Genomic DNA, 56,128 nt, shown 5'->3' on the forward strand with positions numbered 1-56,128 from the left:
CCTCGATGGCCAGCAGTCGGGGGTCGGGCGTCAGGGATAGGAACATGGCAGCCAAATAAGATTGATTAGCAATCGTGCCAGTATTCACGATCTTTCCGCTTCGTCGCAAGCCGAATCCGCCGGGCTGCGCACATCGGTGCAGATTCCCCTTCCGCGACCCGCTAAACTGCGCGGGGTAAACGTATGGCCGGGGAGCGTCGGCCATCCCGATCTGGCTCGACGGAGAGACGTGTGTTCAAGGATCTCGGCATCAAGGGGCGCGTACTGCTGCTCACCCTGCTCCCCACCAGCCTGCTGGCGATGGTGCTTGGCGGTTACTTCACCTGGGTCCAGCTGTCCGACATGCGCGCCCAGTTGATCGAGCGCGGGCAACTGATCGCCGAACAACTGGCGCCGCTGGCCGCCACCGCGCTGGCGCGAAAGGATACCGCCGTGCTCAACCGCATCGCCAACGAGGCGCTGGACCAACCGGACGTGCGCGCGGTGACCTTCCTCGACGCCCGCCAGGAACGCCTCGCCCATGCCGGGCCAAGCATGCTCACCGTCGCCCCGGCCGGCGACGCCAGCCATCTGAGCATGTCCACCGAACTGGACACCACGCACTTCCTGCTACCGGTTCTTGGCCGCCACCACAGCCTGTCCGGCGCCACCGAGCCTGACGACGAGCGCGTACTCGGCTGGGTCGAACTGGAACTGTCGCACCACGGGACTCTGCTGCGCGGATATCGCAGCCTGTTCACCAGCCTCTTGCTGATCGCCGCCGGCCTCGGCGTCACCGCCCTCCTCGCCCTGCGCATGAGCCGCGCGATCAACGCGCCGCTGGAACTGATCAGCCAGGGCGTCGCCCAGCTCAAGGAAGGCCGCATGGAAACCCGCCTGCCACCGATGGGCAGCAACGAGCTGGACGAACTGGCCTCTGGCATCAACCGCATGGCGGAAACGCTGCAGAGCGCCCAGGAGGAAATGCAGCACAACATCGACCAGGCCACCGAGGACGTACGCCAGAACCTGGAAACCATCGAGATCCAGAACATCGAGCTGGACCTGGCGCGCAAGGAGGCCCTGGAGGCGAGCAGGATCAAGTCCGAGTTCCTCGCCAACATGAGCCACGAGATCCGCACCCCGCTCAACGGCATCCTCGGTTTCACCAACCTGCTGCAGAAGAGCGAGCTCAGCCCGCGCCAGCAGGACTACCTCACGACCATCCAGAAATCGGCGGAAAGCCTGCTGGGGATCATCAACGAGATCCTCGATTTCTCGAAGATCGAGGCCGGCAAGCTGGTTCTGGAAAACCTCCCTTTCAATCTCCGCGACCTGATCCAGGACGCCCTGACCATGCTGGCTCCGGCCGCCCACGAGAAGCAACTGGAACTGGTCAGCCTGGTCTACCGGGATACCCCGATCCAATTGCAGGGCGACCCGCAGCGGCTGAAGCAGATCCTCACCAACCTGGTCGGCAACGCCATCAAGTTCACCCAGGGCGGCACCGTCGCCGTGCGCGCCATGCTCGAGGACGAAAGCGACGACCGCGCGCAGCTGCGGATCAGCGTCCAGGACACCGGTATCGGCCTCTCCGAGGAAGACCAGCAAGCCTTGTTCAAGGCCTTCAGCCAGGCCGACAACTCACTGTCGCGGCAAGCCGGTGGCACCGGCCTGGGCCTGGTGATCTCCAAGCGCCTGATCGAGCAGATGGGCGGCGAGATCGGCGTCGACAGTACGCCTGGGGAAGGCGCCGAGTTCTGGATCAGCCTGAGTCTGCCGAAAAGTCGCGACGACAACGAGGAGCCGGGCGCCTCCTGGGCCGCGGGCCAACGCGTGGCGCTGCTCGAACCGCAGGATCTGACGCGCCGCTCGCTGCACCACCAGCTCACCGACTTCGGCCTGGAAGTGAGCGAATTCGCCGACCTCGACAGCCTCCAGGAAAGCCTGCGCAACCCGCCGCCCGGCCAGTTGCCGATCAGCCTGGCGGTGCTCGGCGTCTCGGCCGCGATCCATCCGCCGGAAGAGCTGAGCCAGTCGTTCTGGGAATTCGAACGGCTCGGCTGCAAGACCCTGGTGCTCTGCCCGACCACCGAGCAGGCGCAATACCACGCGACCCTGCCCGACGAACAGGTCGAGGCCAAGCCCGCCTGCACCCGCAAGCTGCAACGCAAGCTGCAGGAGTTGCTTCAAGTCCGCCCGACGCGCAGCGACAAGCCCCACGCCATGGTTTCCGGACGGCCGCCACGGCTGCTATGCGTCGACGACAACCCGGCCAACCTGCTGCTGGTGCAGACCCTGCTCAGCGACCTCGGCGCCCAGGTCACCGCGGTGGACAGCGGCTACGCGGCCCTCGAGGTAGTGCAGCGCGAGCGCTTCGACCTGGTCTTCATGGACGTGCAGATGCCCGGCATGGACGGCCGCCAGGCCACCGAGGCGATCCGCCGCTGGGAGGCCGAGCGGGAAGTCAGCCCGGTGCCGGTGATCGCGCTCACCGCACATGCGCTTTCCAACGAGAAGCGCGCATTGCTGCAGGCCGGCATGGACGACTACCTGACCAAGCCGATCGACGAGCAGCAATTGGCCCAGGTAGTGCTGAAGTGGACCGGACTGAGCCTGGGCCAGTCGCTGGCCAGCATGAGCCGTGCGCCGCAGCTCGGCCAGTTGAGCGTGCTCGACCCCGAGGAAGGGCTGCGCCTGGCCGCCGGCAAGGCCGACCTCGCCGCCGACATGCTGGCGATGCTGCTGGCCTCGCTGGCGGCGGACCGCCAGGCGATTCGCCAGGCCCGCGACAACGACGACCGCACCGCTTTGCTCGAGAGGGTCCACCGGCTGCATGGCGCCACTCGCTACTGTGGCGTGCCGCAGTTGCGCGCGGCCTGCCAGACCAGCGAAACCCTGCTCAAGCAGAACGATCCGGCGGCGGCCGCGGCCCTGGACGAGCTGGACAAGGCCATCGAGGCCCTGGCCGACACTGCCTCGGCCACCACCCACCTGTCCTCCACCAGCCTCGACTCCAGCGAACTCTGACCATGCGCATCCTGTTCTTCAGCAGCCAGGCCTACGACAGCGAGAGCTTCCAAGCCAGCAACCACCGGCACGGCTTCGAACTGCACTTCCAGCAGGCCCACCTGCAGGCGGACACGGCGGTCCTCGCCCAGGGCTTCGAAGTAGTCTGCGCCTTCGTCAACGACGACCTCTCGCGGCCGGTACTGGAACGCCTGGCCGCCGGCGGCACGCGCCTGGTCGCCCTGCGCTCGGCCGGCTACAACCACGTCGACCTGGCCGCCGCCGAAGCGCTCGGCCTGCCGGTGGTGCACGTCCCGGCCTATTCGCCGCACGCTGTCGCCGAGCACGCGGTCGGCCTGATCCTGACGCTCAACCGGCGCCTGCACCGCGCCTACAACCGGACCCGCGAGGGCGATTTCTCGCTGCATGGGCTGACCGGCTTCGACCTCCACGGCAAACGCGTCGGAGTGATCGGCACCGGACAGATCGGCGAGACCTTCGCCCGCATCATGGCCGGCTTCGGCTGCGAGCTGCTGGCCTACGATCCCTATCCCAATCCGCGCATCCAAGCACTCGGCGGCCGCTACCTGGCGCTCGACGCCCTGCTCGCCGAGTCCGACATCGTCAGCCTGCATTGCCCGCTGACCGCCGACACCCGCCACCTCATCGACGCGCAGCGCCTGGCGACGATGAAACCCGGCGCGATGCTGATCAATACCGGCCGTGGCGCCCTGGTGAACGCCGCGGCGCTGATCGAGGCGCTGAAGAGCGGACAACTGGGCTACCTCGGCCTCGATGTCTATGAAGAGGAAGCGGATATCTTTTTCGAGGATCGCTCCGACCAGCCCCTGCAGGATGACGTGCTGGCACGCCTGCTGAGCTTCCCCAACGTGGTGGTGACGGCCCACCAGGCCTTCCTTACCCGCGAGGCGCTGGCGGCGATCGCCGACACCACCCTGGACAACATCGCCGCCTGGCAGGACGGGACGCCACGCAATCGGGTCCGGGCCTGATGGCGTGGTAGCATGCGCGGCTGATTGGAGGCTCCATGGCTGAACACGATTTCCGTTACACCCTGCTCAACCCGCAATACACCCTCAACGAATGCCGCGCGCTCTCCCCGGGGCGCTACCAGGTCACCGGCACCGGCGGCTCGATCAAGGCCGACGACGTGCTGCTGGTCAGCCTCAAGGGCAGCAAGACCCTGAGCATGCGCCTGACCGTGGAAAAGGTCCGCCACCTGATCAACCCGCCCGGCCAGTGGCTGGCGGTCGCCCGCGGCCCGGCATTCCGCGAACTGGCGATCCATACCTGGCAGGTCGACTGCGACCAGTGCCAGGCTCGTCTCGACTTCGAGTTCGCCGTGGACGCCAGTCTCGGTCGCAAGGCCCTGGCGCCGGCCGCCGAAGAACGCATTCACGAACTGGGCTGGCGCAGCCGCGAAGACAAGCACCTGTGCCCGAAATGCCAGTAAGGCGAACGCTCCGTCCGACCGACGGTCTGTGAACTATCGCCCGTACGAAATGCGCAAAGGAAACGCCATGAAACCCTCTCTCGCCCTCTTCGCCTCCGCCGCCCTGATCCTGGGCGGTTGCGCCAGCCAGGAGACCACCCTGGAAACCGAGCAGGCCTACCAGGTCGATTGGGTCGGGGCACAACCGACGATGGACTACAGCCACATCAGCCTGACCTTCGACGGCCAGGGCCGCGCCTTCGGCAATGGCGGCTGCAACCACTGGTTCGCCAGCTACACCCTGCAGGACGACCTCCTTCAGTTCGGCGCCATCGGCAGCACCCGCCGCCTGTGCGCGGCGGAGATCATGGAGCAGGAACGGCGCTTCCTGGCCCTGCTGCAGAGCGTCCAGCACTGGGACATTTCGCCGTCCGACGAGCTGCGCCTGTGGCCGGCCGAAGGCAAGCCGCTGCGCCTGGTCCCCGAGCACGACTGAAGCCTGAAGCGGCGCTACCCGGCGCCGCCCGTTTACATTTTTTTGACATCCATTTCATTCCCGCTTGACCACCACGTCCCTAGGCTTCCGCATCCTCGCCCGGAGACGCTTGATGTTCGCCCCCCCCAGCACCGAGACACTCAACCGCTTCTTTCTGTTGTCGTGGCTGGTGGTGCTCTGGCAGGTGCTGCGCCTGCAGGACGGGATCGTCTTCGACGACGCCTGGCTGCCGCTCTGGAGCGTCGCTGCCAGCCTGAGCTACGCCTTCCTTTATATAGTCCCGGTGTACCTCGCCTGCCGACTGCTCCTGCATTTCCATGATCGCCTTCCCGTGCGCCTCAGTCCGTGGCTGGCAGGCGTGCTGGCCATCGTCGGCAGCGCAGCGGTACAGATACTGCTCTACGCCGACCGCACCCTCTACGACCTGTACGGATTCCACCTCAACGGTTTCAGCATCGGCCTGCTGGTCTCGCCCGGCGGCCTCTCCAGCCTCGGCAGCGGCGACGGCACCCTGCTCAGCGCAAGCCTGGCGGCCCTGGCCCTGCTCTGTCTGCAGGTGCTGCTGTACAGCGCCTGCCAGGTCAGCCGCGAACGCCTTCCCGCGCTCCCTCGGCGCGCCTGGCGCTACCTGTTGGCGGCCTTCCTCTGCCTGGCCCTGGGAGAACGCCTGGCCTATGCGTTCAGCTCCCTGCGCGACTACCGGCCGATCCTGCTGGCCAGCGAACGCTATCCGCTGTACCTGCCATTGACCGTCCGCAGCCTGGCGCGAAGCCTGGGCATCCAGCCGACGCCCACCCAGCGCGAGCTGCTCCAGCAGCAGAGCGACCTGCACTATCCGCTCCGGCCGCTGGAGATCAGCGCCCCGGCGAACCCATTGAACATCGTCTGGATCGTCGCCGAGTCGCTCCGCGGGGACATGCTCGATCCGCGCTACATGCCCAGGCTGTGGGACTTCTCCAACCGGGCGATCCGCCTGGACAACCACTACAGCAGCGGCAACCTGACCCAGATGGGCGTCTTCGGCATGTTCTACGGGCTGCACGGCGGCTACTGGGACGCCGTGCTGAAGGCCGGCCAGCCGCCGGTGCTCATGGAGGTACTCAGGCAGCAGAACTACCAGTTCCGGATCAATGCCGCGCAACGTTTCAGCTATCCGCCCTTCGACCGCAGCGTGTTCGTCAACCTGCGCCCGCAGGACCTGCACGTGCTGGATAGCCCGGAGCCTGCCTGGCAGCGCGACGCCCGGAACACCGACGACCTGCTGCGCTTCGTCGATCGCCGACTACCCGACCGGCCGTTCTTCGCCTGCCTGTTCCTCGAGTCGAGCCACGCCAACTACAGCTTCCGCGACGAGACCGCGAAAATCCGCCCCTATCTGGTCAACTTCAACTACCTGACCACCGATTTCCAGGCGCAGATGCCGCTGATCAAGAACCGCTACCTGAATGCCGTGCGCGAAGTCGATACACAGATCGGCCGCCTGCTGCAGCACCTGGAAAACCAGCACCTGCTGGAAAACACCGCGGTAGTGGTGCTCGGCGACCATGGGGAAGAGTTCATGGAACGCTCGCGCTGGGGCCACAATACCGAGTTCAATCGCTACCAGACCGGCACCGTCGCCGTGCTGAGCATTCCCGGACAGGCGCCCCGTGCCGTCCGCGGCATCACCAGCCACATCGACCTGCCCGCAACGCTCCTGCCGCTGCTGGGCGTACGCAATCCGCCCCGCGACTACTCGCTGGGACAGGACCTGCTCGCAGCGGACTACCATCGCGACTATGCGGTGAGCGCCGATACCACGCGCATCGCCTACCTGGGCGAAGGCTTCAAGGTGAGCTTCCCACTGCGTGGCGCGGACCGTCACCACGGTCCGGTGAGCGATGGCGACGACCGCCCGCTCGACGTGGAACAACAGGAAGCCATACGCGGCCCACTCCGTGCAGCACGCCTGGAACTGCTGCAGGATCTCGGCCGCTTCAGCGCCTTGCCGGTAGGGGAAGAGCCGTCGCCGCGGAACCTCGCGACTTCGTTGACGCCATGAGGAGCATCAGAACAACCTGAGTTGTTCGTGGGCGCCCTGCAGGTCGAGCAGGCGCACGCCGACGCCGATCAGGCGCACCGGACGATTGCCACGGGCAAAGGCCTGGCCGAGCAATTGCCGGTAGCTCTCCAGGTCGCGCCCGGCGCCGGACTGTTCCACCGTGGTCTGGGTGAAATCGTGAAACTTCAGTTTCACGAACGGCTTGTCCGGCCGATAACTGCCATCCAGGCGTTGCAGGCGTCCGTCCAGCTCCCCGAGCAGGGTCGGCAGCTCCTCCAGGCAAGCCGCCAGGTCCGGCAGGTCGCGATCGAAGGTACATTCGACGCTCACCGACTGGCGCCGGCTGTCGACTTCCACCGGTCGCTCGTCGATACCATGGGCCAGTCCCCACAGGCGTTCGCCGAAGCTGCCGAACTCGCGCACCAGGCTCAGCTTGCTGCCCTGGCGCAGGTCGGCGCAGGTGCGGATGCCCATCCGCGCCAGGCGCTCCGCCGTGACCTTGCCGACGCCATGCAACTTGGCCACCGGCAACTCGGCGACGAACCCGTCGACCTGCTCCGGGGTAATCACGAACAGCCCGTCCGGCTTGCGCCAGTCGCTGGCGATCTTGGCCAGGAACTTGTTCGGCGCGACGCCCGCCGAAACGGTGATGTGCAGCTCCTCGGCCACCCGGCGGCGGATGTCCTGGGCAATCCGCGTGGCGCTACCGGCGAAATGCGGCGAAGCGCTGACGTCCAGGTAGGCCTCGTCCAGCGAAAGCGGCTCGATCAGATCGGTATAATCGCGGAAGATCGCATGGATCTGCTTCGACACCGCCCGGTAGACATCGAAACGCGGGCGCACCACCAGCAGATCGGGACACAGCTTGAGCGCCGTGCGCATGGCCATCGCCGAGCGCACGCCATAGGCTCGCGCCTCGTAGCTGCAAGTGGCGACCACTCCGCGCTTGTCCGGCGAACCGCCAACCGCCAGCGCCTTGCCGCGCAAGCTGGGGTCGTCGCGCATCTCGAGGGCGGCGTAGAAACAGTCGCAGTCTATATGGATGATTTTCCGCACCGGAATCTCGCTACAAGCCCCGCCGGGCCTGCCCCGGAGCGCTGAATTCTAACATTGGGCAAGCGCTAAGCATTTGAAGAAAAAACACTTTTTTCGAAAAATCGATTGACAGCCCGACGAGAGTCCGTAGAATGCGCCCACACAGACGCGGGATGGAGCAGTCTGGTAGCTCGTCGGGCTCATAACCCGAAGGTCGTTGGTTCAAATCCAGCTCCCGCAACCACATTCGAAAAGCCCCGGCACTAGCGATAGCGCCGGGGCTTTTTGCATTCCGCCCCTCCTGTTCCACTGCATCGCCTCGCCCTCCGTTCGCTCGCATCATCGCACATTTAACTGTATATTCGTACAGCAAGCTCAGCCTTCGATGAGTGCTCGGTAACGGATACGGAAAGGACAGACAGATGCTGAACGTCGAACAATTGAAGCGCAGCGTGAACCGGATGGAACTCGACGACATCCGCCAGGCAGTGGACGAACTGCAGATGGACGGCCTGGTCACCGACGGCAAGACGCCGTTCACCCGCGTGCACTTCAACACCTGCTTCGCCGAGATCGAGGCGCTGTTCCAGCGCGCCGGCTTCCACCGGCCGCTCGATGTGGTCGGCTACCAGGGCGAGATCTATGCGTTGTACGACCCCTCTCGCTGGGAGGCCGTGGAAGTGCTGCGCTGGTTGAAGGAATACCGCGAGGAATCGCGTCACCTGACTCCGGCGTGAGCGCAACGCCAGCGTCAGCGCAACTCGTGTGCCAGGCGCGCGCAGGCCATCCCCACGACCAGCATCACCAGCGGACCGAAGGCCCGCATGGAGATCCGCGCAAGGCTCCAGGACTCTTTCGCAGCGAACAGGCTTGCCGGATTCACCGAATAGACCAGCAGGGAACCGCAGAACAGCCCCAGGCCCAGCAGGCCCAGGCGGCGCAACCATCCGTCGTGGCGGAGCAACACCACCAGCAGGGCGCCGTACAACAGGCAATCGACCCGCGCCACCGAGTCCTTGACCTGCAACGACTGTTCCCAATCCCCCAGCCACCATCCAGCGGCCACGCCCAGCACGACTCCGGCGCCGACATGAATGCCCGCCTGGATCATCGTCACCCTTCCCCCCCTCGGAAATGGTCGGACAGTGCAAGCCGCCACTATGCCCACGGCAAGCTGAACCATCGCTGAACGAATACCAGCAAATGGCCTTCGGCCACTTCGCCGACGCAACTCCTGCAAAACCCGGCGGTCTTCTCCCTGTGACAGGACGCCGCCCCGCACAGAAAAAATCTGCTGCGACCACTTGGGAACTCGCCCGAGAGGCCATACTCTGTCGCGCAAATTCCCATGAGGTGGCTGATGCGCACCGACGCTCCCGTTCCAGAACATCCCGCTCCACCCAGCTCTCCCGCGTCCCCACAACGCATCCGGCTGATCGATCGGATTACCGCCTACCGCCAGCCCATCGGCCTGGTCTTCACCTTGCTGCTGTTCGGCCTGGCGCTGGTGGCCTGCTACCACCTGCTACGGGAGATCGATCCCGGCGCCCTCCACGATGCCATCGCCGACGTGCCCAGGCCGGCGCTGCTCGGCGCCCTGAGCGCGACCGCCCTCGGCTTCGTCATCCTGCTCGGCTACGAGTGGTCGGCCAGCCGCTTCGCTGGCGTCACGCTGCCCATGCGCAGCCTGGCCACCGGCGGCTTCAGCGCCTTCGCCATCGGCAATGCGGTAGGCCTGTCGCTGCTTTCCGGCGGCTCCGTACGCTACCGACTGTATTCCCGGCATGGCATCGGCGCTGCCGAAATAGCCCGGATGACGCTATTTGCCAGCCTTTCCCTGGGCTGCGCACTGCCGGTGCTGGCGGCACTCGCCGCACTCTGCGACCTCGACGATGCGGCGTCGGCGCTGCACCTGCCCCGCGCCCTGGTCGCCGTCATCGCGATCGCCGTCCTGTCGCTGGCTGTCGGCCTGGTGGCGTTCCTGGCCCGGCACCGCCTGCCGGGAGAACGGCCGTCCCCCGACAGCCTGCTGGTCCGCCTCGGCCGCCGCAGCCTGCGCCTGCCAGGCCTGCGCCTATCGCTGCTGCAACTGCTGATCACCGCCCTCGACGTCGCCGCCGCCGCTACCGTCCTTTATCTGTTGCTGCCGGAAACCCCACCCTTCGCGGCGTTCCTGCTGGTCTACCTGCTCGCCCTGGCCGCCGGCGTGCTCAGCCACGTACCGGGCGGAGTCGGGGTGTTCGAGGCGGTGCTGCTGGCCGCGTTCGCCGGCCAACTGGGCGCCGCGCCGCTGGCCGCGGCCCTGCTCTTGTACCGCTTGATTTATGTGGTACTGCCACTGCTGCTGGCCTGCCTTTTGTTGCTGTTCCTCGAAGCGCGCCGGTTGTGGGTGACGCGCCAGGCGATCCGCGTCGCCTCGGGTTTCGCCGCACCGATCCTGGCGATCCTGGTCTTCCTCTCCGGTGTCGTGCTGCTGTTTTCCGGCGCCACACCGGCGATCGACACCCGCCTGGAACACCTCGGTTTCCTCATTCCACATCGCCTGATCGATGCCTCGCACCTGGTCGCCAGCCTGATCGGCGTGCTCTGCCTCCTGCTCGCGCAGGGTTTGCGCCGACGGCTGTCGGCCGCCTGGGCCCTGACCCTGGTGCTGTTGCTGGTGGGCGCCCTGCTTTCGCTGCTGAAAGGCTTCGACTGGGAGGAAGCCAGCCTGCTGAGCCTGACCGCCGCGCTGCTCGCCATGTTCCGCCGCTCCTTCTACCGTCCCAGCCGGCTGATGGAAGTACCCTTCTCGCCGCTTTACGTAGGCGCCAGCATCTGCGTGGTCGGCGCCTCGGTCTGGCTGCTGCTGTTCGCCAACCAGGACGTGCATTACAGCAACCAGCTCTGGTGGCAGTTCGCCCTGGACGCCGACGCCCCGCGCGCCCTGCGCGCCGCCCTCGGCAGTTGCCTGCTGCTCCTGGCCCTGGCCCTTGGCTGGCTGCTGCGCGCGGCACCGCCGGCGATCCGCGAGCCGAACGCGGAAGAGCTGCAGCGCGCGGCGCGGATCATCCGCCACTCGGACCAGCCGGATGGCGGCCTGGCCCTGACCGGCGACAAGGCCCTGCTCTTCCATGAGGGCGACGACGCTTTCCTCATGTACGCCCGCCGCGGTCGCAGCATGATCGCCCTGTACGACCCGATCGGCCCGGCCATGCAGCGCGCCGAACTGATCTGGCAGTTCCGCGACCTCTGCGACCTGCACCATGCCCGCCCGGTGTTCTACCAGGTGCGTGCCGAGAACCTGCCGTTCTACATGGACATTGGCCTGACCGCCCTCAAGCTCGGCGAAGAAGCGCGAGTCGACCTGCTGCGCTTCGACCTGGAGAACAAGGGCAAGGAAATGAAAGACCTGCGCTACACCTGGAACCGCGGCCAGCGCGACGGCCTGGCCCTGGAGTTCCATGAACCGGGCCAGGCTCCGCTGGACGAGCTGAAGGCGATATCGGACGCCTGGCTGGGCGGCAAGCAGGTGCGCGAGAAAGGCTTCTCCCTGGGCCGCTTCACCCCGGCGTACCTGAACTTCTTCCGCATCGCCATCGTCCGCCACCAGGGCAAGCCGGTGGCCTTCGCCAACCTGCTGGAAACCGACAGCCGCGAACTGGCGAGCCTCGACCTGATGCGCGTGCACCCGGACGCGCCGAAGCTGACCATGGAGTTCCTCATGCTCGGCCTCATCCTCCACTACAAGGCCAAGGGCCACGCGCGCTTCAGCCTCGGCATGGTGCCGCTGGCCGGGCTCCAGCCAAGGCGCGGCGCGCCGTTGACCCAGCGCCTGGGCGCGCTGGTCTTCCGGCGGGGCGAACAGTTCTACAATTTCCAGGGGCTGCGACGCTTCAAGGACAAGTTCCAGCCCGACTGGGAACCCCGCTACCTGGCCGTGCCAGCCGGGCTCGACCCGCTGGTGGCCCTGGCCGATACCGCCGCGCTGATCGCCGGCGGCCTGACTGGATTGGTGAAACGCTGATATGTCTGTCGTGAAACGTCACTGGCGCCGTTTTCTGGTCGCCGCCCTGGTGCTGATCGTCGGTGCCGCCCTGCTGCTCTGGAGCCGACCGGCGGCCCAGGCGAAACTGGAAGCCCTGGACCTCGACGACGGCGGCCACGCCACCCTTGCCGAACCCGGCGAGAAGCCGCGCTCGCGGGTGGTGGTGATCGCCGCCCCCGAACAGCAACTGAACGACGCCCAGATGCTGAACCTGGCTCACGACAGCGCCGCCCGGGTGATCCAGTACTTCCCCCCGGAAAACGGCGATTGCAGGGCGCAGCAGTCCCGGCTCGAAGCGGTCATTGCCCACCTCGGCGGCAAGCCGAACCTGGTCGCCGGCATCGGCCCGGGCTCGACCACCGCCTGGCGCTGGCTCGCCAGCCAGGACGACGACACGGCCAAGGCGCTCTCGGTCGGCTTCGACATTGCCCTGGCCGAGCGCGACTGCGACGCCCCGCTGCCGCACCAGGCGTCGCACGGCCAGTGGCTGCTGGCCTGGAACGACAACCCGGACGACGACACCGCAGTCTTCGTCCGCAAGCAGTCGAGCGCGGAAACCAGCATCAGCGACTACGACACCCCGCTGTCCGACGTGCTCGCCCATCAGTTGCGCCTGCAACTGCAAGGCAACGCCGAGGCCCTGCCGGTACTCGAGGTCCCCGCGGCGAAACCCTCGGACATCGTCACCCTGTTCTATTCCGGCGACGGCGGCTGGCGCGACCTGGACAAGGACTCTGCCGAGCATATGGCCAGCATGGGCTACCCGGTGGTCGGCATCGACACCCTGCGCTACTACTGGCAACACAAGAGCCCGGAACAGAGCGCCGCCGACCTCTCCAAGCTGATGCAACACTACCGCGAGAAGTGGGGCGCGAAACGTTTCGTCCTGGCCGGCTACTCGTTCGGCGCTGACATCCTGCCGGCGATCTACAACCGCCTGCCCGGAAAGGACCAGCAGCAAGTGAAAGCCATGCTGCTGCTGGCGCTGGCGCGGACCGGCAGCTTCGAGATCGAAGTGGAAGGCTGGCTGGGCAAGGCCGGCGAGGAAGCCGCCACCGGCCCGGAAATGGCCAGGTTGCCGGCAGCCAAGGTGTTCTGCATCTATGGCGCCGAAGAAAAGGACGAAAGCGGCTGTACCCAATCCCAGGCCGTCGGCGAGAAGCTCGAACTGCCGGGCGGCCACCACTTCGACGAGGACTACCTGTCCCTGGCGAAGAAGATGCTCCAGGCCATCCGCGACCGCGAGAACGCTCCCGACGCCTGATCGCGATCAAGCTCTCCCCGCTCCGCCCTTCTTGTCCCCGGCCGGCGCCAGCTAGACTGAGCCTGCCGGGGGCATTCAGGCTGGCTTCAGCGGAGCCGCCGAGAATACCGGCCGACCCGCCGCAGAGCGGGCTCCCGAGAGCCGAAGAGAAGGAACCGTGATGAGCTGGAAAAACACCGAATCCCGTTATGGGAGCCTGACCATTGCCCTGCACTGGCTGACCCTGCTGCTGATCGCCGGGGTCTACGCCTGTATCGAACTGAAGGGCAATTTCCCCAAGGGCAGCGAAACCCGCGAACTGCTCAAGCAATGGCACTTCATGCTTGGCCTGAGCGTTTTCCTGCTGGTCTGGTTGCGCCTGCTGGTGCGCCTGGCCACCCCTACCCCGCGCATAGAGCCCGCCATCCCCGCCTGGCAGGCGACGCTGGCCAGGCTGATGCACTACGCCCTCTACCTGATGATGATCGGCCTGCCCTTCGCCGGCTGGCTGATCCTCAGCGCCGCCGGCAAGCCGATACCGTTCTTCGGCCTGGAGCTACCGCCGCTGGTCGACAAGAACCCCGACCTCGCCGGGCAAATCAAGGAATGGCACGAAACCATCGGCAACGCCGGTTATTTCCTGATCGGCCTGCACGCCGCCGCGGCGCTCTTCCATCACTTCGTCAGCCGCGACAACACCCTGGTACGGATGCTGCCGCAACGGCGCTGAGAAACGCGCAAAAAAACGCGCCCAATCGGGCGCGCTTTTTTGCAGCGGAGCGGATCAGATCTCGACCTGGGTTCCCAACTCGATCACCCGGTTGAGCGGCAGGTTGAAATAGCGCAGGTTGCCGTTGGCGTTCTTCAGCAGGAAGGCGAACAACCCCTCGCGCCAGCGCGCCATGCCGATGCGCTTGGATGGAATCACCGTCTCCCGGCTGAGGAAGTAGGTGGTGCGCATCGGGCTGAAGTCCAGTTCGTTGAGATGGCACAGGCGCAAGGCAGCCGGGATGTCTGGCTCTTCCATGAAGCCGAAGTGCAGGATCACCCGGAAGAACCCGTCGCCATAGGCCTCGACCTCGAAACGGCGATCCGGCGAAACCCGTGGGCTGTCTTCGTTGACCACGGTGAGCAGCACCACCTGCTCGTGCAGCACCTGGTTGTGCAACAGGTTGTGCAGCAGCGCGTGAGGCACCGCGTCGGTACGCGCGGTAAGGAACACCGCGGTCCCCTGGACCCGGTGCGGCGGCTGCACGCGCATGCTGGAAATGAACACCGAGAGCGGCAGCGAGCCCTCGTCGAGACGCTCCACCAGCAGTTGGCGGCCACGCTTCCAGGTGGACATCAGGATGAAGATGACGATACCCGCGATGACCGGGAAGGCGCCGCCCTGGATCACCTTGGGCAGGTTGGCGGCGAAGAACAGGCTGTCCACCGCGAGCATCACGCAGAAGAACGGGACGCCCAGCCACAGCGGCCATTTCCACAGGCGCCAGATCACCACGCCCATCAGCAGGGTGGTGATCAGCATGGTTCCGGTCACCGCCACGCCGTAGGCAGCCGCCAGCGACGCCGAGGACTCGAAGCCGAGCACCAGCAGGACCACGCCGACCATCAGCGCCCAATTCACCCCGCCGATGTAGATCTGCCCCTGCTCGTGGCTGGAAGTGTGCTGGATGGTCATCCGCGGCACGTAGCCGAGCTGGATCGCCTGGCGGGTCAGGGAGAAGGCGCCGGAGATCACCGCCTGGGAGGCGATCACCGTGGCCAGGGTGGACAGCGCCACCATCGGCAGCAGCGCCCAGCCCGGCGCCAGCAGGTAGAAGGGGTTGCGCGCCGCCTCGGCGTTGGAAAGGATGGTCGCGCCCTGGCCGAAGTAGTTCAGCACCAGCGCCGGCAGCACCAGCAGGAACCAGGCACGGGCGATCGGCTTGCGACCGAAGTGGCCCATGTCGGCGTACAGCGCCTCGGCGCCGGTCAGCGCCAGTACGGTGGCGCCGAGGATGGCGACACCGATGCCGGGATGCGAGCTGAAGAAACGCACGGCCCATACAGGGTTCATCGCCTGCAGCACTTCCGGCTGCTGGATCACCCCGTAGACGCCCAGCGCCGCCAGGGCGCCGAACCAGAGCACCATGACCGGGCCGAACAGGATGCCGATCCGCGCGGTGCCGTGCTTCTGGATCAGGAACAGGCCGATCAGCACGATAAGCGCCAGCGGTACCGTCCAGTGCTCCAGGCCGTCGAAGGCGATCTCCAGCCCTTCTACCGCCGACAGTACCGAGATCGCCGGGGTGATCATGCTGTCGCCGTAGAACAGCGCCGCGCCGATCAGGCCGGCAACCACCACGAAGGTCTGCAGCCTGCCGAACGGCGCCGCCGCCCGGCGCGCCAGGGCCGACAGCGCCATCACCCCGCCCTCGCCCTGGTTGTCGGCACGCAGGACGAAGATCACGTACTTGATGGAAACGACCCAGACCAGCGACCAGAAGATCAGCGACAGCACGCCAAGGACGCCATCGTGGTTGGCCTGCACCCCGTAGCCGCCGATGAAGACCTCTTTCAGGGTATACAAGGGACTGGTGCCAATATCCCCATAGCAGACTCCAACCGCCCCGACCATCAGGCCGATGGCAGAGCTGGAATGCCCCTCCGAAGTCTCCTCGGCACGCGTCGCTGCATCACTCATGAAACGCTTTCCCCCGGAAAAATTCGGCAAATGCTGCGCCCATGCCGTCCGCGATGCAAGCGCCGAGGCCACGGACTGCTATGACTATAGAAGGCCGGGGAGCCGATTGCCGAGCGCCCGCGGTGAGTTTTTCCAGGGCCGGAAAAGAGCTGCACGGGAGACTGGAAAAGCCGCGGCGCTGCCGCTAGAATTGCGCACTTTTTGATCAGAGGCGCCAGCAAGCGCGCCCGCCTACCGAGGTTAGCCATGTCCACCCCCACTCCCAAAGTCGGCTTCGTCAGTCTTGGATGCCCCAAGGCGCTGGTCGACTCCGAGCGCATCCTCACCCAGCTGCGCATGGAAGGCTATGAGGTCGTTCCGACCTACGAAGACGCCGACGTCGTGGTGGTCAACACCTGCGGTTTCATCGACAGCGCCAAGGCCGAGTCCCTGGAAGTGATCGGCGAAGCCATCGCCGAGAACGGCAAGGTCATCGTCACCGGCTGCATGGGCGTGGAAGAGCACGCGATCCGCGACGTGCATCCAAGCGTGCTGGCGGTCACCGGCCCGCAACAGTACGAGCAGGTGGTTACCGCAGTGCACGAAGTGGTGCCGCCGAAGACCGAACACAACCCGCTGGTCGACCTGGTCCCGCCGCAAGGCGTCAAGCTGACCCCGCGCCACTACGCCTACCTGAAGATTTCCGAAGGCTGCAACCACAGTTGCAGCTTCTGCATCATCCCGTCCATGCGCGGCAAGCTGGTCAGCCGGCCGGTCGGCGACGTGCTGAGCGAGGCCGAGCGCCTGGTCAAGGCCGGGGTCAAGGAACTCCTGGTGATTTCCCAGGACACCAGCGCCTACGGCGTGGACCTGAAGTACAAGACCGACTTCTGGAACGGCCAGCCGGTCAAGACCCGCATGAAGGAACTCTGCGAGGCGCTGAGCAGCATGGGCGTGTGGGTTCGCCTGCACTACGTCTACCCGTACCCCAACGTCGACGACGTGATCCCGCTGATGGCCGCCGGCAAGCTCCTGCCGTACCTCGACATCCCCTTCCAGCACGCCAGCCCGAAGGTGCTCAAGGCCATGAAGCGCCCGGCCTTCGAGGACAAGACCCTGGCCCGGATCAAGCAGTGGCGCGAGATCTGCCCGGAACTGACCATCCGCTCGACCTTCATCGTCGGCTTCCCGGGCGAAACCGAAGAAGACTTCCAGTACCTGCTCGACTGGCTGACGGAAGCCCAGCTCGACCGCGTCGGCTGCTTCCAGTACTCCCCCGTCGAAGGCGCTCCGGCCAACGAGCTGGGCCTGGAGCCGGTGCCGGACGAGGTCAAGCAGGACCGCTGGGAACGCTTCATGGCCCACCAGCAGGCGATTTCCGCCGCTCGCCTGCAGCTCAAGGTGGGCAAGGAAATCGAAGTGCTGATCGACGAAGTCGACGAACAGGGCGCGGTCGGCCGCTCCTGGGCCGACGCTCCGGAAATCGACGGCAACGTGTTCGTCGACAGCGACGAGCTGAAGCCGGGCGACAAGGTCCGCGTGCGCATCACCGATGCCGACGAGTACGACCTCTGGGCCGAGCTGGTCTGAGCCCCCCTGAAGAGCCCCGCCCCGCGGGGCTTTTTCATCGCCAACCGTTCCGGAGAGCACGATGCTCAACAACGACGTACTACGCAGCCTGCGCTACCTGCTGGATCTTCCCGACGCACATCTGGCCGAACTGGCCGCCCGGTTCGGCGAGCAAGTCGAAGCGGACCTGCTCGAGGCTTACCTGAAGAAGGAAGACGAAGACGGCTTCCAGGCCTGCCCCGACCGCTACCTGGCGCGCTGCCTGGACGGACTGATCATCCAGCGCCGCGGTCGCGACGAGTCGCGTCCGCTACCGCCGCTGGAGCTGCCGTTGAGCAACAACATGATCCTGAAGAAGCTGCGGGTCGCCTTCGAACTCAAGGAGGAAGACCTCCATGCCATCCTCGACAGCGTCGACTTCCCGGTCTCCAAACCCGAGCTGAGCGCCCTGTTTCGCAAGCCCGGCCACAGCAACTACCGGACCTGCGGCGACCAGTTGCTGCGCAACTTCCTCAAGGGCCTGACCCTGCGCGTCCGTGGCTGAACGCGCGGAGCCACTGCTGGCGGTTCTGCTCCAGGCGCCGCCCTGCGTCGACCCCTGGTTCCTGGAGTGCCGCCAGGATCGCGCCGGCCTCACCATCCTCGTCCGCGACCTCGCCAACCAGCGCACCTGGCGCGTCGAGTTCGTCGAAGTCGAAGGCCTGCGCCAGCTCGACGCTGCCGACCTGCTGGAATTCTGGCCAGCCTGTGCGGCATCCGAGGGTTGGCTGTACCGGGTCGAGCAAGGCGGCTGGCTGGACCAGGAATGCCGTCGCGAGGGCTTCGTCGCCCGCGAGACCAAGGCCGTCGACGAGTATTTCGTCAATGGCGGCGATCGCTGCCTGAGCGTGCTGTCCTGGTCGCCACCGAAGGTTTCCCCGCTGATCTGACCGCCATGAAAAAAGCCGCCCGTGGGCGGCTTCTCGCGTGGCGCTCCGGCTACATCAGGAAGATCGTCGCCAGGCCGAGGAAGATGAAGAAACCGCCGCTGTCGGTCATCGCAGTGATCATCACGCTGGAGCCCATCGCCGGATCGCGTCCGAAACGATGCAGGGTCATCGGGATCAGCACTCCCATCATCGCCGCCAGCAGCAGGTTCAGGGTCATCGCGGCGGTCATCACCACGCCCAGTTCCCAGTTGCCGTAAAGATAGAAGGCCACCACGCCGATCACTCCGCCCCACGCCAGGCCGTTGACCAGCGCGACGCCAAGCTCCTTGCGCAGCAGGCGGTTGCGACTGTTGCTGGTCGGCTGTACCTGGTCGAGCGCGATGGCGCGGACGATCATGGTGATGGTCTGGTTGCCGGAATTGCCACCGATGCCGGCAACGATCGGCATCAGCGCGGCCAGCGCCACCAGTTTCTCGATGGAGCCTTCGAACAGGCCGATCACCCGCGAGGCGACGAAGGCGGTGATCAGGTTGGTGGCCAGCCAGGCCCAGCGGTTGCGCACCGACTTCCAGACCGAGGCGAAGATATCTTCTTCTTCACGCAGACCGGCCATGTTGAGGACTTCGCTTTCGCTTTCCTCACGGATCAGGTCGACCATCTCGTCGATGGTCAGACGACCGATCAGCTTGCCGCCCTTGTCCACCACCGGCGCGGAAATCAGGTCGTAACGCTCGAATGCCTGGGCGGCGTCGTAGCCGTCCTCGTCCGGGTGGAAGGTCACCGGGTCGGTGGCCATGACTTCCAGCACTTGCTTGTCCGGATCGTTGACCAGCAGGCGCTTGATCGGCAGCACGCCCTTGAGCACGCCGTCGTAGTCGACCACGAACAGTTTGTCGGTATGCCCGGGCAGTTCCTTCAGGCGGCGCAGGTAGCGCAGCACCACTTCCAGGCTGACGTCCTCGCGGATGGTGACCATCTCGAAGTCCATCAGCGCGCCGACCTGGTCCTCCTCGTAGGACAGCGCCGAACGCACTCGCTCGCGCTGCTGCGCGTCGAGGCTTTCCATCAGTTCATGGACCACGTCGCGCGGCAGTTCCGGCGCCAGGTCGGCGAGTTCGTCGGCGTCCAGGTCCTTGGTCGCGGCGATGATCTCGTGGTCGTCCATATCCGCGATCAGGGTTTCCCGGACCGCGTCGGAGACTTCGAGGAGGATGTCGCCGTCGTCCTCGGACTTGACCAGTTGCCAGACCGTCAGGCGGTCGTCCAGCGGCAGCGATTCGAGGATGTGGGCGATGTCGGCGGGGTGCAGTTCCTCCAGCTTGCGCTGGAGTTCTACGAGATTCTGCCGGTGGACGAGGTTTTCCACCCGGTCATGGTGCTGGCCTTCCTGACGATGGGTCAGGTCTTCCACCACCTTGTGGCGATGCAGCAGCTCGACCACCTGCGCTAGGCGGTCCTGCAGGCTTTCCTGCGGCTTCTTGGCTTCTACTTCGGTCATAGCGCGCTCCACCCCCAGTAGCGGAGCACGCCAAAGGGGTCAATCAGAAACGTGATTGGTCAAACGGGAAACTGTTCGAGTTTCTACTGGGTAAGTCCATGGGGGTGTTCCAAGGGCCCTCTCGGGGCAGATACGGATAATGATAACACTCCGCTTGCGTTTTGCGCGTTACAAAATGGCGGCAAGAACAAGCGCTTGCGGCACAAAGTTCATCGTCACTCGACGCCTGACTGCGACGCCGGAAATTTCACTCAGGACACTCGGCCCCGCGGAAAAAGGCAACGCGTTAGCCTGCACTCACCCTTATCCGACCCGGAGTGCCGGCCATGCGTTCCCTGTCCCTCCTTCTCCTCCTCTCGCTGGCGTCCACCTGCGAGGCCGCTGCGGTATTCCGCTGCGAAGACGCCAGCGGCCATGTCAGCTTCACCCAACTCGGTTGCCCCGCCGGGCAGGCCGGCGAGACCGTCGTGGCGGACAACCCGCCGCCGGGAGGCAGGAGCGTCACGCCGATGGCCGAGACGAAGACGAAAAAGGCGTCCATCGGCCGGAAAAACGTGCCGCTCGCGGTGATCGGAGAAAGAGAAGATCGCTGCGGAAGACGCCTGGACGAGAAGGAACGCCGCAAGGCGATCGTGGAGCAGCGGATCATGGCGGGAATGACCCGCTCCGATGTGGAGCGGGCGCTGGGCAAGCCGGACCGGGTCAGCGGGAACAATGCGGAGGTGCGTTATCAGTACAAGGCCGACAAGCGACGGGGAGCGAGAAGCGTGAGCTTCGATCAGGAGGGATGCGTGAAGGGAAAGGGAAGGTACCGGGTGGAGCGAGTCGATCCCGGGAGCTAAGGCCGGGCCGACCTCATACCGATGAAAGCAGGACCGGCATCGCCTTTAGCGTGCCGGGCAGGGTGTCGCCCTGCCCGCATGGAAAAGACGGACGACAGTCTTCAGCAGCCTACCGCCTACCCGCCGCGCACGCCTCTGGCTGGCGGTTATGGTCAGGCTCAATCCTCTTTCTGCGGTTCGCCGGGCAACAACGCGCGTGATGAACAGACCGCGATACAGGTGGAATCCCGTTTGCACGTCCACCGTTTCGGAAGCGCCTTGCAGTGAAGTCAAGGCAGCGATGCCCTTGCGCACACGGTACTCGTTCAACGCGCGGCTGCCTCCCTCCATCGGCAGCAAGGAGGGCAACGGCTCGTCAGCGGGCGCATGGTCGACAATGCTGCCGACGATGGTGATGAGCTTGTCGCCGCGCGCGCTGACGGCAGCCTCTTGCCCCGTCTCGACGACACTCCCGGCAGCCTGCGCGAGGTTTTCGGAAATCACCGCATCCAGGCGAACGATGCCGACGCGACGACTGATCAACATGACCATGGATCTCTCCTCTATGTATGGATGGCATCGCTACGATGCATCGCAACGACCTCTAGTAAGCCGTTCCACCCGTCCCCCCGGAGGCCTGCCCGGAAGCGGTGCGCTCGAGGTCGACGAGCAGCACGTGTTCGTGAGCGAGAACAAGGTCGAAACGAGCCTGTCCCAGCGCCTGGCCATCCTGCACGACGGACAGGTTTTCGATGGGCGTCAGGCGCAGCAGGCTGGCCTTCAGCACGCGCAGGCGCTCGCCGGCATTGCCTGACTGCAGCAGGCAGCGGGCATCCTGCAGGTACTGGTGCGCCTCGGGACCATGCCAGGTCAGGCGAAAGATGCTCTCGCAACTGGCCAGCAGGGACTCCTGCTCGCCACTGGCGGAAAACTCCCGCCGCACCTTGCCAAGCAGGCTCGAGGACTCCAGGCGCAAGGTCATGAAGGGGATGGCCGGCGGGGCCAGCAGTTGATCGGCATCGATGACGCTGCCGGCGGGCAGGCCGAACAACTGCCGCAACGTTTCGCGCAGGGCGGCGTGATCCAGGCGCACGGTTGCACTGGACATGGCGAACTCCTTTTTCAGGATGGATGGATGACGGACAGGCACCGACGCGGCGGATACAACCGCCGGCCAGGCCGGAGCGAAGTACGTTCGTTCAATGCAGGCGCAGGACCCGCGCCAGGTTGCCGCGCGCCTGCAACAGCAGGACCAGCAGCACCAGCAGTACCCCGAGCATCCACGGCGAGAGGTGCTCGGCGCGATACAGCCCGGCCACTATTCCCAGCGCCTGGCAGCCGGTGCACAACGCCAGCAGGTAGGCGCACAGGGAAACGCCGGGGCGGAAACGCGCGCCGGCGCGGCGATAGGTGATCAGGCGCATGCAGATCGCCGAGCAGACCAGCACGGTCAGGGTGGACAGCGGATCAACCATCAGACTTGCCTCCCCGGCGGCGCAACAGCCCGCGCATCCAGTTGGGCAGTTCACCGCCACGCATCCACTCGAGCATGCCGATGCCGCCGGTCACGCACAGGGTCGCGGCGACGAAGGCGGCCATGCCGCTGGTCTGGGTCAACCCGCGGCCGAGCGCCTCGATTCCGGCGTAATAGCCGCCGACCCAGGACACCAGCAGATAGCCGAGGCGGGTCAGGGCGTTGTAGTCACGGGCGAACACGACAAAGAAGATGGCGCCGCCGAAGCCTCCCAGCAAGGCGTTGCCATCGATACCCGGCAGGTACATGGCCAGGCCGACGCCAGCCATTGCGCTGGCGGCGGAGGCCGCAGAGCTTGGCTCGGACATGGATGACTCCCGAAAATGCAAAGGCCCGCCGAAAAGGCGGGCCCGGAACGGCCGAAGCCCGCATCGGCGGGCTTCGGCCAGAGGAATTTCAATCGTGGAGAATTTATACCTTTATCGTCCCATAGCGTCAATATGGGAAAACCCGTTTTCATACAGAAATTTTTTTAGCGCTCGCACACGATCCCCACCTCCGCCATCGGCTCCTCCAGTCGCTGCAAGGCCTGGCGCAGCAAAGCGACGACCCGCTCGCGCCATTCCTTGTCCCAGCGATGCAGGGTGCTCTTCGACAGGCCGCTGAGTCGCTCGATCTCGCGGATGCTCGACGGCGGACGACGGAACATGCGCATCAGCAAGGCCAGGGTTGCCCGCTGCTCGATCGGGTCGGCCCCGGGCTTCAGCCAGTCGCGCAAAGCCGCCAGGCCAAGGACGAAATCCCGCCCGCGGGCGAACTCGGCCCGCACCACCGCCAGCTCCAGTGGGTGCGCAGCCAGCTGGCGCTGGGCGAAACGCACGGTCATCACCGCCTGGGCCTGCCATTCGTGCGGACTCAAACCGCTGGGCAGGTGTTCGATGAAGCTGCGATCGAAGCGCTCGCGCAGGCCATCGATCACCATCGCCGTCGACGACTTCGGTCCCGGCTGGTGCTCGAACATCCAGTAGGCCACGGCCAGCGCCTGCTCGGTACTTTGAAACATGGTATTCCCTCCTTGGCCGGCCCACCTGGCTGGCCGCTCGCATTAGCCACCCGCAGTGGCTGTGTTGGGCCGCCGTCCTACCCGAGGCGAGTAGGAAAGCGCTGAAATTATGGTAATACCCATATACGGACGCTTGCAATGCCACAGGCACACCCTTAGTCTTGCCCCCTATGGAACTCAAAGATCGCATCAAGGCGGCGCGCAAGCACGCCCATCTCAGCCAGGTCCAGCTTGCCCAGGCGGTAGGCATGACCCAGACCTCCATTTCCGATCTGGAGCGCGGCAAGTCCCGCGCCACCAGCTTCGTCGCGCAGATCGCCGGCGCCTGCGGCGTCAACCCCCTGTGGCTGGCGGAAGGTCGTGGCGAGATGCTCGCCGAGCGCGGCCAGGCGAATGCAGGACCCAATGCCAGTTGGCTTGGCGCAGTAGAGTCATGGGACGACGAAACGCCCCTGGATGCCGACGAGATCGAACTGCCCTTCTACAAGGAGATCGAGCTGTCCGGCGGCAAGGGCAGCACGGTGATCCTGCAGACCGGCGGGCGCAAGCTGCGCTTCGGCAAGTACACCCTGCGCAAGAAGAACATCGATCCGGCCAGTGCCGCCTGCGTCACGGTCAGCGGCAACAGCATGGAGCCGGTGCTGCCGGACGGCAGCACGGTAGGCGTGGACACTAGCGCGCGGACGATCAAGGACGGCGACATGTACGCCTTCGACCACGACGGCCAACTGCGCGTGAAACTGCTTTACCGCCTTCCAGGCGGCGGCCTGCGCATTCGCAGCTTCAACAGTGACGAGCATCCGGACGAGCGCTACGAGCCCCAGGAAGCCGCCGAGCACATCAACGTGATCGGCCGGGTGTTCTGGTACTCGGTGCTGGTCTGACCCCTTCCCGCCCCGCCTGACGACGGGGCCGCGTTCCGGCGGAAGAAAAATCCCGGGCAAAGAAAAAGGGCCTGCATTGCTGCAGGCCCTTTCGGTATGGCGCACTCAGGAGGATTCGAACCTCCGACCGCTCGGTTCGTAGCCGAGTACTCTATCCAGCTGAGCTATGAGTGCGTGTCGGTGCTTTTTCCGGCCACCTGCCGGTAACGCTTGTTTTACCGTGAAAGACCGCAACTGTCGATCCTTCGCTCGCCGAGCCCCTGACGAGAGGAACCCTTCGAAATATGGCGCACTCAGGAGGATTCGAACCTCCGACCGCTCGGTTCGTAGCCGAGTACTCTATCCAGCTGAGCTATGAGTGCGTCGTGGGGGCGCATTATAGATTGTGGATTTTATCCGTCAAGCGATTTTTTCAATCAAATCAGTAACTTAGTTACCAAGATGGCTTTCGCCGCCTGAATCAACCTCTAACACTTGAATGGCGGAGAGGGGGGGATTCGAACCCCCGACACCCTTTTGAGGTGTACTCCCTTAGCAGGGGAGCGCCTTCGGCCACTCGGCCACCTCTCCGCAACACGGGGCGCATGATACCCATCTTTACCCCGTTTGCAAAGGGAAAATTAGATAAAAATTAATGGTTTGGCTCTTGATCTTTCTCTTTCTGGATGCGCTGGTAAATTTCCTCCCGGTGTACGGCGACTTCCTTCGGCGCGTTGACGCCGATGCGCACCTGGTTCCCTTTGACACCCAGTACCGTCACGGTGACGTCGTCACCTACCATCAGGGTCTCTCCGACCCGACGAGTCAGAATCAGCATTCCTTTCTCCTCACGCGAATATTTCAGGACAACAGTCTGCAAAAAAGAAATGGCGGCGGATCCGCAGAAATCAAGAGCGCGATCCTTCACCCAGTATTGACCAGTCCCGCCGGAATGAAAGTTCCTGCCAAACGGTCAAAAACGACAAAAGGCGCGGGGTTGCCGCGCCTTTCGCCTGCCAGCGTCACTCACCCTGTCGCGCCGGCGCGTCGAGCTCGAACGCCGTGTGCAGGGCACGTACCGCCAGTTCCAGGTACTTCTCTTCGATCACCACGGAAACCTTGATTTCCGAGGTGGAGATCATCTGGATGTTGATGCTTTCCTTGGCCAGCGCTTCGAACATGCGGCTGGCCACGCCGGCGTGCGAACGCATGCCGACGCCGACGATGGAAACCTTGGCGATGTTGGTGTCGCCGATGGCTTCGCGCGCGCCGATGTTGGCGGCGGTCTGCTTGAGGATTTCCAGGGCGTTCAGGTAATCGTTGCGATGCACCGTGAAGGTGAAGTCGGTGGTGTTATCGTGCGCCACGTTCTGCACGATCATGTCGACTTCCACATTGGCGGCACTGATCGGCCCGAGGATCTTGAAGGCCACGCCGGGGGTATCGGGTACGCCACGGATGGTCAGCTTGGCTTCGTCGCGGTTGAAGGCGATGCCGGAGATGATCGGCTGTTCCATGGATTCCTCTTCATCATCGATAGTAATGAGGGTGCCCGGACCCTCCTGGAAGCTGTGCAGCACGCGCAGCGGAACGTTGTACTTGCCGGCGAACTCGACCGCCCGGATCTGCAGCACCTTGGAACCGAGGCTGGCCATTTCCAGCATTTCCTCGAAGGTGATCTTGTCCAGCCGACGGGCCTGCGGCACTACGCGCGGATCGGTGGTGTAGACGCCGTCGACGTCGGTGTAGATCTGGCATTCGTCGGCCTTCAACGCCGCCGCCAGGGCCACCCCGGTGGTATCGGAACCGCCGCGGCCCAGCGTGGTGATGTTGCCGTTGCCGTCGACGCCCTGGAAACCGGCGACCACCACTACCCTGCCGGCCTTGAGGTCGGCGCGGATGTGGGTGTCGTCGATGTGCAGGATGCGCGCCTTGGTGTGCGCACTGTCGGTGAGGATACGCACCTGGTTGCCGGTATAGGAGACCGCCGGCACGCCGCGCTTGATCAGGGCCATGCTGAGCAGGGCGATGGTCACCTGCTCTCCGGTCGAGACCATGACGTCCAGTTCGCGCGGAACCGGCTGCTCCATGATCTGGTTGGCCAGGCCGATCAGACGGTTGGTCTCGCCGCTCATGGCGGATACCACCACGACGACGTCATCGCCCGCTTCGCGGAATTTCTTCACCTTCTCGGCCACCTGCTCGATACGCTCGACGGTGCCGACGGAGGTCCCTCCAAACTTCTGTACGATCAAAGCCATTTCAAACCGCCTGATTCCGTGAAGGGCGCCCTTTTGAACCTGCCACATTCTTTCGCTACCCGGACTGGCGGGGCGCACCGCCGGCCGGGCATCAAGGGGCGCTGGCCGCCCGGCCCCGCATCGCTCTGGCGCGGGGCCGGCATGGCATCAGAGCCCTTGCTCGACGAAGCGCTGGGCCAGGGCCAGGGCCTCGTCCAATTTCGCTGCATCGGTGCCGCCGCCCTGGGCCATATCCGGGCGTCCGCCACCTTTGCCACCAACTGCCGCCGCGGCTTGCTTCATAAGCTCGCCGGCCTTCAGTTGGCCGGTCAGGTCCTGGGTCACGCCTGCGACCAGTACGACCTTCCCGTCCAGCTCGCCGCCGAGCAGGATCACTGCGCGGCCGAGCTTGTTCTTCAACTGGTCGACCAGCGCCAGCAACGCCTTGCCGTCCAGACCATCGAGGCGCGCGGCGAGTACCTTCGCGCCCTTGATTTCCACCGCCGCCGCCGAAAGATCGTCGCCGGCCGCGCTGGCAGCCTTGGCCTTGAGCTGTTCCAGCTCCTTCTCCAGCGAACGGTTGCGCTCCAGCAGGGCGCCGAGCTTGTCCAGCAGGTTGTCGCGACTGCCCTTGACCAGGCTGGCGGCTTCCTTGAGCTGCTCCTCGGCACCGTTCAGGTAGGCCAGCGCCGCCGCGCCGGTGACCGCCTCGATACGGCGTACGCCGGCAGCCACGCCACCCTCGCTGGTGATCTTGAACAGGCCGATGTCGCCGGTGCGGGATACGTGGGTGCCACCGCACAGCTCGACGGAGAAATCGCCGCCCATGCTCAGTACGCGCACCTGGTCGCCGTACTTCTCGCCGAACAGCGCCATGGCGCCCTTGGCCTTGGCGGTGTCGATATCGGTTTCCTCGGTCTCGACCTCGGTGTTGCGACGGATTTCGGCGTTGACGATATCCTCCAGGGCCTTCAGTTGTTCCGCCTTGATCGCCTCGAAGTGGCTGAAGTCGAAACGCAGGCGCTGGCTGTCCACCAGCGAGCCCTTCTGTTGTACGTGGTCGCCCAGTACCTGGCGCAGCGCGGCATGCAGCAGGTGGGTCGCGGAGTGGTTGAGCGCGGTGGCCTGGCGTACCGAGGCGTCGACCTCGGCCTTGACCGCGCCGCCGACGCTCAGGCTGCCCCGGGCGACCACGCCATGGTGCAGGTGCGCGCCGCCAGCCTTGGTGGTATCGCGCACGTCGAAGCGCACGCCAGCCGCCTCGAGGTAGCCACTGTCGCCGACCTGGCCGCCGGACTCGGCGTAGAACGGCGTCTGGTCGAGGACCACGACGCCCTCCTCGCCCTCCTCCAGGCGCTCGACGGCCTGGCCGTCCCTGAACAGCGCGACGATCTGCCCGGCGCCGGAGACGCCCTGATAGCCGAGGAAGCGGGTCTCGCCGTCGACCTTGACCAGGCTGTTGTAGTCCATGCCGAAGGCGCTGGAAGCGCGGGCGCGCTCGCGCTGGGCCTCCATCTCGCGCTCGAAGCCGTCCTCGTCGATGGTCAGCTCGCGCTCGCGGGCGATGTCATTGGTCAGGTCGACCGGGAAGCCATAGGTGTCGTACAGCTTGAACACCACGTTGCCGGGAATCACGCTGCCCTGCAGTTCGGCGAGGTCCTGTTCGAGGATCTTCAGGCCTTGCTCCAGGGTCTTGGCGAACTGTTCTTCCTCGGTCTTCAGCACGCGCTCGATGTGCGCCTGCTGTTGCTTCAGCTCGGGGAAGGCATCGCCCATCTCGGTGACCAGCGCTGCGACGATCTTGTGGAAGAAGGTGCCCCTGGCGCCCAGCTTGTTGCCGTGGCGGCAGGCGCGGCGGATGATCCGCCGCAAGACGTAGCCGCGACCCTCGTTGGACGGCAGTACGCCGTCGGCGATCAGGAAGCTGCAGGAACGGATGTGATCGGCTACCACCTTCAGCGACGGCGCGTCGTCGTTGGCGCAGCCGATGGCCTCGGCGGAGGCTTTCAGCAGGTTCTGGAACAGGTCGATCTCATAGTTCGAGTGCACGTGCTGGAGTACCGCGCTGACACGCTCCAGGCCCATGCCGGTGTCCACGCTCGGGGCCGGCAGCGGGTGCATGACGCCGTCCGCGGTGCGGTTGAACTGCATGAACACGTTGTTCCAGATCTCGATGTAGCGGTCGCCGTCCTCTTCCGGCGAACCGGGCGGGCCGCCCCAGATCTCCGGCCCATGGTCGAAGAATATCTCGGTGCAGGGACCGCAGGGTCCGGTATCGCCCATCGCCCAGAAGTTGTCGGACGCATAGGGCGCGCCCTTGTTGTCGCCGATCCGCACCATACGCTCGGCGGGCACGCCGACTTCCTTGGTCCAGATGTCGTAGGCCTCGTCGTCGGTGGCGTAGACGGTGACCCAGAGCTTTTCCTTGGGCAGGTTCAGCCATTTCTCGCCGGTGAGGAACTCCCAGGCGTAATGGATGGCGTCGCGCTTGAAATAGTCGCCGAAGCTGAAGTTACCCAGCATTTCGAAGAAGGTGTGGTGCCGCGCGGTGTAGCCGACGTTTTCCAGGTCGTTGTGCTTGCCGCCGGCGCGCACGCATTTCTGGCTGGTGGTCGCACGGGTGTAGGCGCGCTTTTCCAGGCCGAGGAAGCAGTCCTTGAACTGGTTCATGCCCGCGTTGGTGAACAGCAGGGTCGGATCGTTCGCCGGGATCAGCGAACTGGAAGCGACACGGGTGTGTCCCTTCTCTTCGAAGAAGCGGAGGAAGGCTTCACGGATTTCAGCGCTTTTCATAGGTTCTTCCACGGAAAATTGGCGGCCACGAATCGCCGGCAAAGGGCCGCATTATATCGGCCCTTGGGCAAGGTTGTAGTGTATTTGCGCGATAGTTATTGCCTATTGCCGACCTTTTCGCTTATGAGCGACGAAAGGCCGCGAAGGCATCCAGTACTTGTCCTATGGACTCGGCGGAAACGTCCAGGTGGGTGACCAGGCGCAAACGCGCCGCCGCGCTGATCCGCACCCCGCGCTCGGCGAGGAAGTCGCGCAGCGCGACCGCCCGCTCGCCGACATCGACGTAGACCATGTTGGTCTGCACCGGCTCCACCGCATAGCCCAGTTCGCGCAGCCCGTCGCCCAGGCGCGCGGCGTTGGCGTGGTCGTCGGCCAGGCGTGCCACCTGGTGATCGAGGGCGTACAGGCCGGCAGCCGCCAGCAGACCGGCCTGGCGCATCCCGCCGCCGACCATCTTGCGCCAGCGACGGGCCTTGCCGATCAGTTCGACGCTGCCGCAAAGCACCGAGCCCACCGGCGCACCGAGGCCCTTGGACAGGCACACCGACACCGAGTCGAAGTGCCGGGTGATTTCGCTGGCGTCTACGCCCAGCTTCACCGCTGCGTTGTACAGGCGCGCGCCATCCAGGTGCAGGGCCAGGCCACGCGCGCGAGTGAAGGCGCGCGCCGCGGCCAGGTAGTCGAGCGGCAGCACCTTGCCCTGCATGGTGTTTTCCAGGGCCAGCAGGCGGGTCTTGGCGAAATGGAAGTCGTCGGCCTTGATCGCCGCCGCGACCTTGTCCAGGTCGAGCGATCCGTCGGCCTCGCCGTCGATCGGCTGCGGCTGGATCGAGCCCAGCACCGCGGCACCGCCGCCCTCGTATTTGTAGGTATGCGCCTGCTGGCCGACGATGTATTCGTCGCCGCGCTCGCAGTGGGCCATCAATCCGAGCAGGTTGCTCATGGTCCCGGTCGGTACGAAGAGCGCCGCGGCGAAGCCCAGGCGCGCCGCCAGTTCGGCCTCCAGGCGGTTGACCGTAGGGTCCTCGCCATAGACGTCGTCGCCCAGTTCGGCCGCGGCCATGGCTTCGCGCATGCCGGCGGTGGGCTGGGTGACGGTGTCGCTGCGCAGGTCGATGACAGGCACGGAGGGCTCCTCGGTTCGGCGGAAAAGCCCGATCCTACGGCGCTCTACCGACAGCCACAAGGGAAGTCGAGAAATCTTCCCGGCCGCAACGGAAACGGAGCGCCGAAGCGCTCCGTCATGATCGAGAGGGAAGGCCGATACGCCTCAGAGCTTGGCCGGCACCACCAGGATTCCGGCACGCAGGCCGTTCTTCACCCGTGGATTGGGGAAGATGATGCGCGCGCCGACCTCGTCCACCACCCAGCGCGTGCCGCCGATATCCTCGGCCAGCAGGTAGCCCGGCGAGAGTTCGGTGAAGTTGGCCACGTCGTCGTCGAGGTGCAGGCGGAAGTGGTCGCTGTGCTTGATCACCTCGCGCGACACGCTGAACAGCTTGAGGCCGTCGAGCCGGGAGCCGTCCGGCTGTTCCTCGCTGCCGTCGATCAGCAGCTCCAGGCTCCGCTCCAGGCGCTCCAGGTTGACCTCCTGGTTCTCTCCGAACGGACGTGCCTTGCCCAGTTCCAGGGTAAAGGCCTCGGCGCCGAGCTGGCCGTAGGTGTAGGCGCTGAAGGTGATGCCCGGCTTGTTCTGCAACAGCACCGCCTCGATGCCGGCGTCGCGCAGGCGGGCCAGTTCGCTGCGGGAATGCTCGCGGCCCTCGGCCCAGGGGTAGAGGGCGAACTGCTCGATCTTCGAGCCGCGGATCGCGGTATGCAGGTCGTAGTGCAGGTGGACTCGCTCGGTCTTGCTGAAGAACACCTGGGCCAGGCGCTCCAGCTCGGCGGCACGGAAGGCCTCGTTGCCACTGCCCTCCTCGTGGCGACCGTTGAACAGGCGGTTCATGTCCTGTTCGACGTAGCGCTCGCCGCGGCGGATGGCTTCGGGGTTGCCGAACAGGAAGAGGACCCTGGCGGCAGGCTTGAGGGTGCCAGCGGCGACCTTGCGGATCAGCCGTTCGAGCAGTTCGATGGGCGCGGTCTCGTTGCCGTGGATACCGGCCGAGAGCAACAGGTCGACGCCGTTATCGCGGGCGCCGATCGGCGTGACTTCCAGCGCGCCCTCGGCCAGCCAGTGCAGGCGGGTGCCGTCGGCGGTGAGCTGGATCTTCTCGGTCGGCTCGCGGCCGGCCAGGGTCAAGTCGAGCAGTTTGCCGAGGGCGAGCATGGGATGTCCTCAGTCAGTGGGTGTGGTCGCAGCCGCAGTCGGGGCCGTGCTCGTGGTCGTCGCCCTCTTCGATCGGCTCCATCTCCAGTTGCAGGCTGACCAGGTTGGTCGCCATCGGCCGCAGCAGCAGGTTGGTGTATTCGGTATCGCCGTCTTCGACGTCGACGCCGATCAGCAACTGGCCGTTGCCGGCTTGCTGGACCCACACTTCCTTGCCCTGCCAGACCACGGCGAAACGGGTGCAGGAAGTTTCCAGCTGGGTGCCGTCGGTATCTTCGAGGATCAGTTGCAGGCTATCGGACATGGTGGCGAGGCTCTCAATCGAGTTGGAAGGAATAAACCGAGCCCAGTTTAAGGATCTGCGTCAGTTCATCCAATGCCGTCCGGCACTCCAGCAGCAGTTGGGGGTCGGCCAGGTCGGTCTCGCTCAGGCGGTCGCGGTAGTGCCGGTCGACCCAGGCTACCAGCGTGTCGTACAGGCCGGCGCTCATGATCACCCCCGGATTCACCGCCGCCAGCTCCCGTTCCTGCAGCGCCACGCGCAAGCGCAGGCAAGCCGGACCGCCGCCGTTCTGCATGCTCTGCTTGAGGTCGAAGACCTTCACTTCGCGGATCGGACCGTCGTCGCCGGTGAGCTGGTCCAGGTAGTTCCAGACCCGCGGGTTGTTCCGACACTCCTCCGGTACCACCAGCAGCATCGAACCGTCGGCCTTCGACAGCAGTTGGCTGTTGAACAGGTAGGACTTCACCGCGTCCTCCACCGCGACCTGGTCGCGCGGCACGCAGATGGCGCGGAAGCGGCCGCCGCGGCGGCCCAGCTTGTCGTGCAGTTCGGCAAGGACCTTCTCGGTATCGAGGAAGGCGTCCTCGTGATGGAACAGCACCTCGCCATTGCCCACCGAGATCACATCGTTGTGGAACACGCCCTGGTCGATCACCGCCGGGTTCTGTTGAGCGTAGACCACTCCGGCCTCGCTCAGCCCGTGCAGACGCGCGACGGCCTGGCAGGCTTCCAGGGTCTGGCGCGCCGGATAGCGTTGCGGCGCCGGGAAGCGACTGTCGAAGGCGCTGCGACCGAAGACGAAGAACTCCACGCCGGCATCGCCATAGTCCTTGCAGAAGCGCGTGTGGTTGGCCGCGCCTTCGTCGCCGAACTGGCTCACTGCCGGCAACGCCGCGTGATGGGCGAAATGCCGCTCGTCGTTGAACATCGCCGCCAGCACGCGGCTGGTGGTGGGATGCTCGATGGATCGGTGGAACTTGCAGTTCAGGTTGGCCGCGGTGAAATGCACGCGGCCATCGGCGGTGTCGGCACTCGGGCTGACCGTGGCGGCATTGGCGGTCCACATGCTCGAAGCCGAGCTGCAGGCGGCGAGGAGAGGCATCGCTTCCTTCGCCGCGCGGCGGATCACCTCCTCGTCGCTGCCGGAGAAGCCCAGGCTACGCAGCGCAGCGGTATCCGGGCGGGCTTGCGGAGCGAGTACCCCCTGCTTGAAACCCATCTCCATCAGCGCCTTCATCTTCGCCAGGCCCTGCTTCGCCGCTTCCTTCGGGTTGGACACCGCCTGGCTGTTGCTTTGCGAAGCGACATTGCCGTAGGACAGGCCGCCGTAGTTGTGGGTCGGGCCGACCAGGCCGTCGAAATTCACTTCATGGGCATTCATAGGCTGATCCCGGGAGTCAGGGTGGCAGGAAGGGACACGCTGGGGCTTTCCAGCGAGGCGACCGGATAGGCGCAGTAATCGGCGGCGTAGTAGGCGCTCGGCCGGTGGTTGCCGGACGCGCCGATACCGCCGAACGGCGCGCTGCTGGCGGCGCCGGTGAGCTGCTTGTTCCAGTTGACGATGCCGGCGCGGCTTTCCACGAGGAACTGCTCGAAACGCTCGCGGGAATCCGACAGCAACCCGGCGGCCAGGCCGTACTGGGTGGCGTTGGCTTCACGGATCGCCGCAGCGAAATCGGAGTAGCGGATCACTTGCAACAGCGGCCCGAAGAACTCTTCGTCCGGTCGCTCGGCCACCGCGCTGACGTCGAGGATGCCCGGGGTCAGCAGGGCGGCGCCGTCGATCGGCTGGGTCATCGCCAGCAGCGGCTGTGCGCCCTTGCCGATCAAATGCTCCTGGGCCTTGAGCAGGTGCTCGGCGGCGCTCAGCGAAATCACCGCGCCCATGAACGGCGCCGGCTGTTCGTCGAAGCGACCGACCCGCAGGGTAGCGCTGACCGCCACCAGGCGCGCCAGCAGTGCGTCGCCCCAGGCGCCCTGTGGCACCAGCAGGCGGCGGGCGCAGGTGCAACGCTGGCCTGCGGAGATGAAGGCGGACTGGATGATGGTGTAGACGGCGGCGTCGAGGTCGGCGACCTCCTCCACCACCAGCGGGTTGTTGCCGCCCATCTCCAGCGCCAGGATTTTCTGCGGCTGGCCGCCAAACTGGCTGTGCAGCAGGTTGCCGGTGCGACTGGAACCGGTGAAGAACAGACCGTCGAGCCCACCGTGGGCGGCCAGCGCGACGCCGGTTTCGCGACCGCCCTGGACCAGGTTGAGCACGCCGGCCGGCAGGCCGGCCTCGATCCAGGCCTTGAGCGTCAGCTCGGCGACCTTCGGGGTCAGCTCGCTGGGCTTGAACACCACGCAGTTACCGGCCAGCAGCGCCGGGACGATATGCCCGTTGGGCAGGTGGCCGGGGAAATTGTAGGGACCGAATACCGCCACCACGCCATGCGGCTTGTGCCGCAGCACGGCGGTAGCGTCGGCCAGCGGACCGGATTTCTCGCCGGTGCGCTCGCGGAACGCCTGCACCGAGATCGCCACCTTGTTGACCATGCTGGTCACTTCGGTGGCCGACTCCCACAGCGGCTTGCCGGTTTCCTCGCCGATCACTCGGGCCAGCTCGTCGGCGCGGGACTTGAGGGTCGCAGCGAAGCGCTCGAGCAACTCGATGCGCTGCTCCAGCGGGCGCCGCGCCCAGGCCGGGAAGGCCTCGCGGGCGGCACGCACGGCGGCATCGACCTGGGCGGCGTCAGCGCCGCGCCCGGACCAGACCACGCCCTGGCCAACCGGGTCGAGGGACTCCAGGGTCTCGCCCTGGCCCGCCAGCCACTGGCCGGCAATGTAATGGGTACTCATCATCGACTCCTCGGGCGCCCTCGCCGGGACGCCTCCATCAGGCTTTCAAGCGCGCTTCTGCGCCGACAGCGGCACCGCGCGTACCGAGGCGCCGGCCGACAGGCGCAGGCGCTTGGCAGTCAGCGGATCGACCACCAGGGTGCCGGCGGCGGCCCGCGCCGGCGCGGCGGTGATGCGACAGTCTTCGCGCTTGCGGTTGTGGATCAGGTAGGGCTCGGCGTCGTCGCCGGGAGTGCCCACCGCCAGCACCAGGTTCTGGCTCTCGGCGATGGCGCGGATCTTGTCGGTCTCGGCCTCGATCGCCGGGCCGGCGTCGAAGATGTCGACGTAGCCCTGGTAGCTGAAGCCCTCGGCCTTGAGCATGGCCAGCGCCGGCTCGGTGTTCGGATGGACGCGGCCAATCACCCCGCGCGCCTCCTCGGAGAGGAAGCAGGTGTAGAGCGGGAACTTCGGCATCAGCTCGGCGATGAAGGCCTTGTTGCCGACCCCGGTGAGGTAGTCGGCCTGGGAGAATTCCATCTTGAAGAAGTGCCGGCCGAGGCTTTCCCAGAATGGCGAACGCCCCTCCTCGTCGGACATGCCGCGCATCTCGGCGATCAGCTTGTCGCCGAACAGGTGGCGGAATTCGGCGATGAACAGGAAGCGCGCGCGCGACAGCAGCTTGCCGTTGAGGCCGCTGCGGTGGTCGGCGTGGAGGAACAGCGAGCACAGCTCGGAATTGCCGGTCAGGTCGTTGGCCAGGAACAGCGTGGGGATCTCGCGATGGATGTTGAGTTCCTGCGAGGCGCTCACGGTGAGGCCGACCCGGTAGTTGTACCAGGGTTCGCGAAGCCCTACCGCTCCGGCGATGGCGGAGATGCCGACGACCTTGCCGGCGTCGTCCTCGAGGACGAACAGGTAGTCGGCGTCGCCGCGTTCGGCCTCGCCACGGAAGGCCTTCTCGGCCCAACTGACGCGATGCTGCAGGCGCTGCTCGTTGGCCGGCAGGGTGGTCAGGCCGGTGCCGGTGCTGCGCGCCAGCTCGATCAGGGCCGGCAGGTCGGCGCTGGTAACAGGACGTACGATCATGACTGGCTCCTTCAGACCGCTACCAGGCGCACGCTGGCGCCTTCGCCGACGCCCAGGGCCTCGGCGGCTTCAACACTCAGGGCCACCGGCTTGCCGGGCGCCCAGTCCAGGTCCAGCACGACCGCGCGGAAGTCCTGCAACTGGCCGTTGGTGACCAGGTATGGACGCCCGCTCTTCGGCGCCTCGCCGATCTTCACCGGAACCACCCGGCTCTGGGCGATCGAGCGAATCCCCGAGGTGCGCGCGTGCAGGGTCGGGCCGCCATCGAAGATGTCGATGTAGTTGTCGGTCTCGAAGCCTTCGCGCATCAGGATGTCGAAGGTGATCTGCGCTCGCGGGTGAACCTGGCCCATGGATTCCTGGGCGGCATCCGGCAACAGCGGCACGTAGATCGGATAGTGCGGCATCAGTTCGGCGAGGAAGGTGCGGCTCTTCAGCCCGGAGAGCTTTTCCGCCTCGATGTAGTTCAGGTCGAAGAAGTTGCGCCCGACCGCGTTCCAGAACGGCGATTCGCCCTGCTCGTCGCTGTAGCCGACGATCTCCACCACCACCGCGTCGGCGAAGCGCTCCGGATGGCTGGCCATGAACAGCAGGCGACCGCGCGAGTTGAGTTCGGCATAGACGCTCTGCACCAGGTCGCGCTGTACGTAGAAACTGGTCAGCAGGCTGTTGCCGGTAAGGTCGTGGCACAGCGAGAGGACATGGATCTTGTTGTGGATCGACAGCGAGCGCGAGGCGTGCACGAAGGTTTCGTTGCGGAAGCTGTAGAACGGTTCCGAGAACCCGGCCGAGGCGACGATCGCCGAGCAGCCGACCAGCTCGCCGCTGGCGCTGTCCTCGAGGACGAAGAAATAGCTTTCCTCGCCGTTGTAGCTTACCTCCGCGGCGAACGAGGCCTCGGAAGCGAGGATCTTGTCGCGCAGGCGTTCGGCGTCATCCGGCAAGGACGTGACGCCTACCGGGCTGTCCGCCGCCAGACGCTGCACCTGTGGCAGGTCGGCCGCTTGGGCGGGGCGCATCACCAACATGGCGTCACTCCTTTCTCAGACAACGATGATTGCCGCATCCATGCGCGGGACCGCGGCACCTTCCTGTGCCACGGTTTCGAACGTCCAGCAGGGAAGATCCCGCGCCACGCACGGCGGCACGGTTCCCGGCTCCGGCGCGGGCCGCTCCGGGATGTCGCATCGGGTACCCCGGCCTGCGCCGGGGCTCCGTGGGTTCGCTCAGCCGCGGACCAGCTTGGCCACGGCGCGCTCGAAGCGCTCCAGGCCTTCGTCGATCTCGGCGTCGTCGATCACCAGGCTCGGCGCGAAGCGCACCACGTCCGGGCTGGCCTGGAGCACCATGACCGCCTCTTTCTCGGCGGCGTTGAGCACATCCCTGGCCTTGCCCTTCCACTCGTCGGTCAGCGCCGCGCCGATCAGCAGACCCATGCCGCGAATCTCGCCGAAGATGCCGTACTCCTGGCCGATCTTCTGCAGGCGGGACTTGAAGCGCTCATGCTTGGCCTTCACGCCATCCAGCACTTCCGGGGTATTGATCACGTCCAGCGCCGCCTCGGCCACCGCCGACGCCAGCGGGTTGCCGCCGTAGGTGGTGCCGTGGGTGCCGACCGACAGGTGCTTGGCGATCTCGCCGGTGGTCAGCATCGCACCGATAGGGAAGCCGCCGCCCAGGCTCTTGGCGCTGGAGAGGATGTCCGGGACCACGCCGTAGTGCATGTAGGCGAACAGCTCGCCGACCCGGCCCATGCCGCTCTGGACCTCGTCGAAGACCAGCAGCGCGTTGTGCTCGTCGCACAGCTTGCGCGCCCCTTCCAGGTAGGCCTGCTGCGCCGGCAGCACGCCGCCCTCGCCCTGGATCGGTTCCAGCACCACGGCGCAGGTCTTGTCGGAGATCGCCGCCTTCAGCGCTTCCAGGTCGTTGTAGGGAACGTGGGTGATACCCTCGAACTTGGGCCCGAAGCCATCGGAATACTTCGGCTGGCCGCCGACGTTGACGGTGAACAGGGTGCGCCCGTGGAAGCTGTTGCTGGCGGCGATGATCTCGTACTTCTGCGGGCCGTAGACATCGTTGGCGTAGCGGCGAGCCAGCTTGAAGGCCGCCTCGTTGGCCTCGGCGCCGGAGTTGGCGAGGAACACCCGCTCGGCGAAGGTGGCGTCCACCAGCTTGCGCGCCAGGCGCAGGGCCGGCTCGTTGGTGAAGACGTTGGAAACGTGCCAGATGCGCTGGGCCTGCTCGGTGAGCGCCTTGACCAGCGCCGGATGCGCGTGGCCCAGGGAGGTCACGGCGATGCCGCCGGCGAAATCGATCAGTTCGCGGCCGCTCTGGTCCCAGACGCGCGATCCCTCGCCTCGCACCGGGATGAAGGCGGCGGGGGCGTAGTTGGGGACCATATACCGGTCGAAATCGGCACGTTCTACCTGCGCATGGGGAGCGGACATCGGTGTTTCTCCTGCCTGAAGGCGGCTATCGATGAAAGGATTGTAGGGATTGGGACCGGGCCGGCATTGCCGCCATGCGACAACTTGTTATAGCGCCAACCCGGGAATTTCCGCGGCTTTCGGAAATGCGACAGAAAGCATCGGGAAGGCGCAGTGTAAACGCGCGATGCACTCGGGTGCATACTTCTTCTACGCCGCCACGCGGGCGGGAACAGCAGGGAAACAAGCCATGCCCATCGAGGGAATCGACTACCGTCTCGTCTTCGCCTCCGACGTCAATCCGCGCGACGGCCTCGGCCTGGAGTGCTGGCGCGGCGAACAGCCGCTGTTCGAGGTCTTTCGCGACGACGCCGGCCGGCGTTTCGTGGTCAACCTGTTCGCCAGCGACGTTCCGCTGGAACTGCTGGAGGCGATCATTCCGACGGCCCGTCGCGAACTCGGCGACTTTCCGAGGCGATCCGCCTTCCGGGGCGTCGCAAAGCCCGACTGAAAACGCCGCGCCGTTGGCGATCAGCCGCGTTCGACGGGAGTGAAGGTCGTCTCGAAGGCGCTGCCGCCGCGCCGCTGGTTGCGGTCCTCGCGCGGAGTGACGCCGAAGAAGTTGCGGTAGGCGCTGGAGAAGTGCGGCCCGGAAGAGAAACCGCAGGACAGGCCGATCTGGATGATCGACTTGCTGGTCTGCATCAGCATCTGCCGCGCGCGGTTCAGGCGCAGCTCCAGGTAGTACTGGCTGGGTACGCGGTTCAGGTATTGCTTGAAGATCCGTTCCAACTGGCGCCGCGAAACGCACACATGCTGGGCGATCTCGTCGGTGGTCAGTGGCTCCTCGATATTGGCTTCCATCAGCAGTACCGCCTGGGTCAGCTTCGGATGGCTGGAGCCGAGGCGATTCTTCAGCGGGATGCGCTGGCGCTCGTTGCCTTCGCGGATGCGCTCCACCACCAGCTCCTCCGAGACCGCGCCGGCCAGTTCAGCGCCATGGTCGCGGGACAGCAGCGCCAGCAGCAGGTCGAGTACCGCCATGCCGCCGCAGGCGGTCATGCGGTCGCGATCCCACTCGAACAGGTGGTTGGTGGCGATGACCTTGGGGAAGCGCTCGGTGAAGTCATCGTGCCAACGCCAGTGCACCGCGGCGCGATAACCGTCGAGCAGGCCGAGCTGGGCCAGCGGGTAGATGCCGGCGGACAGTGCGCCGATCGCCGCTCCCGAACGCGCCAGTTGCTTGAGCGCCAGGCCCAGCGCTGGCGACACCGCCGCCGGCGCCTCGTCGGCGACCAGGAACAGCCGCGAGCATTGCTCCAGCCTGCCGTTCCAGGCCGTTCCCGGCAGGCGCCAGCCCTCCTCTTCGGCCGGCGCTTCGGCGAGCAGGAACAGCGGCTCGTAGAGCGCCTCGGGGTGCAACCGCCGGGCCGCCCGCAGGGCTTCCTCGGCAAGCGATAGCGTCAGCGCGCGGGTGGCGGGCCAGAGGAGGAAACCGATGCGTTGGGGTTGGGCAGTCATGGGAGCAGCTTAGCCGGCCTCTGCGATGAATGTTACTTGAGGCTGCCGGAGAGGAACTGCTTGAGGCGGTCCGACTGCGGGTTGGCGAGGACTTCCTTCGGGCAGCCGTGTTCCTCGACCAGGCCCTTGTGCAGGAACACCAACTGGTTCGACACCTCGCGGGCGAAACCCATCTCGTGGGTCACCACCACCATGGTGCGACCTTCCTGCGCCAGGTCCTGCATGACCTTCAGCACTTCGCCCACCAGTTCGGGGTCGAGCGCCGAGGTCGGCTCGTCGAACAGCATCACTTCCGGCTCCACCGCCAGCGCCCGGGCGATCGCCACGCGCTGCTGCTCGCCGCCGCTCATGTGCGCCGGGTAGGCGTCCTTGCGGTGCGCCACGCCGACCTTGGCCAGGTAGTGCTCGGCCTTCTCGATGGCTTCCTTCTTCGACACGCCGAGCACATGCACGGGCGCCTCGATGACGTTCTCCAAGGCGCTCATGTGCGACCACAGGTTGAAATGCTGGAACACCATCGACAGGCGCGAGCGCATGCGCTGCAACTGGCGGGAGTCGGCGGCCTTCAGCGCGCCGTCGCGGCCAGGCACCAGCTTCAGCTCCTCGCCGTTGAGCAGGATCTTGCCGGCGTGCGGCTGTTCCAGCAGGTTGATGCAGCGCAGAAAGGTGCTCTTGCCGGAACCGCTCGAGCCGATGATGCTGATCACGTCGCCCGCTTTCGCCGCCAGCGAGACGCCCTTGAGCACCTCGTGGCTACCGTAGCGCTTGTGCAGGTCTTGGACTTCCAGTTTGTACATGTGTGTGTTCTCGGCTAATCAGTCGCTGAGCAAGCGTCCCTGACGGATCGGTTGACGACCGGCCACCTTGGCCAGCCAGAGTCCCGGCTGCGCGTAGCGCATCCGTTCGATGGCGAAAAGCACGCCGGAGACCCCGGCGCACACGGTGCTGGCACGGTCGGCCAGGGGATCGATGACCTGGAACAGCGGTTCGCCCGCCTCCACCCATTCGCCCGGCCGGCGCAGGAAACTCACCACGCCGGTATGCGGGGCGTGGACGTATTCGGTGCCTTCGAAGGGCAAGCCTTCGCAGCAGGCTTCGGGCGCCGCCGGCCATTCGCCCTCGACGAAGCCCTGCTCGGCGAGGAAGGCCAGGATCGCCGCGGCGTTGGCCTCGGCCTGCTGCGCCGTGGTATCGGCCTGGCCGCCGAGTTCGACGGTGGTCGCCAGGCAGGCCAGCGGCAGCTCGGCGCGCGGATACAGGCGCGACAGGCGCAGCCACGGCACCGAGCAGGCCTCGTCGAAGGAACCGCCGCCGGACTCCTCGGCGAGCAGCCCGACGGCGGCGCCCAGGCGTGCGGCCAGGGAGGCGAAGGCGGGCCATTGCTGCGGCAGGGTATAGAGATGGATGGCGGCCTCGAAGTCGCAATGCAGGTCGAGCACCAGGTCGGCGTCGCAGGCGTGGCGATAGAGCAGGCGCTGCATGCCCTCCAGTTCCGAGGTCGCCGGCGGCAGGGCGTCCAGCGCCGCGCGCAGGGCCTGGCGGACCAGCGCGACATTGGCCGCCGGATCGCTGCCGAGACGCTCGCCGACGCTGTCGATCACCGCGTCCAGCAGGTCGGGGAAATCGCGATTGAAGTTGCGCCCGCTGCTCATTTCGAAGCGCCCCTGGTGCAGCGCCTGGATCATCTGCCCGAGACCGACCGGATTGGCCACCGGCACCAGCTCGACGGTGCCGCGCAGGCGGCCTTCCGCCTCCAGCAGGCGCAACCGCTGCTTCAGCTCCCAGGCGGTGCGCATGCCCGGCAGCTCGTCGGCGTGCAGGCTGGACTGGATGTAGACCTTGCGCGCGCCGCAGCCGAAGCGGAACACGCTCAGGCGCTTCTCGCTTCCCAGGGTGCTCCACGGCAGCAGGTGGTCGATACGCTCCATGCGGTCCTCCGGATCAGGATTTGCGCGGCGCCAGGTAGGCCAGCCAGCGGCGCTCGGCAAGCTTGAACAGGCGCACCAGGATGAAGGTCAGGCACAGGTAGAACAGGCCGGCGGTGATGAACGCCTCGAACGGCAGGTAGTACTGCGAGTAGACGGTCCGCGCGGCGCCGGTGATGTCCACCAGGGTGACGATGGACGCCAGGCTGGTGGTCTGCAGCATCATGATCACTTCGTTGCTGTACTGCGGCAGGGCGCGCCGCAGGGCCGACGGCAGGAGGATGCGGCGGTACATCTTCAGGCGCGACATGCCCATCGCCTTGGCCGCCTCGATCTCGCCATGGGGCGTGGCCTTCAGGCTGCCGGCGAGGATCTCGGCGGTATAGGCGCTGGTGTTGATGGCGAACGCCAGGCAGGCGCAGAAGGAGGCGTTCGACAACCAGGGCCACAGCGCGCTCTCGCGCACCGCGTCGAACTGCGCCAGGCCGTAGTAGATCAGGAACAGCTGGACCAGCATCGGCGTGCCGCGGATCACGTAGGTATAGAGCCAGGCCGGGAAGTTCACCAGCGGCTGCTTGGAGACCCGCATCAGCGCTAGCGGCACCGCCAGCAGCAGACCGATCAGCAGGGAGATCGAGAGCAGCTTGAGGGTGACCAGCAGGCCGTCGAAATAGAGCGGAAGGCTGTCCCAGATGACGGAGAAATCGAAGATCACGATAGGGCCCCTTGACTCACAGTTCCGCGGTTTTCACGCCGACCGAATAGCGGCGTTCGAGCAGGCGCAGCAACAGCAGCGACACGCTGGTCACCAGCAGGTACAGGCCGGCCACGGCGAGGTAGTAGGTGAACGGCTCGCGGGTCGCATCGGAGGCCTGCTTGGCCTTGAACATCATGTCCTGCAGGCCGACCACGGAAATCAGCGCGGTGGCCTTGACCAGCACCAGCCAGTTGTTGGTGAAGCCGGGGATCGCCAGGCGGATCATCTGCGGCACCTGGATGCGGAAGAACACCTGGCGGTGGCTCATGCCGTAGGCGTAGCCGGCCTCACCCTGCCCCTTGGGAATCGCCATGAAGGCGCCGCGGAAGGTCTCCGAGAGATAGGCGCCGAAGATGAAGCCGAGGGTGCCGACGCCGGACACGAAGGGATTCAGGTCGATGTAGTCGTCGTAGCCGAGTTGCGGGGCGACCCAGTTCAGCAGGCCCTGGCCGCCGTAGAAGATCAGCAGGATCAGCACCAGGTCGGGGATGCCGCGCACTACCGTGGCGTACAGGTCGCCGCACCAGGCCAGCCAGCGCACCGGCGACAGGCGGAAGGCCGCGCCCAGCAGGCCGAGGACGATGGCCAGGAGCATGGAAAGCAGGGCCAGCTGGAGAGTCAGCCAGGCGCCATCGACGATGGTCGCACCGTAGCCAGTGATCATCAAAACGGTACCTCTATGCAGCTAATGCAGCGCTAAAGCAGTGGCGTCCAGTCAATAAAAAAGTGGCACAAACAGCGCGAGGCGTCGCGGACGTTTGTGCCACCTCTGACGGATAGCGTCAGTTCGAACCGTAGACGTCGAAGCTGAAGTACTTGTCCTGGATCTGCTTGTACTTGCCGTTGGCGCGCAGCGCGTCGATGGCCGCGTTGAACTTGCCGGCCAGCTCGCTATCGCCCTTGCGCACGGCGATGCCGACGCCTTCGCCGAAGTACTTGGCATCGGTCAGTTGCGGACCGACGAAGGCGTAGCCCTTGCCGGCATCGGTCTTGAGGAAGCCGTCCTCGAGGTTCACCGAGTCGGCGACCACCGCGTCGAGGCGACCGGCCACCAGGTCCATGTTGGCTTCCTGCTGGGAGTTGTAGCGCACCACTTCGACGCCGGCCGGGGTCAGTTCGGCGGAGGCGTAGCGGTCGGCGGTACTGCCACGCAGCACGCCGGCCTTCTTGCCCTTCAGGTCGGCCTTGGGATCGTTGAGGCTGGCGCCTTCCTTCATCACGAAGCGCGCCGGGGTGTTGTAGTACTTGTTGGTGAAGTCGACCGAACGCTTGCGCTCGTCGGTGATGGTCATCGACGAGAGGATCGCATCGATCTTGCGCACCTTGAGTGCCGGGATCAGGCCGTCGAACTCCTGCTCGACCCACTTGCACTGCACCTTCATCTCTTCGCAGAGGGCATTGCCGATATCCACGTCGAAGCCTGCCAACTGGCCGTCCGGGGTCTTCAGCGAGAACGGCGGGTAGGCCGCCTCGATGCCGATGCGCACCGGCTTGTCGGCGGCGAAAGTGGGCAGGGAGAGCACGGACAGCGCCAGGGCGCCGAGAAGTGCGAGCTTCTTCATCTGGAACTCCTTCGAAGGGGATGGCATCGATTGGCAGGAGAAATAGAACCTTGCCCAGGCTGCCGACGGATATGCGTGATCACCGGCTCTTGCGCATGGCGCCTTCTCGTGGACAGGGCGCCAGCTGGGGTGAGCGGCATTCTAGCGACAGGCCGAAAGTGGTTATTTCTTCAATGCGACAACTAATTATAAAAGCACCGAAGAGGGCATTCGGCGATATTGACAGGCAGCGACATTTGTGCACGGAAAGCGCGAAGTGTAATCAATGAGTAAAGCAAATCTCAAGCCATAAATTGCCAATTCCTTCTCCTTCAATGGCTTGGCCGCTACGACTCGCCTCGACTGCTACCCCGTGTCGCACCTTGGCTGTGCGTGGCGTTTCCTCTCGCCCCAATTATGCGCAGGCGCGCATCACCGAAGTGTTACCGCCGCCCCATTCCCGGCGCGAGCCCATTCGAAACGCCCTCCTCCTCGGCCCGCGCCAAATGAAAGACCCCGCGCGGCTCGCACCGCGCGGGGTCGTTTCGGATCAGGCGGAAGTCAGGCGGCCTGCATCGAGCGATGGGTCTCGATCAGGTGCTGGACCACGCCCGGGTCGGCAAGGGTGGAGATGTCGCCGAGGGTGTCGTACTCGGCCGCGGCGATCTTGCGCAGGATGCGCCGCATGATCTTGCCCGAACGGGTCTTCGGCAGTCCCGGCGCCCACTGGATCACATCCGGCGTGGCGATCGGACCGATCTCGCGGCGAACCCATTGCTTCAGCTCCTGGCGCAGCGCCTCGCTCGGCTCGACCCCGGAGTTGAGGGTGACGTAGACATAGATGCCCTGCCCCTTGATGTCGTGCTGCATGCCGACCACCGCCGCCTCGGCGACCTTCGGGTGGGCGACCATCGCGCTTTCCACCTCGGCGGTGCCCATGCGGTGGCCGGAGACGTTGAGCACGTCGTCGACCCGCCCGGTGATCCAGTAGTAGCCGTCCTCGTCGCGGCGCGCGCCGTCGCCGGTGAAGTACATGCCCTTGAAGGTCTTGAAGTAGGTGTCGACGAAGCGGTCATGGTCGCCGAACAGGGTCCGCGCCTGGCCCGGCCAGGAGTCGAGGATCACCAGGTTGCCCTCGGCGGCGCCCTCGATCAGGTTGCCGAGATTGTCCACCAGTGCCGGTACCACGCCGAAGAACGGCTTGGCTGCAGAGCCCGGCTTCATCGCGTGGGCGCCCGGCAGCGGGGTCATCAGGCAGGCGCCGGTCTCGGTCTGCCACCAGGTGTCGACGATCGGGCAGCGCGACTGGCCGACGGTCTCGTAGTACCACTGCCAGGCTTCCGGGTTGATCGGCTCGCCCACCGAACCGAGCAGACGCAGGCTGGAACCGTCGGCACCGGCCACCGCCGCCTTGCCTTCGGCCATCATCGCGCGGATCGCGGTCGGCGCGGTGTAGAGGATGTTGACCTTGTGCTTGTCGATGATTTTCGCCACGCGGGTCACGTCGGGGTAGTTCGGCACGCCCTCGAACAGAATGGTGGTGGCGCCGTTGGCCAGCGGGCCATAGACGATGTAGGTGTGGCCGGTGACCCAGCCGATGTCGGCGGTGCACCAGTAGACTTCGCCCGGACGGTAGTCGAAGACCCGCTCGTGGGTCAGCGAGGCGTACACCAGGTAGCCGCCGGTGGTATGCAGCACGCCCTTCGGCTTGCCGGTGGAGCCGGAGGTGTAGAGGATGAACAGCGGGTCCTCGGCGCCCATTTCCTTGGGTGCGCAAGTGCTGCCGGCAACCTTCATCAGGTCGTCGTACCAGACGTCGCGGTGCTGGTTCCACTTGATCTCCGCACCGGTACGCTTGCAGACGATGATCTTCTGCACGCTGGAGGTTTCCGGGTTGGTCAGGGCGTCGTCGACATTGGCCTTCAGCGGAGTGCGCTTGCCGCCGCGCACGCCTTCGTCGGCGGTGATCACCACCTTCGACTTGCAATCGATGATGCGTCCTGCCAGGGCCTCGGGGGAGAAGCCGCCGAAGACCACCGAGTGGATCGCGCCGATGCGGGTGCAGGCGAGCATGGCGACCACGGCCTCGGGGATCATCGGCATGTAGATGGTCACTACGTCGCCGCGGTGCACGTCCTGCCCGCGCAGGGCGTTGGCGAACTTGCAGACCTGCTCGTGGAGCTGGCGGTAGGTGATTTCCTGGTGGTCGGCGGGATCGTCGCCTTCCCAGATGATCGCCACCTGGTCGCCGCGTTCGGCGAGGTGACGGTCGAGGCAGTTGTGCGACACGTTGAGGGTGCCGTCGGCGAACCACTTGATGTCCACGTGATGGTCGTCGAAGGAGGTCTGCTTGACCTTCTCGAACGGCTTAATCCAGTCGATCCGCTGGGCCTGCTCGCGCCAGAAGCCGTCGGGGTTGACGACGGACTGCTGGTACATCGTCTTGTAGGTGGCTTCGTCGGTGAAGGTCCGTGCCACCGCTTCCGGGTGCACGGGGTACAGGGATGCCGCAGACATGGCTTTAACCTCGGTACGTGAGTGTTGTTTTTGTTGTGCCCAGTTGTAGCGAGCGCACACCCCACGAACCATACGACCATGGTCTTACCACTGCGCGACAGCGCCGATAGTAGCTATAAGCCGCGCCGATCGTAGCCTTGCGCCAGCGGCGGAGCGCGTCCCGCGCCCCGCCGCCGCGACCTCAGCTCATGCCCAGCAGGCCCGGCAGCCACAGCGAGATCAACGGCACGTAGGTCACCAGGATCAGGAACAGCAGCAGGATCATCAGCCACGGCAGCGCCGCGCGGATGGTCGCCCCCAGCGGCATGCCGGTGACCGCCGAAGTGACGAACAGGTTGAGGCCGACCGGCGGGTGTACCAGGCCGATCTCCATGTTCACCACCATGACGATGCCCAGGTGGATCGGGTCGATGCCCAGCTTCATGGCGATGGGGAAGAAGATCGGCGCCAGGATCAGCACGATCGCCGAGGGCTCCATGAAGCTGCCGGCGACCAGCAGCACCACGTTGACCATCAGCAGGAAGCCGATCGGGGTCAGGCCTTCCTGCACCACCCATTCGGTGATCTGCTGGGGGATCTGCTCGGTGGTCAGCACGTGGGCGAAGAGCATGGCATTGGCGATGATGAACATCAGCATGATGCTCAGCCGCCCCGACTCCAGCAGCACCTTGGGACAGTCGCGCAGGCGCATGTCCTTGTACACGAACAGCGCGACGAAGGCCGAATACACCGCCGCCACCGCCGCCGCCTCGGTGGGGGTGAACAGCCCGGAATAGATGCCGCCGAGGATGATCACCAGCAACAACAGGCCCCAGCCTGCACGGCGTGCGGCGGCCAGCCACTCGCGGAAGCTGGCGCGCGGCTGCGCCGGCAGCTTCTTGACCCGCGCGACGATGTAGATCACCACCATCAGGATCACCCCGAGCAGCAGCCCCGGAACCACCCCGGCGACGAACAGCTTGCCCACCGAGGTCTCGGTGGCGGCGGCGTAGACCACCATCACGATCGATGGCGGGATGAGGATGCCCAGGGTCCCGGCATTGCAGATGATCCCCGCGCCGAAGGCGCGCGGATAGCCGGAGCGGACCATGCCGGCCACAGCGATCGAGCCGACCGCCGCCACTGTCGCCGGCGACGAACCGGACAGCGCGGCGAACAGCATGCAGGCAAGCACCGCAGCGATCGCCAGGCCGCCGCGGATATGCCCGACGCAGGCATTGGCGAAGTCGATCAGGCGCCGCGCCACGCCACCGGTGGTCATGAACGCGCCGGAGAGCAGGAAGAACGGGATCGCCAGCAGGGTGTAGGCCTCGGAGGTCTCGAACAGCTTGATCGCCAGCGAGCGCACCGAATCCGGGCTGAACAGCAGGATCGTCAGGGCGCCGGACAGCCCCAGGGAGATGGCGATGGGCACGCCGATGAACATGAACAGGAACAGCAGCAGGAACAGGATCAGCACGGTCATGGACGGTTCTCCCCGGCCTCTTCGCCGGCCAGTTTGGAGGCCTCGGCGGCCTCGTCGGCGAGGCCCAGCCCGAGCTGGCGACCGCGCAACAGGTTGACGAGGATTTCCAGGTAGCGCAGCAGCACCAGGCCGAAGCCGACCGGCACCACCACCGCGATGTAGGCCTGGAGGATGCCGAAGTGGTCGAGGTCCTCGGCGCCGATGCCGGCGACGAACAGGGTCTTCACCCAGTCGTAGCTGGCGACCATGAACAGCCCGGCGTAGCCCAGGCAGCAGAGGCAGGCGAGTATCCCGATCAGGCGCTGCAAGGGACGCGGCGCCAGGCGCACCAGGGCATCCACCCCGAGGTGGCCGGCGGTGCGTACGCCGTAGGCGATGCCGAGGAAGATCAGCCAGCCGAACAGCGCCTTGGTCAGCGCGTTGCTCCAGGACATATCCTGGGCTACCCCGAGGATCGCGTCGCCCATCGAGTACAGCGGAGCCCGCAGTGTCGGCAGGCGGTCGCCGAGGTCGTAGAACAGGGTGAAGACGTTGGTCATCAACACATAGAGGAAGGTCACCAGCGTCATCGCCGCCAGCAGGAAGGCGATAGCGCCCTCCTCGAAGCGGTTCCACACGCGCACGAGTCGATTCATCGCAGCGTTCTCCACAATGCCCCGCCCGGCCGGGCGGGGCCGGACGGGTCAATCGGGACGGTTGGAAGCTTCGGCGGCCTGGAGCAGATCGGCACCGACATTGCCGCGGAATTTCTGCCATACCGGCTGCATCGCCTGGCGCCAGTCGGCGCGCTGCTGCGGGCTCAGGGTATGGATCTCGCTGGCGCCACTGGCGAGGATGCGCTGGCGGGCGTCGCGGTTGAGGCGCTCGGCCTCGAGGTTCACCTGCACGGTGACCTCGTCCATGATCCGCTGCAGTTCTTCGCGGATGTCCGCCGGAAGGCCATTCCAGAACTTCGCGTTGGTGATCACCATGTAGTCCACCAAGCCGTGGTTGGACTCGGTGAAATACTTCTGTACCTCGTTGACCTTCTGGCTCTCGTAGTTCGACCAGGTGTTCTCGGTGCCATTCACCACGCCGGTCTGCAAGCCCTGGTAGACCTCGGCGAAGGACATCTTCCGGGAGATCGCGCGGAGCTGGCGGAACTGCTCGTTGAGCACGTCGGACGCCTGCACGCGGAATTTCAGCCCGCGCGCGTCTTCCGGCTCCAGCAACGGGCGATTGGCGGAGAGCTGCTTCATCCCGTTGTGCCAGTAGGCCAGGCCGAGGATGCCCTTGCCCTGCATGCTGGTCAGCAAGGCGCGCCCCTGCGGGCTGCGCTGGAAGCGGTCGACCGCCTGGATGTCGTCGAAGAGGAACGGCAGGTCGAAGATCTGCACCTTGCGCGTGTACTGCTCGAACTTGGCCAGGGACGGCGCCAGCATCTGCACGTCGCCCAGCAGCAGCGCCTCCATTTCCTTGCCGTCGCCGAACAGCGACGAGTTGGGATAGACGTCTACCTCGACCCGGCCGCCCAGGCGCTGTTCGACGAGTTTCTTGAACAGCAGCGCGCCCTGGCCTTTGGGCGTGTTTTCCGCGACCACGTGGGAGAACTTGATGACGATCGGCTGCGCGGCATTCGCCAGGCAGGAGCCACCGATCGCCAGGGCGCACAACAGCGCCCGTACCATCGTCTTGAACATTTCGTGACCTCAGATTGTTGTTGTGCTTTCGAGGTATCGACGAGCCTGACGCAGCCGGCGCGTTCGGAGAATTCGCCATTGCTCAAGCCCGCGTTCGCGTCTGTCGAACGCGTTCAGCCACCCTCCCCGGCCCGCTCCAGCAGGCGTCGCGCGCGTCCCAGCACCGGCGCGTCGACCATCTCGCCGTCGACCACGAAGACGCCGGCACCGGAGGCGCCGGCCTCTGCAACCCGACGCGCCCACTCCAGTTCCGCGGGACTCGGCATCAATGTCTGGTGGATCGGCTCGACCTGGCTCGGATGGATGCACAGCAACCCGCCGAAGCCCATGTCGCGAGCGAAGCGCACTGCCTCGACCAGTCCGGCACGGTTCTGGATCGCCGGATAGACGCCGTCCAGCGGCGGCGCCAGGCCTGCCAGGCGCGTTTGCAGGAGCAGTGCGTAACGGGCGTGACCGAGAATCTGTTCGGCGGCGTTGCTGCCGCTGTTGAGATCGAGGTCCAGGGCCAGGTCGAGGCTGCCGAAGGACAGCCGCTCGACCCCCGCGGCGGCGGCGATCTCGCCTAGCGCGGCAAGGCCGCGGGCACTCTCGACGATGGGCCAGACCGGCTTGCCGCTGGCCACGGCGGCGTGGCGCACCTGGGCGGCGCTCTCCACTTTCGGCAGGAGCAGGCCGATCACTCCGGCGTGGTCGCGGCACAGCGCCAGGTCGTCGGCATGCCCGGGATGCTCCGCCGCGTTGATCCGCACCAGCACCCGGGCTTCCGGCGTATCGACGAGGAAACGCCGGAGATTGGCCCGCGCCTCGACCTTCAGCCCCTCCTCCACCGCATCCTCGAGGTCGACGATGACCCGGTCGGCGCCGCTGGCAAGGGCCTTGGGGATCCGCTCCGGGCGGGTCGCCGGGACGAACAGCGCGCTGCGCACGATCTGTCGGTTCATGTCCGCCTCCTCATACCGTTCCGGTCGCGCGCAGGCGCTGGATATCGGCCGCGGTACAGCCCAGTTCGGCAAGCAGCGCGTCGCTGTCGCCGCCCAGCCCCGGCACCGCATCCATGCGCGGAACGAAGGCGCTGCTGCTGGCCGGCGGCAACAACGCCGGCAGGCGCCCGGCCGGGCTGTCGATGGAGGTCCAGCGTTGCCGCGCCTGTAACTGCGGGTGCGCCCAGACCCCGGCCATGTCGTTGACGTGGGCGTTGGCGATCTGCGCCTGTTCCAGGCGCGCCACCACCTCGGCGGCCGGCAAGGCGGCGAAGGCTTCGACGATCAGCGCACGCAGCTCCTCGCGGTTGGCCGAGCGCTTGAAGTTCGCCGAGAAGCGTTCGTCGTCGGCCAGCTCCGGGCGGCGCAGGACCTTGTCGCAGAAGGCCCGCCACTCGCGCTCGTTCTGCAGGCCGAGCATCACTGTGCCGCCGTCGCCGGCGGGGAATGGCCCATAGGGGTAGATGGTCGAGTGCGAAGCGCCGGCGCGCGGCGGCGGCGGCGCGTCCTGGTAGGCGTAGTACATCGGGTAGCCCATCCACTCCACCAGGCTCTCCAGCATCGACACGTCGATGCGGCTGCCCTCGCCGGTGCGCTCGCGCAGCAGCAGGGCCGAAAGGATGCTGCTGTAGGCGTACATGCCGGCGGCGATATCGGCGATCGAACAGCCGGCCTTGGCCATCTCGTTCGGCCCGGCGCCGCCGGTCACCGAAAGGAAGCCGCCCTCGCTCTGGATCAGCAGGTCGTAGGCCTTCTTCTTCTCGTAGGGACCGCCTTCGCCGTAGCCGGAGATATCGCAGACGATCAGTCGCGGGAAGCGCTCGCGCAACGCCTCGTAGGACAGGCCCAGGCGCGCGGCGGCGCCCGGCGCGAGGTTCTGCACCAGCACGTCGGCGCCGGCCAGCAGCTTCTCCAGCAACGGCAGCGCCTCGGCCTGCTTGAGATCGAGGCTGAGGCTCTGCTTGGAACGATTGGTCCAGACGAAGTGCGACGACAGGCCGTTGACCCGCTCGTCGTAACCGCGGGCGAAATCGCCGACGCCGGGGCGTTCGATCTTGATCACCCGCGCGCCGAGATCGGCCAGTTGGCGGGTGCAGAACGGCGCGGCGATGGCGTGCTCCAGGCTGACCACGGTGATGCCGTCGAGCGGGCGCGGTCGGTGGGATTGTGTCATGGGTCGGACTCCCTGCCCTCGTCCGTCGAAGACGAGGTGCGGCTGGTTCGGTTGATCAGATCAGCGGCGCTACGGAAGGCGCCTGGCGCAGGCCCCAGGCGCGCTGGATGAGGATTTCCGCCTCGGCGTCGGTGGCCGCGCCGGAGAACGCCAGCAGGCGGCGGAACTTATCGGCCAGTTCGTCGCGGCTGAGGGTATTGCCGGGATCGCCCTTGGGTTCGTCGATGGCGGCGGTATGGCGCCGCCCCTGGCGATCGAGTACTTCGACCCGCCCGAGCCAGCGCTGCGGATAGGCGGCATCGACATCCGGGTCCAGGCGCATCTCGACCCGCTCGCGGAACGCTGCGACCCGCGGGTCGCTCAGCGCATGCCGATGGAACTCGCCGAGGCCGGCCTTGCCGTACACGGCGATCAGGCCCAGCACGGTGCCCATGGAGAACTTCGCCTGGTGCACGGTCTGCGGCTCGACCACCCGGCCGAGCACGTCGATGGCGCCCTGGTGGACCCGCGCGGTGACCGCGGCGATCTGCGAGTGATCGAGCCCTTCGCGCTGCATCAGCGCCAGCAGCGCGTCGGCCGCGGGATGGGTATGGCGGCACGAGGCGTGGAACTTGAACGAGGTTTCCAGCAACGCCCAGCGGCTGCCGAGGCGATCCACCAGGCGCTCGGGGTCGGCGTCGCTGGACATCCCGGCGGCCATCCCCTGCTCGCCTTCGAGGATGTGTCGCGCGCCGCTCAGGCCGTCGGCGGTGAGATAGGCGGCGAGCAGCCCGTCGGCGGCGGCCTTGGCGGTATGCAACTGCTTGGAATCGGCGGCGTCGCGGAGGAACTCCCAGAGCCCGGCGGCCTGGGTTCCGGCGCTGCCGAGCAGGTCGACGAAGCGCTCGCGGTCGAAGTCCATCAGCTTGCCCACCGCCACTGCCGCGGCGAGGGTGCCGACCGTGGCAGTGGTATGGAACACCCGGTAGTGGGAACGGCCGAGGAATTCGCCGATGCGGATGCCGGCCTCGTAGCCGGCCACCGCCGCGAGGATCAGCTCGGCGCCGCTGCGGCCGAGGTCCTGGGCCGCGGCCAGGGCAGCAGGGAAGACCACCGCCGCGGGGTGCAGCACCGAGCTGTTGTGCAGGTCGTCCTGCTCCACCACGTGGGAAGCCGCGCCGTTCACCAGGGCGGCGAAATACGGCGAGCTGCGCCGCCGACTGGGCAGGATCTGCGCGCTACCGTCGGCCGGGCCCATGCGTTCGGCGTAGCGCTCGAACAATGGGATCGGATGCTGGCCCTTGCCGGCCAGCGCCGAGCCGAGCCAGTCGAGGAACAATTCTTCCATCCGCGCCAACACCGCCGGCGGCAGGTCCTGGTAGCGCAGGCCGGTGAGAAAGCCGGCGAGTTGCTGGGTGTAGTCGGTCATGACCAACGCTCTCTTGTAGTTGTCCCGAGGCACGCGGCCTACAGCGGGTTGCTCAGTTCGATCAGGTTCAGGTCGGGGTCGCGCAGGTACAGCGAGAGGATCGGCCCGCCGGCGCCGGTGCGCTGCACCGGGCCCTCGAGGATTTCCACGGCCTGCTGGCGCAGTTGCTCGGCCACCGCCTCGAGTGGCGTGGCGACGATGAAACAGAGGTCGGCGGACCCTGGCGTAGGTCGCTCGGCCTTGGGTTCGAATTCGCCCCCGGCCTGGTGCAGGTTGATCTTCTGCGCACCGAAGGCGAGGGCCTTGCGACCCGCGCCGAAGGTAACGGCGCGCATGCCCAGCACGCGGGTGTAGAAATCGATGCTGGCGTCGATGTCGCGGACGGTGAGCACCAGGTGGTCGAGACGGTCGATCTGCATGGGCGGCTCCCGCTTCAGAACGAGCGCGGCAGTTCGAGCAGGTGCTCGGCCACGTAGGACAGGATCAGGTTGGTGGAGATCGGCGCCACCTGGTACAGGCGGGTCTCGCGGAACTTGCGCTCGACGTCGTACTCGCAGGCGAAGCCGAAGCCGCCGTGGGTCTGCAGGCAGGCGTTGGCCGCCTCCCAGGAAGCTTTCGCCGCCAGGTACTTGGCCATGTTCGCGCTGGCCCCGGCGTTGAGCCCGGCGTCGTACTCCTGGCAGGCGCGCCAGCGCATCAGGTCGGCGGCCTCCACTTCGATGTGCGCCTCGGCGATGGGGAACTGCACGCCCTGGTTCTGCCCTATCGGCCGGCCGAAGACCACGCGGTCGCGGGCATAGTGGCTGGCCTTGTCGATGAACCAGCGGCCGTCGCCGATGCATTCGGCGGCGATCAGGGTGCGCTCGGCATTGAGGCCGTCGAGGATGTAGCGGAAGCCCTTGCCTTCCTCGCCGATCAGGCTATCGGCGGGGATCTCCAGGTTGTCGAAGAACAGCTCGTTGGTCTCGTGGTTGACCATGTTGGCGATCGGCTGCACGGACAGGCCCTTGCCGATGGCCTCGCGCAGGTCGACGAGGAAGATCGACATGCCTTCGGACTTGCGCTTCACCTCGGCCAGCGGCGTGGTGCGCGCCAGCAGGATCATCAGGTCGGAGTGCTGGATCCGCGAGATCCACACCTTCTGCCCGTTGATCACATAGCGGTCGCCCTTGCGCACGGCGGTGGTCTTGATCTTGGTGGTATCGGTGCCGGTGGTCGGCTCGGTCACCCCCATCGACTGCAGGCGCAGCTCGCCGCTGGCCAGCTTCGGCAGGTAGAAGCGCTTCTGCGCCTCGCTGCCGTTACGCAGCAACGTGAACATGTTGTACATCTGCCCGTGCACGGTGCCGGAGTTGCCGCCGCAGCGGTTGACTTCCTCCAGGATCACCGAGGCCTCGGCCAGGCCCAGACCGGAACCGCCGTACTCCTCCGGGATCATCGCCGAGAGCCAGCCGGCGTCGGTCAGGGCCTTGACGAAGGCCTCGGGAAAACCGCGCTGCTCATCGATGCGGCGCCAGTAGGCGGCGTCGAATTCGGCGCAGAGGGCACGTACGCCCTCGCGGATCGCGTTCAGCTCTTCGCTGTTCGGATTCATCGGTGACTCCTCGATTCTTGTCGTTGGATGGGCGCTGGGGCCCTTTCAGTCGAATTCCACGTCGCCGCGCTGGGCCAGGCCGGCGCCATTGCCGACCCATACCTCGGCCTTGCCGGCAGCGAGCAGGCGGCCGCCGACCTCGAACGGCTCGGGACAGATCAGCGGGCGCAGGCCGCGATAGGCGAAGCGACGCAGGCGCGCCTGCGGATTGGCCCGGCAGAACGCGCGCAGGGCCAGGGTGGCGATCAGCGGACCGTGCACCACCAGGCCCGGATAGCCTTCGGCATCGGTGACATAGGGCCAGTCGTAGTGAATGCGGTGGCCGTTGAAAGTCACCGCCGAGTAGCGGAACAGCAACACCGGATCGGGCTCCAGCGCCTCGCGCCAGTCGCCCTCGGGCAAGGCCTCGGTACCGCCGAGCTTGGGCGGGGTCGGTTCGCGGTAGACGATGTCGTGCTCTTCGCTCAGCGCCAGTTGGCCGTCCTGGCGGTAGTCGTGGCGCAGGGTGACGAACAGCAGCGCGCCGCTGCGACCGTGCTTCTCCTCGACCCGGAGGATGGTCGAGGTGCGGCTGGCCTCGCCGCCGACCCGCAGCGGCTGGTGGAACTCCAGGCGCCCGCCGGCCCACATGCGGTTGCGATCGTCCGCCGGCGGCAGGAAACCGCCGCGCGCCGGGTGGCCGTCGACGCCGAGGCCGGCGGCCTCCACCGGGTCCTGGAAGAACGCCCAGTGCCAGAGCGGCGGCAGCGCTTCGCCGTGGGCCGGGGTCGGCTCGCCGAAGGTGGCGGCGATGCGCTTGACCAGGTTGCGGCTCAATTGATCGTGGGTTTCTTCCTGGCGACCGATCCAGGGGGCGAAAGCGGACTCACTCATGCGTGGCTTCCCATGACCTAGGGGGTGATGGGAGGAGAATGATAGGATGCTAGCGTTTTGAGAATTTGCAATTACGCAATGGCGCGTTCGGATTTGCCGAACGCCATGGAGTGCCCATGCATTTCGATCTCGCCGACCTGCGCCTGTTCATCCATATCGCCGAGTCGCCCAGCCTGACCCAGGGCGCGCGCCGCGCCTTCCTTTCCCCGGCCGCCGCCAGCGCGCGGGTCAAGGCGCTCGAAGGCCAGCTTGGCAGCCGCCTGCTGTATCGCGACAGCCGCGGCGTCGAACTGACCCCGGCGGGCCAGCGCCTGCTACAGCACGCGCGGCTGATCATGCGCCAGGTGGAATACCTGAAGAGCGAGTTCACCGAGTACGGCAGCGACGCCGCCGGGCATATCCGCATCTTCGCCAATACCACCGCGGTCACCGAATTCCTTCCGGAAATCCTCGCCGGCTTCCTCGCCGCTCGTCCCGGGGTCACCGTCGACCTGCAGGAACGCCTCAGCCGCGACATTGTCCGCGGCGTGCTGGACGGCTCCACCGACCTCGGCATCATCGCCGGGCCGGTGGCGGCCAGTGGCCTGCAGGTCCTGCATTTCAGCA

General features: G+C 66.1%; 53 protein-coding genes and 4 tRNA genes (2 of these 57 running past the window's edge). 17 read left to right on the top strand and 40 right to left on the bottom strand.

Annotation, left to right across the window (positions count from 1 at the left end; translation table 11 throughout):
• Positions 1–46 carry the beginning of a response regulator transcription factor PirR gene (gene pirR, locus ACM0M4_RS21975; RefSeq protein ID WP_054376012.1) on the bottom strand. 674 nt of this gene lie to the left of the window's left edge, so the window shows 46 of its 720 coding nt (coding positions 1–46); it begins with the start codon at positions 44–46; its stop codon lies beyond the left edge, outside the window.
• A 185-nt stretch (positions 47–231) separates the two neighbouring features.
• Here pirR and gacS point away from each other — a divergent pair, with 185 nt between their 5' ends.
• The 5 genes from gacS (at position 232) to ACM0M4_RS22000 (ending at position 6,978) form a co-directional block, all read left to right on the top strand.
• The gene (gene gacS, locus ACM0M4_RS21980; RefSeq protein WP_221345430.1) at positions 232–3,009 is read left to right on the top strand and encodes a two-component system sensor histidine kinase GacS; all 2,778 of its coding nucleotides are present in this window, start codon (positions 232–234) and stop codon (positions 3,007–3,009) included.
• Positions 3,010–3,011: 2 nt separating this feature from the next.
• The gene (locus ACM0M4_RS21985; RefSeq protein ID WP_003112591.1) at positions 3,012–4,001 is read left to right on the top strand and encodes a 2-hydroxyacid dehydrogenase; all 990 of its coding nucleotides are present in this window, start codon (positions 3,012–3,014) and stop codon (positions 3,999–4,001) included.
• A 35-nt stretch (positions 4,002–4,036) separates the two neighbouring features.
• Entirely contained in the window at positions 4,037–4,462 is a 426-nt protein-coding gene (locus ACM0M4_RS21990; RefSeq protein WP_003120718.1) for a hypothetical protein, read from the top strand.
• A 67-nt stretch (positions 4,463–4,529) separates the two neighbouring features.
• Positions 4,530–4,937, top strand: coding sequence for an META domain-containing protein (locus ACM0M4_RS21995; RefSeq protein ID WP_003112593.1), 408 nt, complete (start codon positions 4,530–4,532; stop codon positions 4,935–4,937).
• Positions 4,938–5,049: 112 nt separating this feature from the next.
• Positions 5,050–6,978, top strand: a complete 1,929-nt coding sequence (locus tag ACM0M4_RS22000) for a sulfatase-like hydrolase/transferase (RefSeq protein ID WP_003145585.1) — start codon at positions 5,050–5,052, stop codon at positions 6,976–6,978.
• A gap of 6 nt (positions 6,979–6,984) precedes the next feature.
• On the opposite strand, the gene dinB is transcribed toward ACM0M4_RS22000, so the two are convergent.
• A complete protein-coding gene (dinB, locus tag ACM0M4_RS22005; protein ID WP_003109930.1) occupies positions 6,985–8,034 on the bottom strand; it encodes a DNA polymerase IV in 1,050 nt (349 codons plus the stop codon).
• A 146-nt stretch (positions 8,035–8,180) separates the two neighbouring features.
• Between dinB and ACM0M4_RS22010 the strand changes: the two genes are divergently transcribed.
• Positions 8,181–8,257 (top strand) — tRNA-Met (locus tag ACM0M4_RS22010).
• Between the two features lie 178 nt (positions 8,258–8,435).
• The gene (locus tag ACM0M4_RS22015) at positions 8,436–8,750 is read left to right on the top strand and encodes a hypothetical protein (RefSeq protein WP_003086015.1); all 315 of its coding nucleotides are present in this window, start codon (positions 8,436–8,438) and stop codon (positions 8,748–8,750) included.
• A 14-nt stretch (positions 8,751–8,764) separates the two neighbouring features.
• On the opposite strand, the gene ACM0M4_RS22020 is transcribed toward ACM0M4_RS22015, so the two are convergent.
• Positions 8,765–9,124, bottom strand: a complete 360-nt coding sequence (locus ACM0M4_RS22020; RefSeq protein WP_003104747.1) for a hypothetical protein — start codon at positions 9,122–9,124, stop codon at positions 8,765–8,767.
• 249 nt (positions 9,125–9,373) lie between these two features.
• On the opposite strand from ACM0M4_RS22020, the gene mprF reads away from it, so the two are divergent.
• The 3 genes from mprF to ACM0M4_RS22035 all read left to right on the top strand — a co-directional run bounded on the left by mprF (position 9,374) and on the right by ACM0M4_RS22035 (position 14,013).
• Positions 9,374–12,019, top strand: a complete 2,646-nt coding sequence (gene mprF, locus ACM0M4_RS22025; protein WP_004353274.1) for a bifunctional lysylphosphatidylglycerol flippase/synthetase MprF — start codon at positions 9,374–9,376, stop codon at positions 12,017–12,019.
• Position 12,020: 1 nt separating this feature from the next.
• The gene (locus ACM0M4_RS22030; RefSeq protein ID WP_115288844.1) at positions 12,021–13,304 is read left to right on the top strand and encodes a virulence factor family protein; all 1,284 of its coding nucleotides are present in this window, start codon (positions 12,021–12,023) and stop codon (positions 13,302–13,304) included.
• Between the two features lie 160 nt (positions 13,305–13,464).
• The gene (locus ACM0M4_RS22035) at positions 13,465–14,013 is read left to right on the top strand and encodes a cytochrome b (RefSeq protein WP_003112597.1); all 549 of its coding nucleotides are present in this window, start codon (positions 13,465–13,467) and stop codon (positions 14,011–14,013) included.
• Between the two features lie 54 nt (positions 14,014–14,067).
• On the opposite strand, the gene ACM0M4_RS22040 is transcribed toward ACM0M4_RS22035, so the two are convergent.
• The gene (locus tag ACM0M4_RS22040; protein ID WP_003104754.1) at positions 14,068–15,972 is read right to left on the bottom strand and encodes a potassium transporter Kup; all 1,905 of its coding nucleotides are present in this window, start codon (positions 15,970–15,972) and stop codon (positions 14,068–14,070) included.
• A gap of 246 nt (positions 15,973–16,218) precedes the next feature.
• On the opposite strand from ACM0M4_RS22040, the gene rimO reads away from it, so the two are divergent.
• The 3 genes from rimO to ACM0M4_RS22055 all read left to right on the top strand — a co-directional run bounded on the left by rimO (position 16,219) and on the right by ACM0M4_RS22055 (position 18,449).
• Positions 16,219–17,541 (top strand): 30S ribosomal protein S12 methylthiotransferase RimO, encoded by a 1,323-nt coding sequence (gene rimO / locus ACM0M4_RS22045; RefSeq protein ID WP_003086001.1) that lies wholly within the window; start codon positions 16,219–16,221, stop codon positions 17,539–17,541.
• 61 nt (positions 17,542–17,602) lie between these two features.
• The gene (locus tag ACM0M4_RS22050; RefSeq protein WP_003112599.1) at positions 17,603–18,064 is read left to right on the top strand and encodes a DUF1456 family protein; all 462 of its coding nucleotides are present in this window, start codon (positions 17,603–17,605) and stop codon (positions 18,062–18,064) included.
• Entirely contained in the window at positions 18,057–18,449 is a 393-nt protein-coding gene (locus tag ACM0M4_RS22055; RefSeq protein WP_003085997.1) for a hypothetical protein, read from the top strand. Before ACM0M4_RS22050 ends, ACM0M4_RS22055 begins: the two co-directional genes overlap by 8 nt.
• 49 nt (positions 18,450–18,498) lie before the next feature.
• Here the strand turns inward: ACM0M4_RS22055 and mgtE are convergent, their stop codons facing one another.
• A complete protein-coding gene (gene mgtE / locus ACM0M4_RS22060) occupies positions 18,499–19,947 on the bottom strand; it encodes a magnesium transporter (RefSeq protein WP_003085996.1) in 1,449 nt (482 codons plus the stop codon).
• A 326-nt stretch (positions 19,948–20,273) separates the two neighbouring features.
• On the opposite strand from mgtE, the gene ACM0M4_RS22065 reads away from it, so the two are divergent.
• Positions 20,274–20,789, top strand: coding sequence for a DUF4124 domain-containing protein (locus ACM0M4_RS22065; protein WP_003111747.1), 516 nt, complete (start codon positions 20,274–20,276; stop codon positions 20,787–20,789).
• A 45-nt stretch (positions 20,790–20,834) separates the two neighbouring features.
• Here ACM0M4_RS22065 and ACM0M4_RS22070 read toward each other — a convergent pair whose 3' ends face one another.
• The 5 genes from ACM0M4_RS22070 to ACM0M4_RS22090 form a co-directional block, all read right to left on the bottom strand.
• Positions 20,835–21,320 carry a hypothetical protein gene (locus tag ACM0M4_RS22070; RefSeq protein WP_004353269.1) on the bottom strand — a complete coding sequence of 162 codons (486 nt, stop codon included), beginning with the start codon at positions 21,318–21,320 and terminating at the stop codon, positions 20,835–20,837.
• A gap of 52 nt (positions 21,321–21,372) precedes the next feature.
• The gene (locus tag ACM0M4_RS22075; RefSeq protein WP_003145589.1) at positions 21,373–21,876 is read right to left on the bottom strand and encodes a phage neck terminator protein; all 504 of its coding nucleotides are present in this window, start codon (positions 21,874–21,876) and stop codon (positions 21,373–21,375) included.
• 91 nt (positions 21,877–21,967) lie between these two features.
• Positions 21,968–22,243: a phage holin family protein gene (locus ACM0M4_RS22080; protein ID WP_003085989.1), complete on the bottom strand. Its 276-nt coding sequence runs from the start codon at positions 22,241–22,243 to the stop codon at positions 21,968–21,970.
• Positions 22,236–22,610, bottom strand: a complete 375-nt coding sequence (locus tag ACM0M4_RS22085) for a phage holin family protein (RefSeq protein WP_003085986.1) — start codon at positions 22,608–22,610, stop codon at positions 22,236–22,238. The genes ACM0M4_RS22080 and ACM0M4_RS22085 overlap by 8 nt, the downstream gene beginning before the upstream one ends.
• A 164-nt stretch (positions 22,611–22,774) precedes the next feature.
• The gene (locus ACM0M4_RS22090; RefSeq protein ID WP_009315311.1) at positions 22,775–23,305 is read right to left on the bottom strand and encodes a hypothetical protein; all 531 of its coding nucleotides are present in this window, start codon (positions 23,303–23,305) and stop codon (positions 22,775–22,777) included.
• A gap of 170 nt (positions 23,306–23,475) precedes the next feature.
• Here ACM0M4_RS22090 and alpR point away from each other — a divergent pair, with 170 nt between their 5' ends.
• Positions 23,476–24,189, top strand: coding sequence for a transcriptional regulator AlpR (gene alpR / locus ACM0M4_RS22095; RefSeq protein ID WP_003085982.1), 714 nt, complete (start codon positions 23,476–23,478; stop codon positions 24,187–24,189).
• Positions 24,190–24,286: 97 nt separating this feature from the next.
• Here the strand turns inward: alpR and ACM0M4_RS22100 are convergent.
• The 14 genes from ACM0M4_RS22100 to aruC all read right to left on the bottom strand — a co-directional run bounded on the left by ACM0M4_RS22100 (position 24,287) and on the right by aruC (position 38,109).
• Positions 24,287–24,363 (bottom strand) — tRNA-Arg (locus tag ACM0M4_RS22100).
• Between the two features lie 111 nt (positions 24,364–24,474).
• Positions 24,475–24,551, bottom strand: a tRNA-Arg gene (locus ACM0M4_RS22105).
• Between the two features lie 117 nt (positions 24,552–24,668).
• Positions 24,669–24,759, bottom strand: a tRNA-Ser gene (locus ACM0M4_RS22110).
• A 61-nt stretch (positions 24,760–24,820) separates the two neighbouring features.
• The gene (csrA, locus tag ACM0M4_RS22115; protein ID WP_003085981.1) at positions 24,821–25,006 is read right to left on the bottom strand and encodes a carbon storage regulator CsrA; all 186 of its coding nucleotides are present in this window, start codon (positions 25,004–25,006) and stop codon (positions 24,821–24,823) included.
• A 184-nt stretch (positions 25,007–25,190) separates the two neighbouring features.
• Positions 25,191–26,429: an aspartate kinase gene (locus ACM0M4_RS22120; protein ID WP_003085971.1), complete on the bottom strand. Its 1,239-nt coding sequence runs from the start codon at positions 26,427–26,429 to the stop codon at positions 25,191–25,193.
• A gap of 147 nt (positions 26,430–26,576) precedes the next feature.
• A complete protein-coding gene (gene alaS, locus ACM0M4_RS22125; RefSeq protein ID WP_054376014.1) occupies positions 26,577–29,201 on the bottom strand; it encodes an alanine--tRNA ligase in 2,625 nt (874 codons plus the stop codon).
• A gap of 121 nt (positions 29,202–29,322) precedes the next feature.
• Complete coding sequence (ltaE, locus tag ACM0M4_RS22130; protein WP_054376015.1) at positions 29,323–30,327, bottom strand: low-specificity L-threonine aldolase; 1,005 nt, start codon at positions 30,325–30,327, stop codon at positions 29,323–29,325.
• A 144-nt stretch (positions 30,328–30,471) separates the two neighbouring features.
• Positions 30,472–31,470 (bottom strand): succinylglutamate desuccinylase, encoded by a 999-nt coding sequence (gene astE / locus ACM0M4_RS22135; protein ID WP_003134260.1) that lies wholly within the window; start codon positions 31,468–31,470, stop codon positions 30,472–30,474.
• A 13-nt stretch (positions 31,471–31,483) separates the two neighbouring features.
• Complete coding sequence (locus ACM0M4_RS22140; RefSeq protein WP_003085959.1) at positions 31,484–31,774, bottom strand: hypothetical protein; 291 nt, start codon at positions 31,772–31,774, stop codon at positions 31,484–31,486.
• Positions 31,775–31,787: 13 nt separating this feature from the next.
• A complete protein-coding gene (gene astB, locus ACM0M4_RS22145; protein ID WP_003085956.1) occupies positions 31,788–33,134 on the bottom strand; it encodes an N-succinylarginine dihydrolase in 1,347 nt (448 codons plus the stop codon).
• Positions 33,131–34,597 (bottom strand): succinylglutamate-semialdehyde dehydrogenase, encoded by a 1,467-nt coding sequence (gene astD / locus ACM0M4_RS22150; protein WP_115288845.1) that lies wholly within the window; start codon positions 34,595–34,597, stop codon positions 33,131–33,133. Before astD ends, astB begins: the two co-directional genes overlap by 4 nt.
• Before the next feature lie 42 nt (positions 34,598–34,639).
• Entirely contained in the window at positions 34,640–35,662 is a 1,023-nt protein-coding gene (gene astA, locus ACM0M4_RS22155; RefSeq protein ID WP_003110258.1) for an arginine N-succinyltransferase, read from the bottom strand.
• A gap of 11 nt (positions 35,663–35,673) precedes the next feature.
• Positions 35,674–36,690, bottom strand: a complete 1,017-nt coding sequence (aruF, locus tag ACM0M4_RS22160; protein WP_003085950.1) for an arginine/ornithine succinyltransferase subunit alpha — start codon at positions 36,688–36,690, stop codon at positions 35,674–35,676.
• A 198-nt stretch (positions 36,691–36,888) separates the two neighbouring features.
• Entirely contained in the window at positions 36,889–38,109 is a 1,221-nt protein-coding gene (gene aruC, locus ACM0M4_RS22165) for a bifunctional succinylornithine transaminase/acetylornithine aminotransferase (protein ID WP_003085948.1), read from the bottom strand.
• Between the two features lie 166 nt (positions 38,110–38,275).
• On the opposite strand from aruC, the gene ACM0M4_RS22170 reads away from it, so the two are divergent.
• Positions 38,276–38,599 (top strand): hypothetical protein, encoded by a 324-nt coding sequence (locus tag ACM0M4_RS22170; RefSeq protein ID WP_073624907.1) that lies wholly within the window; start codon positions 38,276–38,278, stop codon positions 38,597–38,599.
• 20 nt (positions 38,600–38,619) lie between these two features.
• On the opposite strand, the gene argR is transcribed toward ACM0M4_RS22170, so the two are convergent.
• From argR to ACM0M4_RS22250, 16 genes are all read right to left on the bottom strand, one after another.
• Positions 38,620–39,609, bottom strand: coding sequence for a transcriptional regulator ArgR (gene argR, locus ACM0M4_RS22175; RefSeq protein WP_003085944.1), 990 nt, complete (start codon positions 39,607–39,609; stop codon positions 38,620–38,622).
• 32 nt (positions 39,610–39,641) lie between these two features.
• Positions 39,642–40,406: an arginine/ornithine transport ATP-binding protein AotP gene (gene aotP, locus ACM0M4_RS22180; protein ID WP_003085940.1), complete on the bottom strand. Its 765-nt coding sequence runs from the start codon at positions 40,404–40,406 to the stop codon at positions 39,642–39,644.
• Between the two features lie 18 nt (positions 40,407–40,424).
• Entirely contained in the window at positions 40,425–41,537 is a 1,113-nt protein-coding gene (locus tag ACM0M4_RS22185) for a M14 family metallopeptidase (RefSeq protein WP_003085938.1), read from the bottom strand.
• A gap of 13 nt (positions 41,538–41,550) precedes the next feature.
• On the bottom strand, positions 41,551–42,249 hold the full coding sequence (locus ACM0M4_RS22190; protein WP_003085936.1) for an ABC transporter permease: 699 nt from the start codon (positions 42,247–42,249) through the stop codon (positions 41,551–41,553).
• 16 nt (positions 42,250–42,265) lie between these two features.
• On the bottom strand, positions 42,266–42,955 hold the full coding sequence (locus tag ACM0M4_RS22195) for an ABC transporter permease (RefSeq protein ID WP_003085934.1): 690 nt from the start codon (positions 42,953–42,955) through the stop codon (positions 42,266–42,268).
• A 118-nt stretch (positions 42,956–43,073) separates the two neighbouring features.
• The gene (locus ACM0M4_RS22200) at positions 43,074–43,853 is read right to left on the bottom strand and encodes an ABC transporter substrate-binding protein (RefSeq protein WP_003085932.1); all 780 of its coding nucleotides are present in this window, start codon (positions 43,851–43,853) and stop codon (positions 43,074–43,076) included.
• Between the two features lie 540 nt (positions 43,854–44,393).
• Complete coding sequence (acs, locus tag ACM0M4_RS22205) at positions 44,394–46,349, bottom strand: acetate--CoA ligase (protein WP_003110260.1); 1,956 nt, start codon at positions 46,347–46,349, stop codon at positions 44,394–44,396.
• 181 nt (positions 46,350–46,530) lie between these two features.
• On the bottom strand, positions 46,531–47,814 hold the full coding sequence (dctM, locus tag ACM0M4_RS22210) for a C4-dicarboxylate TRAP transporter large permease protein DctM (protein ID WP_003085927.1): 1,284 nt from the start codon (positions 47,812–47,814) through the stop codon (positions 46,531–46,533).
• A complete protein-coding gene (locus tag ACM0M4_RS22215; protein ID WP_031672199.1) occupies positions 47,811–48,449 on the bottom strand; it encodes a TRAP transporter small permease in 639 nt (212 codons plus the stop codon). Before ACM0M4_RS22215 ends, dctM begins: the two co-directional genes overlap by 4 nt.
• A 48-nt stretch (positions 48,450–48,497) precedes the next feature.
• Positions 48,498–49,493: a TRAP transporter substrate-binding protein gene (locus ACM0M4_RS22220; RefSeq protein ID WP_003114244.1), complete on the bottom strand. Its 996-nt coding sequence runs from the start codon at positions 49,491–49,493 to the stop codon at positions 48,498–48,500.
• A gap of 113 nt (positions 49,494–49,606) precedes the next feature.
• The gene (locus ACM0M4_RS22225; RefSeq protein ID WP_003085920.1) at positions 49,607–50,434 is read right to left on the bottom strand and encodes an HpcH/HpaI aldolase/citrate lyase family protein; all 828 of its coding nucleotides are present in this window, start codon (positions 50,432–50,434) and stop codon (positions 49,607–49,609) included.
• Positions 50,435–50,444: 10 nt separating this feature from the next.
• Entirely contained in the window at positions 50,445–51,647 is a 1,203-nt protein-coding gene (locus ACM0M4_RS22230) for a CaiB/BaiF CoA transferase family protein (RefSeq protein ID WP_010793882.1), read from the bottom strand.
• A 55-nt stretch (positions 51,648–51,702) separates the two neighbouring features.
• Positions 51,703–53,055, bottom strand: a complete 1,353-nt coding sequence (locus tag ACM0M4_RS22235) for an MmgE/PrpD family protein (protein WP_010793881.1) — start codon at positions 53,053–53,055, stop codon at positions 51,703–51,705.
• Between the two features lie 38 nt (positions 53,056–53,093).
• Positions 53,094–53,474, bottom strand: a complete 381-nt coding sequence (locus ACM0M4_RS22240) for a VOC family protein (RefSeq protein WP_003085915.1) — start codon at positions 53,472–53,474, stop codon at positions 53,094–53,096.
• 14 nt (positions 53,475–53,488) lie between these two features.
• Positions 53,489–54,649 (bottom strand): acyl-CoA dehydrogenase family protein, encoded by a 1,161-nt coding sequence (locus ACM0M4_RS22245; RefSeq protein WP_010793880.1) that lies wholly within the window; start codon positions 54,647–54,649, stop codon positions 53,489–53,491.
• A gap of 45 nt (positions 54,650–54,694) precedes the next feature.
• Positions 54,695–55,522, bottom strand: coding sequence for an FAS1-like dehydratase domain-containing protein (locus ACM0M4_RS22250; RefSeq protein WP_003085910.1), 828 nt, complete (start codon positions 55,520–55,522; stop codon positions 54,695–54,697).
• A gap of 116 nt (positions 55,523–55,638) precedes the next feature.
• On the opposite strand from ACM0M4_RS22250, the gene ACM0M4_RS22255 reads away from it, so the two are divergent.
• On the top strand, positions 55,639–56,128 hold the 5' portion of the coding sequence (locus ACM0M4_RS22255) for a LysR substrate-binding domain-containing protein (protein WP_003085908.1). 407 nt of this gene lie beyond the right edge of the window; the window shows 490 of its 897 coding nt (coding positions 1–490); it begins with the start codon at positions 55,639–55,641; its stop codon lies beyond the right edge, outside the window.

The sequence above is a fragment of the Pseudomonas sp. 18-147 genome, assembly GCF_051048045.1.
Taxonomy (GTDB): domain Bacteria; phylum Pseudomonadota; class Gammaproteobacteria; order Pseudomonadales; family Pseudomonadaceae; genus Pseudomonas; species Pseudomonas aeruginosa.

Bases quoted from the DNA above. Each gene is read 5' to 3' on its own strand.
- ACM0M4_RS21985 (WP_003112591.1), top strand. From the start codon at position 3,012: ATGCGCATCCTGTTCTTCAGCAGCCAGGCCTACGACAGCGAGAGCTTC.
- ACM0M4_RS21990 (WP_003120718.1), top strand. From the start codon at position 4,037: ATGGCTGAACACGATTTCCGTTACACCCTGCTCAACCCGCAATACACC.
- ACM0M4_RS21995 (WP_003112593.1), top strand. From the start codon at position 4,530: ATGAAACCCTCTCTCGCCCTCTTCGCCTCCGCCGCCCTGATCCTGGGC.
- ACM0M4_RS22000 (WP_003145585.1), top strand. From the start codon at position 5,050: ATGTTCGCCCCCCCCAGCACCGAGACACTCAACCGCTTCTTTCTGTTG.
- ACM0M4_RS22015 (WP_003086015.1), top strand. From the start codon at position 8,436: ATGCTGAACGTCGAACAATTGAAGCGCAGCGTGAACCGGATGGAACTC.
- ACM0M4_RS22020 (WP_003104747.1), bottom strand. From the start codon at position 9,124: ATGATCCAGGCGGGCATTCATGTCGGCGCCGGAGTCGTGCTGGGCGTG.
- mprF (WP_004353274.1), top strand. From the start codon at position 9,374: ATGCGCACCGACGCTCCCGTTCCAGAACATCCCGCTCCACCCAGCTCT.
- ACM0M4_RS22030 (WP_115288844.1), top strand. From the start codon at position 12,021: ATGTCTGTCGTGAAACGTCACTGGCGCCGTTTTCTGGTCGCCGCCCTG.
- ACM0M4_RS22035 (WP_003112597.1), top strand. From the start codon at position 13,465: ATGAGCTGGAAAAACACCGAATCCCGTTATGGGAGCCTGACCATTGCC.
- ACM0M4_RS22040 (WP_003104754.1), bottom strand. From the start codon at position 15,972: ATGAGTGATGCAGCGACGCGTGCCGAGGAGACTTCGGAGGGGCATTCC.
- rimO (WP_003086001.1), top strand. From the start codon at position 16,219: ATGTCCACCCCCACTCCCAAAGTCGGCTTCGTCAGTCTTGGATGCCCC.
- ACM0M4_RS22050 (WP_003112599.1), top strand. From the start codon at position 17,603: ATGCTCAACAACGACGTACTACGCAGCCTGCGCTACCTGCTGGATCTT.
- mgtE (WP_003085996.1), bottom strand. From the start codon at position 19,947: ATGACCGAAGTAGAAGCCAAGAAGCCGCAGGAAAGCCTGCAGGACCGC.
- ACM0M4_RS22065 (WP_003111747.1), top strand. From the start codon at position 20,274: ATGCGTTCCCTGTCCCTCCTTCTCCTCCTCTCGCTGGCGTCCACCTGC.
- ACM0M4_RS22070 (WP_004353269.1), bottom strand. From the start codon at position 21,320: ATGGTCATGTTGATCAGTCGTCGCGTCGGCATCGTTCGCCTGGATGCG.
- ACM0M4_RS22075 (WP_003145589.1), bottom strand. From the start codon at position 21,876: ATGTCCAGTGCAACCGTGCGCCTGGATCACGCCGCCCTGCGCGAAACG.
- ACM0M4_RS22080 (WP_003085989.1), bottom strand. From the start codon at position 22,243: ATGGTTGATCCGCTGTCCACCCTGACCGTGCTGGTCTGCTCGGCGATC.
- ACM0M4_RS22085 (WP_003085986.1), bottom strand. From the start codon at position 22,610: ATGTCCGAGCCAAGCTCTGCGGCCTCCGCCGCCAGCGCAATGGCTGGC.
- ACM0M4_RS22090 (WP_009315311.1), bottom strand. From the start codon at position 23,305: ATGTTTCAAAGTACCGAGCAGGCGCTGGCCGTGGCCTACTGGATGTTC.
- alpR (WP_003085982.1), top strand. From the start codon at position 23,476: ATGGAACTCAAAGATCGCATCAAGGCGGCGCGCAAGCACGCCCATCTC.
- csrA (WP_003085981.1), bottom strand. From the start codon at position 25,006: ATGCTGATTCTGACTCGTCGGGTCGGAGAGACCCTGATGGTAGGTGAC.
- ACM0M4_RS22120 (WP_003085971.1), bottom strand. From the start codon at position 26,429: ATGGCTTTGATCGTACAGAAGTTTGGAGGGACCTCCGTCGGCACCGTC.
- alaS (WP_054376014.1), bottom strand. From the start codon at position 29,201: ATGAAAAGCGCTGAAATCCGTGAAGCCTTCCTCCGCTTCTTCGAAGAG.
- astE (WP_003134260.1), bottom strand. From the start codon at position 31,470: ATGCTCGCCCTCGGCAAACTGCTCGACTTGACCCTGGCCGGCCGCGAG.
- ACM0M4_RS22140 (WP_003085959.1), bottom strand. From the start codon at position 31,774: ATGTCCGATAGCCTGCAACTGATCCTCGAAGATACCGACGGCACCCAG.
- astB (WP_003085956.1), bottom strand. From the start codon at position 33,134: ATGAATGCCCATGAAGTGAATTTCGACGGCCTGGTCGGCCCGACCCAC.
- astD (WP_115288845.1), bottom strand. From the start codon at position 34,597: ATGATGAGTACCCATTACATTGCCGGCCAGTGGCTGGCGGGCCAGGGC.
- astA (WP_003110258.1), bottom strand. From the start codon at position 35,662: ATGATCGTACGTCCTGTTACCAGCGCCGACCTGCCGGCCCTGATCGAG.
- aruF (WP_003085950.1), bottom strand. From the start codon at position 36,690: ATGTTGGTGATGCGCCCCGCCCAAGCGGCCGACCTGCCACAGGTGCAG.
- aruC (WP_003085948.1), bottom strand. From the start codon at position 38,109: ATGTCCGCTCCCCATGCGCAGGTAGAACGTGCCGATTTCGACCGGTAT.
- ACM0M4_RS22170 (WP_073624907.1), top strand. From the start codon at position 38,276: ATGCACTCGGGTGCATACTTCTTCTACGCCGCCACGCGGGCGGGAACA.
- argR (WP_003085944.1), bottom strand. From the start codon at position 39,609: ATGACTGCCCAACCCCAACGCATCGGTTTCCTCCTCTGGCCCGCCACC.
- aotP (WP_003085940.1), bottom strand. From the start codon at position 40,406: ATGTACAAACTGGAAGTCCAAGACCTGCACAAGCGCTACGGTAGCCAC.
- ACM0M4_RS22185 (WP_003085938.1), bottom strand. From the start codon at position 41,537: ATGGAGCGTATCGACCACCTGCTGCCGTGGAGCACCCTGGGAAGCGAG.
- ACM0M4_RS22195 (WP_003085934.1), bottom strand. From the start codon at position 42,955: ATGATCACTGGCTACGGTGCGACCATCGTCGATGGCGCCTGGCTGACT.
- ACM0M4_RS22200 (WP_003085932.1), bottom strand. From the start codon at position 43,853: ATGAAGAAGCTCGCACTTCTCGGCGCCCTGGCGCTGTCCGTGCTCTCC.
- acs (WP_003110260.1), bottom strand. From the start codon at position 46,349: ATGTCTGCGGCATCCCTGTACCCCGTGCACCCGGAAGCGGTGGCACGG.
- dctM (WP_003085927.1), bottom strand. From the start codon at position 47,814: ATGACCGTGCTGATCCTGTTCCTGCTGCTGTTCCTGTTCATGTTCATC.
- ACM0M4_RS22215 (WP_031672199.1), bottom strand. From the start codon at position 48,449: ATGAATCGACTCGTGCGCGTGTGGAACCGCTTCGAGGAGGGCGCTATC.
- ACM0M4_RS22220 (WP_003114244.1), bottom strand. From the start codon at position 49,493: ATGTTCAAGACGATGGTACGGGCGCTGTTGTGCGCCCTGGCGATCGGT.
- ACM0M4_RS22225 (WP_003085920.1), bottom strand. From the start codon at position 50,434: ATGAACCGACAGATCGTGCGCAGCGCGCTGTTCGTCCCGGCGACCCGC.
- ACM0M4_RS22230 (WP_010793882.1), bottom strand. From the start codon at position 51,647: ATGACACAATCCCACCGACCGCGCCCGCTCGACGGCATCACCGTGGTC.
- ACM0M4_RS22235 (WP_010793881.1), bottom strand. From the start codon at position 53,055: ATGACCGACTACACCCAGCAACTCGCCGGCTTTCTCACCGGCCTGCGC.
- ACM0M4_RS22240 (WP_003085915.1), bottom strand. From the start codon at position 53,474: ATGCAGATCGACCGTCTCGACCACCTGGTGCTCACCGTCCGCGACATC.
- ACM0M4_RS22245 (WP_010793880.1), bottom strand. From the start codon at position 54,649: ATGAATCCGAACAGCGAAGAGCTGAACGCGATCCGCGAGGGCGTACGT.
- ACM0M4_RS22250 (WP_003085910.1), bottom strand. From the start codon at position 55,522: ATGAGTGAGTCCGCTTTCGCCCCCTGGATCGGTCGCCAGGAAGAAACC.